The 57,671-nt window shown below is 55.0% G+C and carries 53 protein-coding genes (2 of these 53 cut by a window edge); 40 read left to right on the plus strand and 13 right to left on the minus strand.

All coding sequences use genetic code 11. The features are described from left to right. The 3 genes in view from arnT to arnF are tightly spaced (each overlapping or abutting the next) and all read left to right on the plus strand, a layout consistent with a single transcriptional unit that may run on beyond the window. Window positions 1–727: the end of a lipid IV(A) 4-amino-4-deoxy-L-arabinosyltransferase gene (arnT, locus tag AAEY27_RS01420; protein WP_342325429.1), read on the plus strand. Its footprint begins 920 nt before the window's first position; 727 of the gene's 1,647 nt are visible here — the last part of the coding sequence; its start codon lies off the left edge, out of view; the stop codon is at window positions 725–727. Then, window positions 724–1,062, plus strand: a complete 339-nt coding sequence (gene arnE / locus AAEY27_RS01425; RefSeq protein WP_342323188.1) for a 4-amino-4-deoxy-L-arabinose-phosphoundecaprenol flippase subunit ArnE — start codon at window positions 724–726, stop codon at window positions 1,060–1,062. Before arnT ends, arnE begins: the two co-directional genes overlap by 4 nt. Further along, on the plus strand, window positions 1,059–1,445 hold the full coding sequence (arnF, locus tag AAEY27_RS01430; protein ID WP_342323189.1) for a 4-amino-4-deoxy-L-arabinose-phosphoundecaprenol flippase subunit ArnF: 387 nt from the start codon (window positions 1,059–1,061) through the stop codon (window positions 1,443–1,445). Before arnE ends, arnF begins: the two co-directional genes overlap by 4 nt. Here the strand turns inward: arnF and AAEY27_RS01435 are convergent. Beyond that, window positions 1,442–2,491: an AI-2E family transporter gene (locus tag AAEY27_RS01435; protein WP_342323190.1), complete on the minus strand. Its 1,050-nt coding sequence runs from the start codon at window positions 2,489–2,491 to the stop codon at window positions 1,442–1,444. The genes arnF and AAEY27_RS01435 overlap by 4 nt on opposite strands. Before the next feature lie 146 nt (window positions 2,492–2,637). Between AAEY27_RS01435 and AAEY27_RS01440 the strand changes: the two genes are divergently transcribed. The 3 genes from AAEY27_RS01440 (at window position 2,638) to AAEY27_RS01450 (ending at window position 4,624) form a co-directional block, all read left to right on the plus strand. After that, a complete protein-coding gene (locus AAEY27_RS01440; RefSeq protein WP_342323191.1) occupies window positions 2,638–3,837 on the plus strand; it encodes an MFS transporter in 1,200 nt (399 codons plus the stop codon). 87 nt (window positions 3,838–3,924) lie between these two features. Continuing rightward, window positions 3,925–4,314, plus strand: coding sequence for a type II toxin-antitoxin system RelE/ParE family toxin (locus AAEY27_RS01445; protein ID WP_342323192.1), 390 nt, complete (start codon window positions 3,925–3,927; stop codon window positions 4,312–4,314). Beyond that, window positions 4,307–4,624: a helix-turn-helix domain-containing protein gene (locus tag AAEY27_RS01450; RefSeq protein ID WP_342323193.1), complete on the plus strand. Its 318-nt coding sequence runs from the start codon at window positions 4,307–4,309 to the stop codon at window positions 4,622–4,624. The genes AAEY27_RS01445 and AAEY27_RS01450 overlap by 8 nt, the downstream gene beginning before the upstream one ends. A 102-nt stretch (window positions 4,625–4,726) precedes the next feature. On the opposite strand, the gene AAEY27_RS01455 is transcribed toward AAEY27_RS01450, so the two are convergent. Continuing rightward, window positions 4,727–5,284, minus strand: a complete 558-nt coding sequence (locus AAEY27_RS01455; protein WP_342323194.1) for a DcrB family lipoprotein — start codon at window positions 5,282–5,284, stop codon at window positions 4,727–4,729. A gap of 72 nt (window positions 5,285–5,356) precedes the next feature. Next, on the minus strand, window positions 5,357–6,022 hold the full coding sequence (locus AAEY27_RS01460) for a 7-cyano-7-deazaguanine/7-aminomethyl-7-deazaguanine transporter (protein WP_342323195.1): 666 nt from the start codon (window positions 6,020–6,022) through the stop codon (window positions 5,357–5,359). A gap of 188 nt (window positions 6,023–6,210) precedes the next feature. Here AAEY27_RS01460 and tusA point away from each other — a divergent pair, with 188 nt between their 5' ends. Further along, entirely contained in the window at window positions 6,211–6,456 is a 246-nt protein-coding gene (gene tusA, locus AAEY27_RS01465) for a sulfurtransferase TusA (protein ID WP_342323196.1), read from the plus strand. Here the strand turns inward: tusA and zntA are convergent. From zntA to rsmD, 4 genes are all read right to left on the minus strand, one after another. After that, on the minus strand, window positions 6,453–8,672 hold the full coding sequence (gene zntA / locus AAEY27_RS01470; protein ID WP_342323197.1) for a Zn(II)/Cd(II)/Pb(II) translocating P-type ATPase ZntA: 2,220 nt from the start codon (window positions 8,670–8,672) through the stop codon (window positions 6,453–6,455). The two genes, tusA and zntA, sit on opposite strands and share 4 nt — an antisense overlap. Window positions 8,673–8,747: 75 nt before the next feature. Continuing rightward, complete coding sequence (locus AAEY27_RS01475) at window positions 8,748–9,374, minus strand: lysoplasmalogenase (protein ID WP_342323198.1); 627 nt, start codon at window positions 9,372–9,374, stop codon at window positions 8,748–8,750. 122 nt (window positions 9,375–9,496) lie between these two features. Next, entirely contained in the window at window positions 9,497–9,766 is a 270-nt protein-coding gene (locus tag AAEY27_RS01480) for a DUF1145 family protein (protein WP_342325431.1), read from the minus strand. Beyond that, window positions 9,756–10,358: a 16S rRNA (guanine(966)-N(2))-methyltransferase gene (rsmD, locus tag AAEY27_RS01485; RefSeq protein ID WP_342323199.1), complete on the minus strand. Its 603-nt coding sequence runs from the start codon at window positions 10,356–10,358 to the stop codon at window positions 9,756–9,758. The genes AAEY27_RS01480 and rsmD overlap by 11 nt, the downstream gene beginning before the upstream one ends. Window positions 10,359–10,548: 190 nt before the next feature. Here rsmD and ftsY point away from each other — a divergent pair, with 190 nt between their 5' ends. The 6 genes from ftsY to AAEY27_RS01515 all read left to right on the plus strand — a co-directional run bounded on the left by ftsY (window position 10,549) and on the right by AAEY27_RS01515 (window position 17,624). Next, on the plus strand, window positions 10,549–11,943 hold the full coding sequence (gene ftsY / locus AAEY27_RS01490) for a signal recognition particle-docking protein FtsY (protein WP_342323200.1): 1,395 nt from the start codon (window positions 10,549–10,551) through the stop codon (window positions 11,941–11,943). A gap of 2 nt (window positions 11,944–11,945) precedes the next feature. Then, the gene (gene ftsE, locus AAEY27_RS01495; RefSeq protein WP_342323201.1) at window positions 11,946–12,614 is read left to right on the plus strand and encodes a cell division ATP-binding protein FtsE; all 669 of its coding nucleotides are present in this window, start codon (window positions 11,946–11,948) and stop codon (window positions 12,612–12,614) included. Next, window positions 12,607–13,665 (plus strand): permease-like cell division protein FtsX, encoded by a 1,059-nt coding sequence (ftsX, locus tag AAEY27_RS01500; RefSeq protein WP_342323202.1) that lies wholly within the window; start codon window positions 12,607–12,609, stop codon window positions 13,663–13,665. The genes ftsE and ftsX overlap by 8 nt, the downstream gene beginning before the upstream one ends. Before the next feature lie 267 nt (window positions 13,666–13,932). Next, window positions 13,933–14,790 (plus strand): RNA polymerase sigma factor RpoH, encoded by an 858-nt coding sequence (gene rpoH, locus AAEY27_RS01505; protein ID WP_342323203.1) that lies wholly within the window; start codon window positions 13,933–13,935, stop codon window positions 14,788–14,790. A 223-nt stretch (window positions 14,791–15,013) separates the two neighbouring features. Further along, window positions 15,014–16,279 carry a 4-aminobutyrate--2-oxoglutarate transaminase gene (locus tag AAEY27_RS01510; RefSeq protein WP_342323204.1) on the plus strand — a complete coding sequence of 422 codons (1,266 nt, stop codon included), beginning with the start codon at window positions 15,014–15,016 and terminating at the stop codon, window positions 16,277–16,279. A 241-nt stretch (window positions 16,280–16,520) separates the two neighbouring features. Beyond that, window positions 16,521–17,624, plus strand: coding sequence for a branched-chain amino acid ABC transporter substrate-binding protein (locus AAEY27_RS01515; protein ID WP_342323205.1), 1,104 nt, complete (start codon window positions 16,521–16,523; stop codon window positions 17,622–17,624). Between the two features lie 122 nt (window positions 17,625–17,746). Here AAEY27_RS01515 and panM read toward each other — a convergent pair whose 3' ends face one another. After that, window positions 17,747–18,130: an aspartate 1-decarboxylase autocleavage activator PanM gene (gene panM / locus AAEY27_RS01520; RefSeq protein ID WP_342323206.1), complete on the minus strand. Its 384-nt coding sequence runs from the start codon at window positions 18,128–18,130 to the stop codon at window positions 17,747–17,749. Between the two features lie 427 nt (window positions 18,131–18,557). On the opposite strand from panM, the gene livK reads away from it, so the two are divergent. The 11 genes from livK (at window position 18,558) to ugpQ (ending at window position 29,105) form a co-directional block, all read left to right on the plus strand. Beyond that, window positions 18,558–19,667 (plus strand): high-affinity branched-chain amino acid ABC transporter substrate-binding protein LivK, encoded by a 1,110-nt coding sequence (gene livK, locus AAEY27_RS01525; protein ID WP_342323207.1) that lies wholly within the window; start codon window positions 18,558–18,560, stop codon window positions 19,665–19,667. Window positions 19,668–19,721: 54 nt separating this feature from the next. After that, complete coding sequence (gene livH, locus AAEY27_RS01530) at window positions 19,722–20,648, plus strand: high-affinity branched-chain amino acid ABC transporter permease LivH (protein WP_342323208.1); 927 nt, start codon at window positions 19,722–19,724, stop codon at window positions 20,646–20,648. After that, window positions 20,645–21,922 (plus strand): branched chain amino acid ABC transporter permease LivM, encoded by a 1,278-nt coding sequence (gene livM / locus AAEY27_RS01535; protein ID WP_342323209.1) that lies wholly within the window; start codon window positions 20,645–20,647, stop codon window positions 21,920–21,922. The genes livH and livM overlap by 4 nt, the downstream gene beginning before the upstream one ends. Next, complete coding sequence (livG, locus tag AAEY27_RS01540; protein ID WP_342323210.1) at window positions 21,919–22,686, plus strand: high-affinity branched-chain amino acid ABC transporter ATP-binding protein LivG; 768 nt, start codon at window positions 21,919–21,921, stop codon at window positions 22,684–22,686. Before livM ends, livG begins: the two co-directional genes overlap by 4 nt. A 1-nt stretch (window position 22,687) precedes the next feature. After that, entirely contained in the window at window positions 22,688–23,401 is a 714-nt protein-coding gene (gene livF, locus AAEY27_RS01545; RefSeq protein WP_342323211.1) for a high-affinity branched-chain amino acid ABC transporter ATP-binding protein LivF, read from the plus strand. A 302-nt stretch (window positions 23,402–23,703) separates the two neighbouring features. Next, on the plus strand, window positions 23,704–23,823 hold the full coding sequence (locus AAEY27_RS01550) for a type I toxin-antitoxin system Hok family toxin (protein WP_342325433.1): 120 nt from the start codon (window positions 23,704–23,706) through the stop codon (window positions 23,821–23,823). A gap of 310 nt (window positions 23,824–24,133) precedes the next feature. Next, window positions 24,134–25,450 (plus strand): sn-glycerol-3-phosphate ABC transporter substrate-binding protein UgpB, encoded by a 1,317-nt coding sequence (gene ugpB, locus AAEY27_RS01555; RefSeq protein WP_342323212.1) that lies wholly within the window; start codon window positions 24,134–24,136, stop codon window positions 25,448–25,450. A gap of 113 nt (window positions 25,451–25,563) precedes the next feature. Beyond that, complete coding sequence (gene ugpA, locus AAEY27_RS01560) at window positions 25,564–26,451, plus strand: sn-glycerol-3-phosphate ABC transporter permease UgpA (protein ID WP_342323213.1); 888 nt, start codon at window positions 25,564–25,566, stop codon at window positions 26,449–26,451. Continuing rightward, window positions 26,448–27,293, plus strand: coding sequence for a sn-glycerol-3-phosphate ABC transporter permease UgpE (gene ugpE, locus AAEY27_RS01565; RefSeq protein WP_342323214.1), 846 nt, complete (start codon window positions 26,448–26,450; stop codon window positions 27,291–27,293). Before ugpA ends, ugpE begins: the two co-directional genes overlap by 4 nt. A gap of 1 nt (window position 27,294) precedes the next feature. Then, window positions 27,295–28,368 (plus strand): sn-glycerol-3-phosphate import ATP-binding protein UgpC, encoded by a 1,074-nt coding sequence (locus tag AAEY27_RS01570; protein WP_342323215.1) that lies wholly within the window; start codon window positions 27,295–27,297, stop codon window positions 28,366–28,368. Next, window positions 28,365–29,105: a glycerophosphodiester phosphodiesterase gene (gene ugpQ / locus AAEY27_RS01575; protein ID WP_342323216.1), complete on the plus strand. Its 741-nt coding sequence runs from the start codon at window positions 28,365–28,367 to the stop codon at window positions 29,103–29,105. Before AAEY27_RS01570 ends, ugpQ begins: the two co-directional genes overlap by 4 nt. On the opposite strand, the gene AAEY27_RS01580 is transcribed toward ugpQ, so the two are convergent. Beyond that, entirely contained in the window at window positions 29,102–29,521 is a 420-nt protein-coding gene (locus AAEY27_RS01580; RefSeq protein WP_342323217.1) for a DUF2756 family protein, read from the minus strand. The genes ugpQ and AAEY27_RS01580 overlap by 4 nt on opposite strands. A 121-nt stretch (window positions 29,522–29,642) precedes the next feature. Between AAEY27_RS01580 and ggt the strand changes: the two genes are divergently transcribed. Next, window positions 29,643–31,397, plus strand: a complete 1,755-nt coding sequence (gene ggt, locus AAEY27_RS01585; protein ID WP_342323218.1) for a gamma-glutamyltransferase — start codon at window positions 29,643–29,645, stop codon at window positions 31,395–31,397. Window positions 31,398–31,728: 331 nt separating this feature from the next. On the opposite strand, the gene AAEY27_RS01590 is transcribed toward ggt, so the two are convergent. Further along, window positions 31,729–32,196, minus strand: coding sequence for a bactofilin family protein (locus AAEY27_RS01590; protein WP_342323219.1), 468 nt, complete (start codon window positions 32,194–32,196; stop codon window positions 31,729–31,731). A 395-nt stretch (window positions 32,197–32,591) separates the two neighbouring features. On the opposite strand from AAEY27_RS01590, the gene AAEY27_RS01595 reads away from it, so the two are divergent. From AAEY27_RS01595 to gntU, 5 genes are all read left to right on the plus strand, one after another. Then, complete coding sequence (locus AAEY27_RS01595; protein WP_342323220.1) at window positions 32,592–33,629, plus strand: oxidoreductase; 1,038 nt, start codon at window positions 32,592–32,594, stop codon at window positions 33,627–33,629. Window positions 33,630–33,751: 122 nt separating this feature from the next. Beyond that, window positions 33,752–34,447, plus strand: a complete 696-nt coding sequence (locus AAEY27_RS01600) for a pirin family protein (RefSeq protein WP_342323221.1) — start codon at window positions 33,752–33,754, stop codon at window positions 34,445–34,447. A gap of 102 nt (window positions 34,448–34,549) precedes the next feature. Then, window positions 34,550–35,545, plus strand: coding sequence for a gluconate operon transcriptional repressor GntR (gene gntR / locus AAEY27_RS01605; protein WP_342323222.1), 996 nt, complete (start codon window positions 34,550–34,552; stop codon window positions 35,543–35,545). A 137-nt stretch (window positions 35,546–35,682) separates the two neighbouring features. After that, on the plus strand, window positions 35,683–36,216 hold the full coding sequence (gntK, locus tag AAEY27_RS01610; RefSeq protein ID WP_342323223.1) for a gluconokinase: 534 nt from the start codon (window positions 35,683–35,685) through the stop codon (window positions 36,214–36,216). Next, on the plus strand, window positions 36,213–37,553 hold the full coding sequence (gntU, locus tag AAEY27_RS01615) for a gluconate transporter (RefSeq protein ID WP_342323224.1): 1,341 nt from the start codon (window positions 36,213–36,215) through the stop codon (window positions 37,551–37,553). The genes gntK and gntU overlap by 4 nt, the downstream gene beginning before the upstream one ends. A gap of 43 nt (window positions 37,554–37,596) precedes the next feature. On the opposite strand, the gene AAEY27_RS01620 is transcribed toward gntU, so the two are convergent. Beyond that, window positions 37,597–38,190 carry a YhgN family NAAT transporter gene (locus tag AAEY27_RS01620; protein ID WP_342323225.1) on the minus strand — a complete coding sequence of 198 codons (594 nt, stop codon included), beginning with the start codon at window positions 38,188–38,190 and terminating at the stop codon, window positions 37,597–37,599. 175 nt (window positions 38,191–38,365) lie between these two features. Between AAEY27_RS01620 and asd the strand changes: the two genes are divergently transcribed. From asd to glgP, 6 genes are all read left to right on the plus strand, one after another. Then, window positions 38,366–39,472, plus strand: a complete 1,107-nt coding sequence (asd, locus tag AAEY27_RS01625; protein WP_342323226.1) for an aspartate-semialdehyde dehydrogenase — start codon at window positions 38,366–38,368, stop codon at window positions 39,470–39,472. A gap of 262 nt (window positions 39,473–39,734) precedes the next feature. Then, window positions 39,735–41,921: a 1,4-alpha-glucan branching enzyme gene (glgB, locus tag AAEY27_RS01630; protein ID WP_342323227.1), complete on the plus strand. Its 2,187-nt coding sequence runs from the start codon at window positions 39,735–39,737 to the stop codon at window positions 41,919–41,921. Then, window positions 41,918–43,894, plus strand: coding sequence for a glycogen debranching protein GlgX (glgX, locus tag AAEY27_RS01635; protein ID WP_342323228.1), 1,977 nt, complete (start codon window positions 41,918–41,920; stop codon window positions 43,892–43,894). Before glgB ends, glgX begins: the two co-directional genes overlap by 4 nt. 14 nt (window positions 43,895–43,908) lie before the next feature. Beyond that, complete coding sequence (gene glgC / locus AAEY27_RS01640) at window positions 43,909–45,192, plus strand: glucose-1-phosphate adenylyltransferase (RefSeq protein ID WP_342323229.1); 1,284 nt, start codon at window positions 43,909–43,911, stop codon at window positions 45,190–45,192. Window positions 45,193–45,282: 90 nt separating this feature from the next. Continuing rightward, window positions 45,283–46,716 (plus strand): glycogen synthase GlgA, encoded by a 1,434-nt coding sequence (gene glgA / locus AAEY27_RS01645; protein WP_342323230.1) that lies wholly within the window; start codon window positions 45,283–45,285, stop codon window positions 46,714–46,716. 19 nt (window positions 46,717–46,735) lie between these two features. After that, window positions 46,736–49,183 carry a glycogen phosphorylase gene (glgP, locus tag AAEY27_RS01650; protein WP_342323231.1) on the plus strand — a complete coding sequence of 816 codons (2,448 nt, stop codon included), beginning with the start codon at window positions 46,736–46,738 and terminating at the stop codon, window positions 49,181–49,183. A gap of 164 nt (window positions 49,184–49,347) precedes the next feature. Here glgP and glpD read toward each other — a convergent pair whose 3' ends face one another. Beyond that, complete coding sequence (gene glpD / locus AAEY27_RS01655; RefSeq protein ID WP_342323232.1) at window positions 49,348–50,853, minus strand: glycerol-3-phosphate dehydrogenase; 1,506 nt, start codon at window positions 50,851–50,853, stop codon at window positions 49,348–49,350. Window positions 50,854–51,042: 189 nt separating this feature from the next. Here glpD and glpE point away from each other — a divergent pair, with 189 nt between their 5' ends. From glpE to AAEY27_RS01670, 3 genes are read left to right on the plus strand one after another with little or no spacing between them, the layout of a single operon-like run. Next, window positions 51,043–51,372, plus strand: a complete 330-nt coding sequence (gene glpE, locus AAEY27_RS01660; RefSeq protein WP_342323233.1) for a thiosulfate sulfurtransferase GlpE — start codon at window positions 51,043–51,045, stop codon at window positions 51,370–51,372. A gap of 58 nt (window positions 51,373–51,430) precedes the next feature. Further along, window positions 51,431–52,261, plus strand: a complete 831-nt coding sequence (gene glpG, locus AAEY27_RS01665; RefSeq protein ID WP_342323234.1) for a rhomboid family intramembrane serine protease GlpG — start codon at window positions 51,431–51,433, stop codon at window positions 52,259–52,261. A 17-nt stretch (window positions 52,262–52,278) separates the two neighbouring features. Further along, entirely contained in the window at window positions 52,279–53,037 is a 759-nt protein-coding gene (locus AAEY27_RS01670; protein ID WP_342323235.1) for a DeoR/GlpR family transcriptional regulator, read from the plus strand. Between the two features lie 7 nt (window positions 53,038–53,044). On the opposite strand, the gene malT is transcribed toward AAEY27_RS01670, so the two are convergent. Then, the gene (gene malT, locus AAEY27_RS01675) at window positions 53,045–55,750 is read right to left on the minus strand and encodes an HTH-type transcriptional regulator MalT (protein ID WP_342323236.1); all 2,706 of its coding nucleotides are present in this window, start codon (window positions 55,748–55,750) and stop codon (window positions 53,045–53,047) included. 548 nt (window positions 55,751–56,298) lie between these two features. Here malT and malP point away from each other — a divergent pair. Next, window positions 56,299–57,671, plus strand: the 5' portion of a protein-coding gene (malP, locus tag AAEY27_RS01680; protein ID WP_342323237.1) for a maltodextrin phosphorylase. Its footprint extends 1,021 nt past the window's final position; the window shows 1,373 of its 2,394 coding nt (coding positions 1–1,373); it begins with the start codon at window positions 56,299–56,301; the stop codon falls past the right edge of the window.

The following is a 57,671-nucleotide window of genomic DNA, read 5'->3' on the forward strand; positions in this document are numbered from 1 at the left end:
GGGAAAATTACCGACCTATATTTTGCCGTGCTTTGCGCCTCTGGCAATATTGATGGCGCGCTACGCGCTCTCGGTCGAGCCCACAAAGGGGTGGGCACTGCGCATCAATGCGGGTATCAATATTGCCGTTGGCGTGGCGGGGATGATTGCCGCGCTGCTGGTGTCGCCGTGGGGTGTGACGAAACACCCGGTGTGGCTGCCCATCGAAGAGTATAAAGCGGCATTGGCGGCTTTTGCTTTTCTGATGTGGGCGTTGGTGGGGCTGTATACCCTCAACGCGAGTGCGGAGCGTTGGTCGCTTGCCGCCTTATGCCCATTGGCACTCGCGCTGGTGGTGGGGGTTTCCATCCCGGATAAAGTGATGGATTCGAAACAGCCGCAGTTTTTGATCAACTTTGCCTGGGACTCGCTGGCACCCAGCCGTTATGTGTTGGCGGATAACCCCGGCGTCGCTTTCGGGCTCGCCTGGCAGCTAAAACGTGCGGATATCATGCTGTTCGGCTCGCGCGGCGAGCTTGCTTACGGGCTGGCTTATCCCGGCGGGCAAAACAGGTTTGTTACTAAAGGCGATTTTACCGACTGGCTGGCAGCGCATCGCCAGCAAGGCGTGGTTTCACTGGTGCTGCATCAGTCTAAACAGGATGACTTTATCCGCATGCCGATCCCGAAACCGGATAATGTCTATGTGCAGGGGCGTATGGTCTTAATTCAATATTATCCGCAATGACCAGCTGGAGCTGGTTAGTCCTGGCAAGCTTGCTGAGCTGTTTGGGGCAGTTGTGTCAGAAACAGGCGACGCACCCGGCGCAGGCCCGGCATCGCGGCAGGCACGTTGGTGTGTGGTTAACGCTGGCGCTGATGGCGCTCGGCGCGGGGATGGTGCTGTGGCTGCTGGTGTTACAGCGCATTCCCGTGGGCGTGGCGTACCCGATGCTGAGCCTGAATTTTGTTTGGGTGACGCTGGCGGCGCGCTTTATCTGGCATGAGCGCGTCACGGTTCGCCATGGGTTGGGCGTGGGGTTGATCATTTTCGGCATTATGCTGCTGGGGAGTTCGCTATGAAGGGGCTGCACTGGGCGTTACTCAGCGTTGTGCTGGTCAGCGCCGCGCAACTGCTTTTGCGTTACGCGATGGTGTCGCTGCCGCCCGTGACGCTCCCGCACGCTTTTTTTACTGCGCTGTTACAGCCGCAAAAAGGCACATTGGCGCTGCTGTTTGGTTTGGTGGGCTATCTCGCGTCGATGGGCTGTTGGTATGTGGCGTTGCACCGTTTGCCGCTCAGCAAAGCCTATGCGCTGCTCAGCCTCAGTTATATTGCAGTGTGGGCCGCCGCCATCTGGCTTCCCGGATGGCGCGAACCCTTCTCCCTGCGCGGCGGGCTTGGCGTGCTGATGATTGTGGCGGGCGTGCTGGTTATATTTCTGCCCGCCCGGTCAAAACCTTAGCCCGGCAGCCGTTTTTTCGGCCGGCCTGGTCCAAGCAGGATCGCCAGTTTGTTGCCGCCGACGGTGGTTTCCATCCAGATTTTACACACGCTGGTGAGCGGCACGGACAGCAGCATGCCTACCGGGCCGAGCAACCAGCCCCAAACCAACAAGGATAAAAACACCACCAGCGTCGACATGCCGAGGCGATGGCCCATCATGCGCGGTTCAAGAATGTTGCCGATAAGCATATGCACCACCAGGAACAGCGCGCCGACCAGCAAGCACTCATAAGTGCCGTTGAACAGCAGGGCCTGGATCATCGGCGGAATGGCGGAAATCACCGAACCAATGTTCGGCACATAGTTCAGCAGAAACGCCAGCACGCCCCACATCAGCGCGAACTGCACATCCAGCAATACCAGCCCCAGCCAGACAATCACCCCGGTCCATACGCTGAGCAATGTTTTGAGCGCCAGATAATGGGAAACGCCTTTTAACGCGCGGTGCAAACCGGCAATGTGAATTTGCGGGTTATTGAGGGCGAAACGCATTTTGTAAGGAACGTGGCGCACTTCAAACAGCATAAACACCACGGTCATCACCAGTAACACCACGCTGGCCATCGCGTTCGACAACTGCGTCGCCATGGTGGTGGCAAAGCTCATCATCCTTTCCGAATCCATGCGTTGCAGCATGCGCTCCGGCGACATATGCAGCTTGAGGAACGGCAATGCATCCTGGAACTGAATAAACTTGCGCGTAAATTCGCGGTTGTACTTCGGCAACAAGGTCATAAAGTCGTTGATCGAAGCAGCCAGCACCCCAAGCAAGGCGGTGAGAAATATCAGCATCACCAATACAACGATGGCAATGGCGACCGGGCGTTTGATGCCCCGGCGCAGAAACCACGTCACCAGTGGGTTAAGGATGATGGCGAAAAAGAGCGCCAGTAAAAGCTGCACAATGATGTCGGCCGCCGCGTGGATCCCGGCGAGAATAATCACTAACGCCGCTAATTTCAGAAGTATGTGTAAACCCGCCTGATCTGGCTGAGGGTGTGTCATGGTAAATTCCTTTTGTCATCTTGCCAGCTAAGTGTAGTGCCCCGCGGGGTCTTCGCCCGACAGAGATATTCTTAAAGTGAATGCTGATTTCTGCGCCATGACGTGGTAATAGTGAAACACTGTTGTGAAAATCTGAGTAAAACTTCATGCCTGAAAACGCCGCCGAACCGGCGCTTAGCGGATTGCGCCTCAATCTGCGGATTTTGTCCGTCGTCATTTTCAACTTCGCCAGTTACCTCACCATCGGCCTGCCGCTGGCGGTGCTCCCCGGCTATGTTCATGATGTCCTGGGTTATAGCGCGTTCTGGGCCGGGTTGGTTATCAGCCTGCAATATTTCGCCACGCTGCTCAGCCGACCGCATGCCGGGCGTTATGCCGATTTGCTGGGGCCGAAAAAAGTGGTGATCTTCGGCTTGTGCGGCGCGTTTCTCAGCGGGTTGTGTTATTTGCTGGCGGGCATCGGCGAAGGCTCCGGCCTGTTAAGCCTGGTGCTGTTGTGCCTCGGGCGGGTGATTTTAGGTATCGGGCAGAGTTTTGCCGGAACTGGCGCAACGCTCTGGGGCGTGGGCGTTGTCGGGTCGATTCATATTGGTCGCGTGATTTCGTGGAACGGGATTGCCACCTACGGCGCAATGGCGCTTGGCGCGCCGCTTGGCGTGCTCTGTTATCACTACGGCGGCTTGCACGGTTTGTCGCTGACGATCATGGTCGTTGCGCTGCTGGCGGTGTTACTCGCGCTGCCACGCGCGGCGGTGAAAGCCAGCAAAGGTAAACCGCTGCCGTTTCGCGCCGTGCTGGGGCGTGTCTGGCTGTACGGCATGGCGCTGGCGCTTGGCTCGGCGGGTTTTGGCGTGATCGCCACGTTTATTACGCTCTATTACGATGCCAAAGGTTGGGAAGGCGCGGCTTTTGCCCTGACGCTGTTTAGCGTCGCGTTTGTCGGCACGCGTTTACTGTTCCCCAATGGAATCAACCGCTTCGGCGGCCTGAATGTGGCGATGCTGTGCTTTGTGGTGGAAACGTTCGGTTTGGTGCTGGTGGGCCTGGCGGTTGATCCGTGGATGGCAAAACTGGGCGTGTTCTTGACTGGCGCCGGTTTCTCGCTGGTGTTCCCGGCATTAGGCGTGGTGGCGGTGAAAGCCGTGCCGCAACATAACCAGGGTTCTGCGCTGGCGACCTATACGGTGTTTATGGATTTGTCGCTGGGTGTGACCGGGCCGCTGGCAGGCTTGTTGATGGCGTGGGCCGGTGTGTCAATGATTTACCTCGCGGCGGCAGGCCTGGTGGCGATCGCACTGCTGCTGGCCTGGCGGTTAAAACAGAGGCCGGTGGTGGTGGGCGAATAATCTGCGAACGTGATGTACAATTCTTGTTCAAATCCGTAAGGAAGACTATAGTCGCCGTTACGGGTACAGGATGAGAGAAAGGAATCTATGGGCATCTACCTCACGGTGGAGTTTGACAAGGAACGCAGGCGAGTACGCATCAGTGATAAGACCTTATGCAAAGCAGCATCCGCGATTATCGCGGGTTTGCCTGGTGACAAGCTTGGAAAATATACCTACAAAAAACGTATCGCTTTACCTGCGGTGAGTTCTCGTGATGGCGCGCGGGCTATCGTTTTTTTTCATAAAGGCGAGAATCTTTTTTTCTTCGATATTTATGTAAAAAGTGAGCTTTCTAAAAAGAAAGGGAAAGAGCTTGAAGATGATGAAATCGACGCGTATTGCGCTATCGCAAAAGATTTTATCTCTATGTCAGCGGAGACGCTGGAACGGCTGTTAACCAGTAAGAATTTGATTGAGGTGAACTGTCATGAGTGACCATCTGAAACGCATTCAGAGTATGGCAAAACGCTATAACACGCTGGGGGTTGTGCAAGATGAAACCGTTGCGGCTATTGATGAAATGACAGATGCGCGGAATATCCCCCAGGTGCGCCCGATGACAGGAGTACAAATTAAGCAGGTTCGCGCCCGCTGGAAAATGTCACAAGCGGCGCTGGCGCGTACCGTTGGGATGTCGGTCGAAAGTGTCTCGAAGTGGGAACGTAATGAAAGCAAGCCTAACAATGCTGCGTTGCGCATCCTGAACACAATCGAGGCCAAAGGCCCGGCTATATTCCTTAGCTAATACACATTCTGCCTCCGGTGGCGCAGCATCTACTGGGCCCATGCCATCCTGCAATAAAAAGGGAACCCGAAGGTTCCCTTTTCTTTCATATACGGCGCGGTGTTATTTCACCACGATGGTGTTAATGATGTTTTCCGCGGCGGTCTGCGCTTGTTGCTGGTTATCAGCCGGCAGCGTTACCTGAATGGTCAGCAGCTTGTTATCGACTTTACCCAGCACCACGGAAGACCACGCGGTCTGACCTTTGGCGGAGATAATGCTGTCGAGCTGTTGCAGCGTTTGGCCTTTCAGTTCAATGGATTTGTTGGTCACCACCTGCAACTGCGGGTCGCGGCTGCGTTGCTGATCTTCCAGACGTTTTGCCAGCGCACTCAGATCTTCTTGCGTGTTGTCGCCGACAATCACAATCACCGCTTTCTGGCCGGTAGGATCGGAATAGACGTGCATATTGTTGGATTGCGTACCCAGTTTGCCGCTCTGATCGGTCATGTCCGCAGGCAGCGAGAAACTGAGTTTACCGTCGAGCAGAGTGACCGGCTGGCCGGTTGCGTTGCTTTCAGGCGCGGCAGCCTGAGCAGGCTTTTTGCTGTCGCTGTTATCACAGGCAGCCAGCCCCATTACCAGCAGGCCAATACCAACGTATTTCACCAGATTGCGCATTGACTTCTTCCTTTCAATAAACAGCCATAACGGCTAAGCGCTGCATCTTATCACATCTACCTGAGCGTACCTTTAACCGGCCTGCAATGCGGAGATTTCAGATTTGTCTGCCAGCCTTTTCAGCAGCATATTCAACAACACACCGTACATCGGCAGGAAGAACGCAATGCTGATAAGCACTTTGAAGCTGTAATCCACCAGCGCGATTTCCGTCCAGTGCTGCGCCATAAACGCATCCGGGCTGCGCCAGAAAGCAATGAAGAAGAACGCGGCGGTGTCGCTGGCATTACCAAAGACGGTGGAAGCGGCAGGCGCCAGCCACCAGCGGCGGTTCTGGCGCAGGCGGTTAAACACGTGCACATCGAGGATCTGCCCTAACGCATAGGCCATAAAGCTGGCGGTGGCGATACGCGCCACGAACAGGTTGAAATGCGCGAGCGCGCCAAAACCCTGCCAACTGCCCATGTAGAACAGCGATGAAATCACGTAGGACGCCAGCAAGGCAGGAACCATCACCGCGAAAATAATCCGTCGGGCCAGTGGTGCGCCGAAAATTCGCACGGTTAAATCCGTTGCCAGGAAGATAAACGGGAAACTGAATGCACCCCAGGTGGTGTGAAAACCAAAAATGGCGACCGGGAGCTGCACCAGATAGTTGCTGGAGATAATCACCAGCAGGTGGAAAAGCGAAAGCCAGAACAGCGCCTTTGTGCGCTGCGATTGCGAAAACTGCGTCATATTGTGGCCTTTTTGGTAAATGGGGTGAGGGAACCCAGTACTTTTCATGCTCTGCTGCGCAGAAGCCGCCGCATGATACTGCAATCCGAAAGGGATGCAATGGCTAATTTTAGCGCAATCGTTAACCTTGCTTGCGTCGCAAAACAGGCAGCGTAAACTAATGCGGTTTTTTCCCTTGCGAGATGAAGATGACCGATCCGTTTTCCACCGCCGACCACACGCTGGATGCCCAGGGTTTACGCTGCCCGGAGCCGGTGATGATGGTGCGCAAAACCGTGCGTAATATGCAAATTGGCGAAACTGTACTGATTATCGCCGACGATCCGGCAACCACCCGCGATATTCCCGGCTTTTGCCGTTTTATGGAACATGAGCTGGTCGCCGGACAAACCGAATCTCTGCCGTATCGTTATTTAGTGCGTAAAACGCACTAATCTTTGCTGCGTAACAGGCGCAGCGCGTTGGCTGTCACCAGCACCGTTGCGCCCGTATCCGCCAGCACCGCCAGCCACAGACCAGTCATTCCCAACAGCGTTGTCACCAAAAAGACCGCTTTCAACCCCAGCGCGAGAGTGATGTTCTGGCGAATGTTGCGGTGCGTGGCGCGCGCCAGGCGGATCATCTGCCCCAGACCGGTCAGCCGGTTATGGGTTAACGCCGCATCGGCGGTTTCCAGCGCGACATCCGTGCCACTGCCCATCGCAATCCCGATTGTCGACGCTTTCATCGCCGGGGCATCGTTGATGCCATCGCCGACCATCGCCAGCGGTGCCTGCTCATTAAGCGTGCGCACGGCCGCCACTTTATCTTCCGGCAGCAATCCGGCGCGAAAATCCAGCCCCAGTTCATGGGCAATCGCCGCCGCTGCCCGCGGGTTATCGCCCGTCAGGATCACACCCTGGACGCCGAGCGCATGCAGTTCAGCCACCGCCGCTTTGGCGTCATCACGCAAGGTGTCCTGCAACGCCAGCGTGCCGATGACCTCATTGTCTCGCTGAACCACCACTACCGTCTGACCGTGGTTTTCCTGCTGATTAATGTTCGCCAGCATGCTGCTATCCAGCACGCCTTCAGGCAGTTTTTCGGGCGCGCTAATGCGGATTTGGCGCCCGTCGATCTGTGCTTCAATGCCTTTTCCGGCCAGCGCGCGTTGATCCTCAGCGTGTGGAATAGTGAGCGCGCGGCGCTGGGCTTCCTGCACGATCGCCATCGCCAGCGGGTGTGTGGAACCTTGTTCAACCGCGGCACTCAGCGCCAGCAATTCTGCTTCTTCCATGCCTGCGAAGGGGGTGATAGCCGCCACTTGCGGCTTGCCAATTGTCAGCGTACCGGTTTTATCAAACGCTACCTGCTGGATGCTGCCGAGTTGCTCCAGCGCGGCACCGCCTTTGATCAGCGCTCCGCGCCGTGCCGCCGCAGCAAGCCCGGACGTGATGGCCGCCGGGGTGGAAATCACCAGTGCGCACGGGCAGCCAATCAACAGCAATGCCAGCCCTTTATAAATCCACTCAAGCCAGCTTGCGGAGAACAGCAACGGCGGAACCACCGCCACCAGCAGCGCCACGGCCATTATCGCCGGGGTGTAGATCCGGCTAAAGCGATCGATAAAACGCGCGATCGGTGCGCGGCGCTCTTCGGCTTCTTCAATCAATTTCAGGATGCGATCGATGGCGCTTTCGCCCGGTTTGGAAACCACTTCAAGCTGAACCAGCCGATCAACGCTGGTGGCTCCGGCCGGGACGTTCTCACCCGCGCTGCGATCGACCGGCACGGATTCTCCAGTCAACGCGCTTTCGTCAAAACTGGCAAAAGCCGACAGCAGGCGGCCATCCGCCGGTAAACGGCCACCGGCCGGCACTTCAATGGTGTCGCCTGGCTGCAATTGGCTTGCGGCAACCGTCTGGCGATCGCCGTTGCGCAGGCGCGTGGCGGTATCCGGTTTCAGCGCCATCAACGCGCTCACACCGCGACGTGCGCGGCTGGCCGCCCAGCCTTCAAGGCGCTCGCCAATCAAAAACAGCAGCAACACCATTGCGGCTTCGGCGGTGGCACCAATAAACAGCGCGCCGATGGCCGCCACGCTCATCAAGGTCTCAATGGCGAACCAACTGCCGCTTTTCATCAGCCGCAACGCCTGGCGGGCGATGGGCCACAAGCCGACCAGCGTGGTGGCGATAAATGCCGCCTGGCCGAAGGGATGGTTGAATTGCTCCAGTGCCCAGCTCAGCGCCATCATCACTATGAGCAAGATGATCGGCAGGTTTTCACGTAGGCGGGACGGGGCGGGAGCAGGCGTACTGTTTTCACTGCGCAACTGGTAACCCGCTTGCTGCACGGCGCGTTCCACGTGCTCACGTACATCGTTTTGCGCCACGACAATCAGCTTTTCGGTGGCGAAAGCGACCTGCACCTGCGCGACACCGTCCACCTGGCGCACTGCGTTTTCCACTTTGCGGGCGCAGGCAGCGCAATCCATACCGGAAACAAACCAGCTAAAGCGCTCGCCCGTGGTGGTGATTTCCGGCGTGACACGGGTTTCGCCGCAATCGTCGGCGCAGCACGGCGCTTTTTTTTCTTCGACGGGACGCAGTTTGACCGCCGCGAATTGCGGGGCTTTTTTATTATTGGGTGAGGGGGTGGGAGCGGTCATCGCATCCTCCGGTGAATGATAATTTTCTCATTAACCGGAGTATGCACTCTGGAGTCGACTCCAGAGTCAAGCCTTTTAAATATACAGCGAACGGACGATCAGAAAGTGCCCGGCAAAATAGCAGGCGGAGGAAATCGCGTTATCAGCGCTAAAGCGTTTACGGTAATGGCTGCCCAACCAAACAATGTTGCCGATAAGCAGCAGCGCGGTGCCAATAAATGCCGACAGCGCCTGGCCGGTGGGTCGGAAGAACCACAATTCCCCCGCCAGCCACACCATCACTAATGTCATGGCGACAAACGTGCAGACCGCCATGCGCAACTCTTCAAGTCGCGTCCAGATAACCCCCAGCAGCAGCGCACCGACAATCAGCAAGATAACTGGCAACGGCCAGAAGAAGGTGAGCGTCATTTGGCTGGCGAAATAGATGGTGTAGAGCAAGTGGGCGAGGAAAAAAGCCCCGATGGCGTACAGCAGTTTTTGCCGTGGCAGAAGGGTGAGCGCGTCGCCAACCAGTGAAGCGCACAGACCCGCTAACACCAGGTAGCTGATGGCGTCGAACATGGGTGCTTGCCAGGCCAGTAACAGCAGGAGCAAAAGGGTGACGGGTTTAAAAACCCAACGTTGCCAGACCGGGCCGCGGTACGAAGCGTCGACATATAACCAACCGGAAAAGCAGACAGCAATAAATGACCACAGCATAATTAAGTCCCTGTATCTGTTATTGTTGCGTAAATCTCACTTACTCAGTGTAGTGGCGAGAAAAGGGGGATGACAATGCAATCTCCCCCTTTAGTGGCGCAATTCCGCTTTTTCTGACTGGCTTACTTCTTCGCTTTCAGCTTTTTCTGCCAGATAAGCAGCTCAAAAACACCGAACAGGAAAACGCGAATCTGCTCGGCTTTGCTCATTTGCGGGCCGTCTTTCGGCAGCGCGGTTTTCAGCATGGTGGCCTGCAACGCGTGCATAAACACGGTAAAGACGAGGGCGACATTAACGAAAATATTCAACGGGCGTGGAAACGGTTTGATCAGATTTAAAATCAGAAAGGCCCAGATACAGAGCATCATCAGACGCCCCAAATTAATCAGCAGCGGCATGCTTCTCTCCTTGTGCTTCGCGGTGATACAAACGATACGCCACCTGGCCCGCGACTTTTTCCCGGTGTAATTGCCAGTGCGCAGGCACTGGCGGTAAGCCATTTTCAACTTCGCTTTCTATATAGACTAGCGCGTCATCCGCGAGCCAGCCGTTGTTTTCCAGCAAACGCACGGTCTCTTCCAGCATGCCTTTGCGAAACGGCGGATCGATAAACACAATGCTGTGCGGCGTGCCTGTTCCGGCTAAAAAGGTCAGCGTATTGGTGTTAACCACTTTTGCATTGCTGACTTTTAGCGTCGCCAGATTCTGCTGTAACTGTTGTGCGACGCTGCGTTCCATTTCTAACAAGGTCGCGCTGGCGGCGTAGCGGGAAAGCGCTTCCAGCCCTAATGCGCCGCTTCCGGCGAAGCAATCAAGGCAGTGGGCGTCGACCATTGACGGTGCCAGCCAGTTAAATAAGGTTTCACGCACACGATCGGTGGTCGGGCGCAGGCCAGGGCTGTCGGGAACCGGTAATTTTCGGCCCCGCCACTGCCCGCCAATAATACGTATTTGCCCGCTGGCTGCACGGTTGGGTTTCTTCATTGTCATCGCTTTGCTCATCATTTCGGCCTGCTATTCTAGCGGTCTGATGAGTGACGTTAAACCCTAATCCTCAGGCCGTGATGCGCGTTCAGGAAAGTGGTAGACTATCCGACTAATTCACAAATGATTTCAGTCCTGGTCGAGCGAACAGGCTGCGCCATAGAATCAACAGCGAGGAGTGTGGTCGCCAATGGCAAATGAAAAGAAACGTGGCTTTTTTTCCTGGCTGGGCTTTGGGCAGAAAGAGCAGGCCGATGAGGCGCAATCTGAACAGCAAAATGTGACAGAACAGCCGGTTGAAGAAACACCGGTTGTTGAACCTGTTGCCGACAGCGAAAAATTCGCCGAAGAGGTTGTTGAAGTCAGCGAACAACTGGCGCACGAAGAAGAGGTGCAGCCGGAACCGGAAGCGGTTGTTGTTGAAGAAACACCTGTTGCCATTGAGCATGAAGAGCTGCCGCTGCCGGAAGAGGTTATCGAGCAGGAACCTGGCGCGGAAGAGTGGTTGGCAGAAGCTGAACCGCTAGAAGAGCTGGTTTATGAAGAAGACGCGCCGCTGAGCGACGAAGAGCTGGACGCGCAGGCGTTGGCCGCTGAAGCCGCAGAAGAAGCGGTGATGGTTGTGCCGGAGGAAGAGACAGCACAAGAGCAAGAGAAACCGACTAAAGAGGGTTTCTTTGCGCGTTTAAAACGTAGTCTTCTGAAAACCAAAGAAAATCTCGGTTCCGGATTTATCAGTCTGTTCCGCGGCAAAAAGATCGACGATGATCTGTTTGAAGAGTTGGAAGAGCAACTGCTGATTGCCGATGTCGGCGTGGAAACCACGCGCAAAATCATCACCAATTTGACGGAAGGCGCGAGCCGCAAGCAACTGCGTGACGCCGAAGCGTTGTACGGTCTGCTAAAAGATGAGATGAGCGATATCCTCGCGAAAGTGGATGAGCCGCTGAATATTGAAGGCAAAACCCCGTTTGTTATTTTGATGGTCGGTGTTAATGGCGTGGGTAAAACCACTACCATTGGTAAGCTGGCGCGTCAATTTGAACAGCAGGGCAAATCGGTAATGTTGGCGGCGGGCGATACCTTTCGCGCGGCGGCGGTTGAGCAGCTTCAGGTTTGGGGCCAGCGCAACGACATTCCGGTGATTGCTCAGCATACCGGTGCGGATTCCGCCTCGGTCATTTTTGATGCTATCCAGGCGGCGAAAGCGCGCAATGTGGATGTGCTGATTGCAGATACCGCCGGTCGTCTGCAAAACAAAGCGCACCTGATGGAAGAGCTGAAAAAAATTGTGCGTGTGATGAAGAAGCTGGACGAAGACGCGCCGCATGAAGTGATGCTCACTATCGATGCCAGCACCGGGCAAAATGCGATAAGCCAGGCCAAACTGTTCCACGAAGCGGTAAGTTTGACCGGTATTACGCTGACCAAGCTTGACGGCACCGCGAAAGGCGGCGTTATTTTCTCAGTGGCGGATCAGTTTGGCATTCCTATCCGCTACATTGGTGTCGGCGAACGTATAGAGGATTTGCGTCCGTTTAACGCGGGCGATTTTATAGAGGCGCTTTTTGCCCGAGAGGATTAACAATGATTCGCTTTGAACATGTCAGCAAAGCCTATCTCGGTGGGAGACAAGCGTTGCAGGGGGTAACTTTCCACCTGCAACAGGGCGAGATGGCCTTTCTGACCGGGCATTCCGGCGCGGGGAAAAGTACCCTGCTGAAGCTTATCTGTGGGATTGAACGGCCAAGTGCCGGGAAAATCCTGTTCAGCGGCCATGATATTACCCGCCTGAAAAACCGGGAAGTGCCGTTTTTGCGCCGGCAAATTGGCATGATTTTCCAGGATCACCATCTGTTGATGGACAGGACGGTGTTCGATAACGTGGCGATCCCGCTGATCATCGCGGGCGCAAGCGGTGACGACATCCGCCGTCGCGTGTCGGCGGCGCTGGATAAAGTCGGGCTGCTCGACAAAGCGAAAAGCTTCCCGATCCAACTTTCCGGCGGTGAACAACAGCGCGTTGGCATTGCCCGCGCGGTCGTGAATAAGCCAGCGGTTTTGTTGGCGGATGAACCGACCGGTAACCTGGATGACGCATTGTCTGAAGGGATTTTACGTCTGTTTGAGGAGTTTAACCGCGTTGGGGTGACGGTGCTGATGGCGACGCACGATCTGGGGCTGATTTCCCGTCGTTCGTACCGCATGCTGAGCCTGAGCGACGGCCATTTGCATGGAGGCCTGGCGGGTGAATAAGCGCGACGCACTAAACCACATTCGGCAATTCGGCAATCGATTTGACCGTTTTCGTAAACCGTCATCGTCCTCGGGCGATGGCAATCGCAGCGCGCCTCGCCGTAGCAAAGCGGTGACTCGCGCGCCTTCGCGTAAAACCAATGTCTTTAACGAACAAGTGCGTTATGCCTGGCATGGCGCATTACAGGATCTGAAAAGCAAACCGCTGGCGACGTTCCTGACGGTGATGGTTATCGCCATTTCCCTGACGCTGCCAAGCGTTTGCTACATGGTTTACAAAAACGTTAATCAGGCGGCATCGCAGTATTATCCGTCGCCGCAAATCACCGTCTATTTCGACAAAGCGCTGGATGACAACGCCGCTCAGCAGGTTGTTGGGCAGCTTCAGTCCGAACAGGGCGTGGAAAAGGTCAATTATCTTTCCCGCGAAGATGCGCTCGGCGAGTTTCGCAACTGGTCTGGTTTTGGCGGCGCGTTAGATATGCTGGAGGAAAACCCGCTGCCTGCCGTGGCGGTTGTGGTGCCAAAACTCGATTTCCAGAGCACGGATTCATTGAATACGCTGCGCGATCGCATCACCCGAATTCAAGGTATTGATGAAGTGCGCATGGACGACAGCTGGTTTGCGCGTCTGGCATCGTTGACCGGGCTGGTGGGGCGCGTCTCCGCAATGATTGGCGTATTGATGGTTGCCGCCGTGTTCCTGGTGATCGGCAACAGCGTGCGGCTGAGTATTTTTGCGCGTCGCGACAGCATTAATGTGCAGAAACTGATTGGCGCCACGGATGGATTTATCCTGCGCCCCTTCCTGTATGGCGGTGCACTGCTGGGTTTCTCTGGCGCGTTCCTGTCGTTGATTTTGTCCGAGATTCTGGTAATGCGCTTGTCATCCGCGGTAACGGAAGTGGCTAAGGTGTTCGGTACGCAGTTTGAGCTAAGCGGGTTGTCGTTCGACGAATGTCTGCTGCTGCTATTAGTATGCTCAATGATTGGTTGGATCGCGGCCTGGCTGGCGACCGTTCAACATTTACGTCACTTTACTCCGGATTAAAAAATCTTTGGTATACTCTTTCTCTGCACGTGAAGTATTCCCGTTGCAGGGAAAGCGTACTACCACTTCTGACGTTCCTTGCTTCGGTTTATCATCCTTATGTCACAATTTGTGCGTAATTTATTCACAACCCGACAGGGAACTTGTGGATAAAATCACTGTCTGATAAAACTGTGAATGCTATTCTCGTTGCTCAAAAGCGCTGGCATGTTTGTTGCCTGATGGGGACAGACCGCCGCCAGTCGAAAGTGAATTGAGAGGATTTGAATGACCAAAGAAATGCAAACTTTAGCTTTAGCCCCTGTTGGCAACCTGGAATCTTACGTCCGGGCCGCTAACGCATGGCCGATGTTGACGGCTGATGAAGAGCGGGCACTGGCTGAAAAGCTGCATTACCAGGGCGATCTGGAAGCAGCGAAAAAGCTGATTCTGTCTCACCTGCGCTTTGTTGTTCATATTGCTCGTAACTACTCGGGCTATGGTCTGCCGCAGGCGGATCTCATCCAGGAAGGAAATATCGGCCTGATGAAAGCCGTACGTCGCTTCAACCCTGAAGTCGGTGTGCGTCTGGTTTCCTTCGCCGTGCACTGGATCAAGGCTGAGATCCACGAGTATGTGTTGCGCAACTGGCGTATCGTAAAAGTCGCGACCACCAAAGCACAGCGTAAGCTGTTCTTTAACCTGCGCAAAGCCAAGCAGCGTTTAGGCTGGTTTAACCAGGATGAAGTGGAAATGGTTGCTCGCGAACTGGGCGTAACCAGCAAAGATGTGCGTGAAATGGAATCGCGTATGGCGGCTCAGGACATGACTTTCGATATGTCTTCTGACGACGATGCGCAGGACAGCCAGCCGATGGCACCGGTGCTCTACTTACAGGATAAATCGTCTAACTTTGCCGATGGCATTGAAGATGATAACTGGGAAGAGCAGGCGGCCAATAAGCTGACTGATGCGATGAAAGGGCTCGATGAACGTAGCCAACAAATCATCCGCGCCCGTTGGCTGGACGAAGATAACAAGTCCACGCTACAAGAACTGGCCGACCGTTACGGCGTTTCTGCCGAACGTGTGCGACAGCTCGAAAAGAACGCGATGAAAAAACTGCGCGCCGCTATTGAAGCGTAAGCGTTTGCAGTAACTAAGCCGGGTCAGCGCAAGCTCACCCGGCTTTTTGTTGCCTGATTTATCCTGCCGAAAATAATCTTTTAGCCTTCTGGCTTCTGTCACATCGCGAGAGTAAAGCTGTCCTGTCGGAGAGCTTCCGCTTGCGCGAGACTGAGTGAAACAGCGCATTGCCAAAGGCGCTATATACTTGGTATGCGGGCACACACAGACAGGGGACAATAAGGTGAAAAATAACGAATTACATCAGCGCCGTTTACAGGCGACGCCGCGCGGGATTGGGGTGATGTGTGGTTTTTACGCTGAGAAAGCGGAAAACGCCACGCTATGGGATGTGGAAGGCAACGAGGTCATCGATTTCGCCGCCGGGATTGCGGTACTCAACACCGGGCATCGGCATCCGAAAGTGATGGCGGCGGTAGAAAAACAACTCCAGGCATTCACACATACCGCGTACCAAATTGTTCCTTACGAAAGCTATGTTTCACTGGCCGAGCGCATTAACGAACGCGTTCCGGTCGAAGGTCCGGCGAAAACCGCTTTCTTCTCAACGGGTGCGGAAGCGGTGGAAAATGCCGTCAAAATCGCCCGCGCCTACACCAAACGTCCCGGCATTATCACCTTCGGCGGCGGTTTCCACGGCCGTACATTTATGACCATGGCACTGACAGGCAAAGTTGCGCCATACAAAATCGGCTTCGGCCCGTTTCCCGGTTCGATTTACCACGCGCAATACCCGAATGCACTGCACGGTGTCAGCACTGACGACGCGATGAAAAGCCTGGAGCGGATCTTTAAAGCGGATATCGCGGTGGATCAAGTCGCGGCCATTTTGCTGGAGCCGGTACAGGGCGAAGGCGGTTTCAACGTGGCGCCGGCAGATTTTATGCAAGCGCTGCGTAAGCTGTGCGATGACCACGGCATTCTGTTGATCATTGATGAAGTGCAGAGCGGTTTTGCCCGTACCGGCAAACTGTTTGCCAGCGAGTATTACGATGTGAAGCCGGATCTGATCACCATGGCAAAAAGCCTTGCGGGTGGTTTGCCGCTGTCGGCTGTTGCCGGGCGTGCGGACGTGATGGATGCGCCTGCGCCGGGCGGGCTTGGCGGCACCTATGCGGGTAACCCGCTGGCGGTCGCGGCGGCGCATGCAGTGCTTGATGTTATCGAAGAAGAAAACCTGTGCGAACGCGCCAACCAATTGGGCAAACACTTGGTTGAGGTGTTGACCCATGCCAAAGCGCAATGTCCATATATCGCGGAAATCCGCGCGCAGGGTTCGATGGTGGCGGTGGAGTTTAACGATCCGCAAACTGGCGCGCCATCACCGGAATTTACCAGGCAAGTTCAGGACAAAGCGCTGGCAGCCGGGCTGTTGTTACTCAGTTGCGGCGTTTACGGCAACGTCATCCGTTTCCTCTATCCTTTGACCATTCCGGAAGTTCAATTCCGAAAAGCGCTGGATATTATCCACCAGTCGCTGACCCGCTAATTATTCAGCCGCCTTATGGGCGGCTTTCTGACTTTGTGTCATCTCTCTGTCGCACAACCTTCAAAATTGCTATTCCATATTCCAAAAAATGGGGTATGTTTTAGCAGACTATGCTGCTCAGGCACGGGCAATATGGCTAATAACGACTATCATATTCTTTGCTTATGATGATAAGCGAAACAATGTGCCACACAACAACATCACAACAAATGCAAAAACCATAACAATGGGGAATATCAGGATGAAAATGAAGGGCAAAGCGTTACTGGCAGGATGTATTGCGTTAGCAATGAGCAACGTGGCATTCGCCAAAGATATTAAAGTTGCCGTTGTTGGTGCTATGTCCGGTCCGGTTGCGCAGTATGGTGACCAGGAATTTACTGGTGCTGCGCAGGCTATCGCAGACATCAATGCGAAGGGCGGCATCAAAGGCGACAAACTGGTTGCGGTGAAATATGACGATGCCTGTGACCCGAAACAAGCGGTTGCAGTAGCAAACAAAGTGGTCAACGACGGCATCAAATATGTTATCGGTCACCTGTGCTCCTCTTCTACTCAGCCTGCGTCTGATATCTACGAAGACGAAGGTATTCTGATGATCACGCCTGCTGCGACAGCGCCTGAGCTGACCGCGCGTGGTTACAAACTGACGCTGCGCACGACCGGCCTGGATTCCGACCAGGGCCCGACCGCCGCGAAATACATTCTGGACAGCGTGAAACCGCAGCGCATCGCGGTTATTCACGACAAACAGCAGTATGGTGAAGGTCTGGCGCGTGCCGTGCAGGATGGCCTGAAAAAAGGCGGCGCGAATGTGGTGTTCTTTGACGGTATCACCGCAGGCGAGAAAGATTTCTCTACGCTGGTGGCGCGTCTGAAGAAAGAGAATATCGATTTTGTTTATTACGGTGGCTACCACCCGGAAATGGGCCAGATCCTGCGCCAGTCTCGCGCTGCGGGCCTGAAAACCAAATTCATGGGGCCAGAAGGTGTGGCGAACGTTTCGCTGTCCAACATCGCGGGTGAATCAGCGGAAGGCATGCTGGTCACCAAGCCGAAGAACTACGATCAGGTTCCGGCGAACAAACCGATTGTGGACGCGATCAAAGGCAAGAAACAGGATCCGAGCGGCGCATTCGTGTGGACCACCTACGCCGCGCTGCAATCGCTGGCCGCTGGTCTGAACCAGTCTGATGATCCGACAGAAATCGCGACTTACCTGAAAGGCCACACCGTGGATACCGTTATGGGGCCGTTGTCCTGGGATGAGAAGGGCGACCTGAAAGGGTTTGAGTTTGGTGTGTTTACGTGGCATGCGAACGGCACTGCAACTGATGCCAAGTAACTGATGTTATGCCGGATGGCGCTAACGCTTATCCGGCCTACATTCGTGGTTAGGGATTTGAATAACCGGCCTACGTTCAGCGTCGTAGGCCGGATAAGGCGAAGCCGTCACCCGGCATTTTTTTAGCGTTTTTCCCAGCCGTTTTTCTGCGCCGTAAAACCCAATACTTGAGTAAAAGCGGCCATCACACTTCTGTCTTCCACGCCGACATCGGTTATCCACCAACTGGTGATGGCCGGGTTATCACGCATTACTTCTTCCACTAAATATTTCCCCACACCGCGACGACGGGTGACATCGCGTACACGCAGTGAATCCAGCGCGCCTTCAGTGCCGCGTAACGTTACGCGAACGGCCGCCAGCAAGCGATCGTTAAAGCGTGCCGCGTAAATCCGGTGCGTGTCGTCTACCTCAAGAGACGCGGGGGAGTACTCCGGCCAGACTTTTGCCAAATCAATCTGATCCTGCTCGGTGAAGTTCACCAGTCGGATAATCGTCAATTTCATGTACAGCTTGTCCAAAACGCGAAACATAGTGTGAGTGTAATCAATTTCGCATAGCAGGGACGGAGAGATTTTTATTTTTGATTCAACAGGCGAATAGTTTTATCGCAGCCGCTCGGCTAGCGTGAAACGTTGGAGATCGAAAAACAGGCAGCATTTTAACCTAATTGGTAGCGTTTTATTCCGCTTTAAGTCCCGTTATTTTATGCTGATATCGGGACTTTTTTTGTTTATCTCGGATTAAATACAGAATATTATCTCTGCTTAATCGCCTGAAAAATAGAGGATTTAATGTGGTTTTTGCCAAAAGACTACGCTAAACCATTAAAGGCACAGGGAAAAACAGCGTTGTGCATTAAAAGTACAGAATGCTTTTTAACCATAAAAAAACAAAATATTCACACAACATCACGAATGGGGATCAAATCGAATGAAAAGGAACGCGAAGACATTTATCGCGGGAATGGTTGCACTTGCGATGTCTCACGCGGCCATGGCAAAGGATATTAAGGTTGCGGTTGTGGGTGCGATGTCCGGTCCGGTTGCTCAATGGGGCGATATGGAATTCAACGGTGCGCGCCAGGCTATCGCAGATATCAACGCCAAAGGCGGAGTCAAAGGCGACAAACTGGTCGCCGTAGAATATGACGACGCCTGTGACCCGAAACAAGCCGTTGCCGTCGCCAACAAAATCGTTAACGACGGCGTGCAATATGTCATTGGTCATCTCTGCTCATCATCCACACAGCCCGCTTCCGATATCTACGAAGACGAAGGCATTCTGATGATCACGCCCGGCGCGACCAACCCGGAACTGACCCAGCGCGGTTATCAACACATTATGCGCACCGCAGGGCTGGACTCCTCCCAAGGGCCGACCGCCGCGAAATACATTCTCAACACGGTGAAACCGCAGCGCATCGCGATCATTCATGATAAGCAGCAGTATGGCGAAGGCCTGGCGCGTTCCGTACAGGAAGGGCTGAAAGCTGGCAACGCGAATGTGGTGTTCTTCGACGGCATCACCGCGGGTGAGAAAGATTTTTCTGCACTCGTTGCGCGCTTGAAAAAAGAAAATATCGATTTTGTCTACTACGGTGGTTATTACCCGGAGATGGGACAAATGCTGCGCCAGGCGCGCGCCAGTGGTCTGAAAACCCAATTTATGGGGCCGGAAGGCGTCGGTAACGCTTCGCTGTCGAATATCGCGGGCGATGCCGCCGAAGGTATGCTGGTTACCATGCCGAAGCGCTATGACCAGGATCCGGCGAATCAGAGTATTGTTAATACGCTGAAAGCACAGAAGAAAGATCCGAGCGGCCCGTATGTGTGGATCACTTACGCCGCTGTGCAGTCGTTGGCGACCGCGCTGGAACGCACCGGCAGCAGTGAGCCGCTGGCGCTTATCAAAGATTTAAAAGCCAACGGGGCTAAAACCGTTATAGGGCCGCTGAACTGGGATGAAAAAGGCGATCTGAAGGGATTTGAATTTGGTGTCTTCCAATGGCACGCCGATGGTTCGTCTTCCGTGGCGAAATAACTGTCATCCCTCTCTCCGGGCGCAACGTTCGGAGAGATTCAAGAAGGTTATGTTATGTCCGAGCAGTTTCTCTATTTCTTGCAACAGATGTTTAACGGCGTAACGCTGGGAAGCACCTACGCATTGATCGCCATCGGTTACACCATGGTTTACGGCATTATCGGCATGATTAACTTCGCCCACGGCGAGGTCTACATGATCGGTAGTTATGTCTCCTTTATGATTATCGCCGCGCTCATGATGATGGGCATTGACACCAGTTGGCTGCTAGTGGCTGCGGGCTTCGTCGGCGCCATCGTCATTGCCAGCGCCTACGGTTGGAGCATTGAACGAGTGGCCTATCGCCCGGTGCGCAGCTCCAAGCGCCTGATTGCGCTGATCTCCGCCATCGGTATGTCCATCTTCTTGCAAAACTACGTCAGCCTGACCGAAGGTTCGCGCGATGTGGCGTTGCCGAGCCTGTTTAACGGCCAGTGGACGGTGGGCAGCAGCGAAAACTTCGCCGCCACAATCACTACCATGCAGTTGGTTATCTGGATCGTCACCTTTGTCGCCATGCTGGCGCTGACGGTGTTTATCCGTTATTCCCGCATGGGCCGCGCGTGCCGTGCGTGTGCGGAAGATTTGAAAATGGCCAGCCTGTTAGGCATCAACACTGACCGCGTTATTGCGTTGACCTTCGTGATCGGCGCGGCAATGGCGGCGGTTGCGGGCGTGCTGCTCGGCCAGTTCTACGGTGTTATCAACCCGTATATCGGTTTTATGGCGGGCATGAAGGCCTTCACCGCAGCCGTTCTAGGCGGGATCGGCAGCATTCCTGGCGCGATGATCGGCGGCCTGATTTTAGGCGTGGCGGAAGCCCTCTCTTCGGCGTACTTGAGCACCGAATATAAAGATGTGGTCTCGTTCGCGCTGTTGATCGTGGTGCTGCTGGTGATGCCGACCGGCATTCTGGGTCGCCCGGAGGTTGAAAAAGTATGAAACCGATGCATTTTGCGATGGCGCTGCTTTCCGCCGTCATGTTCTTCATCCTGGCGGGCGTTTTTATGGGCGTCCAACTGGAGCTGGATGGCACCAAACTGGTGGTTGATACTGCGGCGGATATCCGCTGGCAGTGGATCTTTATCGGCACCGCAGTGGTTTTCTTTTTCCAGTTACTGCGTCCCGTTTTCCAGAAAAGCCTCAAGGGTGTTTCCGGGCCGAAATTTGTCTTGCCTGCGATTGATGGCTCGACGGTAAAACAGAAACTGTTCCTGCTGGCGCTGTTGGTGATCGCCGTGGCGTGGCCGTTTATGGTGTCGCGCGGCACGGTGGATATCGCCACCATGACGATGATTTATATCATCCTCGGCCTGGGCCTGAACGTGGTTGTGGGTCTTTCTGGCCTGCTGGTGCTGGGTTACGGCGGTTTTTACGCTATCGGCGCGTACACCTTTGCGCTGCTGAACCACTATTACGGCCTCGGCTTCTGGACCTGCCTGCCGCTCGCCGGGCTGGTGTCTGCCGCCGCCGGTTTCCTGCTTGGCTTCCCGGTGCTGCGTTTGCGTGGCGACTATCTGGCGATTGTGACGCTGGGTTTCGGCGAAATCGTGCGTATTTTGCTGCTCAATAACACCGAAGTGACCGGTGGTCCGAACGGCATCAGTCAGATCCCTAAACCAACGCTGTTTGGCCTGGAGTTCAGCCGTTCCGCGCGTGAAGGCGGCTGGGATACGTTCAGTAACTTCTTTAACGTGAAATACGATCCGAGCGACCGCGTGGTGTTCCTTTACCTCGTGGCGCTGCTGTTGGTGGTGCTGACGCTGTTCGTGATTAACCGCCTGCTGCGTATGCCTTTGGGCCGCGCGTGGGAAGCGCTGCGCGAAGATGAAATCGCCTGCCGCTCGCTGGGCCTCAACCCGACGCGCATCAAGCTGACGGCATTTACCATCAGCGCCGCGTTCGCCGGTTTTGCCGGAACGCTGTTTGCCGCTCGCCAGGGCTTTGTCAGCCCGGAATCTTTCACCTTCGCCGAATCCGCGTTTGTTCTGGCGATTGTGGTGCTGGGCGGTATGGGCTCGCAGTTTGCGGTGATCCTCGCGGCGATTTTGCTGGTGGTTTCTCGTGAATTGATGCGTGACTTCAATGAATACAGCATGTTGATGCTGGGTGGTTTGATGGTACTGATGATGATCTGGCGTCCGCAAGGCTTGCTGCCGATGACCCGTCCGCAGTTGAAATTGAAAAACGGGCAAGCGAAAGGAGAGCAGGCATGAGTCAGCCATTGTTATCCGTAAACGGCCTGATGATGCGTTTTGGCGGCCTGCTGGCCGTGAACAACGTCGCGCTGGAACTGCGTTCGCAGGAGATTGTCTCGCTGATTGGCCCGAACGGCGCAGGTAAAACCACGGTGTTCAACTGTCTTACCGGTTTTTATAAACCGACCGGCGGCACCATTATGCTGCGCGACCAGCATCTCGCAGGGCTGCCTGGCCAGCAAATCGCGCGCATGGGCGTGGTGCGCACGTTCCAGCATGTTCGCCTGTTCCGTGAAATGACGGTGATTGAAAACCTGCTGGTGGCGCAACATCAGCAACTGAAAACCGGCGTTTTCTCCGGTCTGCTGAAAACCCCGGCCTTTCGTCGCGCGCAGAGTGAAGCGCTGGATCGCGCAGCCACCTGGCTCGACCGAATCGGTTTGCTAGCCCATGCAAACCGCCAGGCCAGCAACCTCGCTTACGGTGATCAGCGTCGTCTTGAAATTGTCCGCTGCATGGTGACACAGCCGGAAATCCTGATGCTGGATGAACCTGCGGCAGGGCTGAACCCGAAAGAGACGAAAGAACTGGACGAGTTGATTGTCGAGCTGCGTAACCATCACAACACCACGATTCTGCTAATTGAGCATGATATGAAACTGGTGATGGGTATTTCTGACAGGATTTATGTGGTGAACCAGGGAACGCCGTTGGCGAACGGGACGCCGGAAGAAATTCGTAACAATCCGGACGTGATCCGCGCATACCTGGGTGAGGCATAAGATGGAAAAAGTGATGTTATCTTTTGACAAAGTCAGTGCTCACTACGGCAAAATCCAGGCGCTGCATAATGTCAGTCTGCATATTAATCAGGGCGAAATCGTCACCCTGATTGGCGCGAACGGCGCGGGTAAAACCACGCTGCTCGGTACGCTCTGCGGCGATCCGCGGGCGAGCAGCGGACAAATTGTGTTTGATGGCAAAGAGATTACCGACTGGCAGACCGCAAAAATCATGCGCGAAGCGGTGGCGATTGTGCCGGAAGGACGCCGCGTTTTCTCACGTATGACCGTTGAAGAGAACCTGGCGATGGGTGGCTTTTTTGCCGACCGCGATCAGTATCAATCCCGTATCAAATGGGTTTATGAGCTGTTTCCACGCTTGCATGAACGCCGAATCCAGCGGGCGGGTACCATGTCCGGTGGTGAGCAACAGATGTTGGCGATTGGCCGTGCGTTGATGAGCCAGCCGCGTTTGTTGCTGCTGGATGAACCTTCGCTGGGGCTCGCGCCGATCATCATTCAGCAGATCTTCGACACCATCGAACAACTGCGTAAAGAAGGGATGACCATCTTCCTCGTCGAGCAGAACGCTAACCAGGCGCTGAAGCTCGCCGATCGCGGCTATGTGCTGGAAAACGGCCACGTGGTGCTGGAAGATACCGGCGAAGCGTTGCTGGCGAACGAAGCCGTGCGCAGTGCTTATCTGGGTGGGTAATTCGTTGTCGTAAAAACTTCAAAACCGGTCTCAAAAGGACCGGTTTTTTGTCTGAAAAACACCCGGCTGCGATGCTGCCAGATTGTTTGATGGGATATGATGCGCGCGGCGCTTGAGGCTTTTTGCCTCATGGCGGTTTGTAGAACGTTGTGCGGCAGAAAGAAGAAAGCCCCGAGTTATTTTTCAATTAACCCGAGGCTATCCGAATGCCTGAGAACATCAGACTAGCCTCTTACCCGCCGAAAGGCAAGGAGCCGAAGGCTATGAAGCAACCGCAAGAAACCCTGATCTGGTGCGTATTCATCCTGTGTTTCACACTGTTGATATTCACTTACCTGACGCGGAAATCGCTGTGTGAAATCCGCTATAAGGATACCGATCGGGAGGTGGCCGCTTTCATGGCTTACGAATCCGGTAAGTAGCAACCTGGGGCAGGGAGCAATCCCTGCCTTTCAGGTCGTGATGAAGTCAGGACATAGTGCCCGAGCGCCTTTATAAAGGGCTTCTCTGTTTGCAGGGAAGCCCTTTTGCTTTTTCGGTATAGCCGAAACGTATCCCTGATTTTCCGCCATTTTTCCTTCACCGTTTCATCATCCCAGCGACATTTTCCTGACGCCTGGTTGTCATCTATTTGTAATTAAATAGTTATTTTTCTGTCATTCGAGCGTGTCATGTTACCTCGCGAGCATAAAAGCGTGATATCGCGCATCCCGTATAACAAGAGAGAGCACAATGACAACGTTACGACATACAGCTTTGGGTCTGGCGATGGGATTAGTTTTTGCAGGCAACGCCATGGCCGCAACCACCATTCCGTTCTGGCATTCAATGGAAGGGGAGTTAGGTAAAGAAGTTGACTCCCTGGCGCAACGTTTCAATGAAACCCACCCGGATTACAAAATCGTGCCGGTGTACAAAGGCAACTACGAGCAGAGCCTGAGCGCCGGTATCGCCGCTTTCCGTACCGGCAACGCGCCGGCCATTTTGCAGGTTTATGAAGTGGGTACCGCCACCATGATGGCCTCGAAAGCCATCAAACCGGTGTATCAGGTATTTAAAGATGCGGGCATCAACTTTGACGAAAGCCAGTTTGTACCGACCGTTTCTGGCTATTACACCGATTCTAAAACCGGCCATTTGCTCTCTCAGCCGTTTAACAGCTCCACGCCGGTGCTTTATTACAACAAAGACGCCTTTAAAAAAGCGGGCCTGAACCCGGATCAGCCGCCGAAGACCTGGCAGGATCTGGCCGAGTACACCGCCAAACTGAAAGCCGCTGGGATGAAATGTGGTTACGCCAGTGGCTGGCAGGGCTGGATCCAGATTGAAAACTTCAGCGCCTGGCACGGCCTGCCGGTAGCGACCAAAAATAACGGTTTTGACGGTACTGACGCGGTGTTGGAATTCAATAAACCGGAACAGGTAAAACATATCGCCATGCTGGAAGAGCTGAACAAAAAAGGCGATTTCAGCTACTTCGGTCGTAAAGACGAATCCACCGAGAAGTTTTACAACGGCGATTGCGCCATCACCACCGCCTCTTCCGGTTCGCTGGCGGATATCCGCCACTACGCCAAATTTAACTACGGCGTTGGCATGATGCCCTACGATGCGAACGTAAAAGGCGCGCCGCAGAACGCCATTATCGGCGGAGCAAGTTTGTGGGTGATGCAGGGTAAAGACGATGCGACTTACAAAGGCGTGGCGCAGTTCCTCGACTTCCTGACGAAACCGGAAAATGCCGCCGAATGGCACCAGAAAACCGGTTACCTGCCAATCACCACTGCGGCCTATGATTTGACGCGTCAGCAGGGCTTTTATGACAAAAATCCAGGTGCCGATATCGCGACGCGCCAGATGCTGAACAAGCCGCCGTTGGCGTTCACCAAAGGTATGCGTCTGGGCAACATGCCGCAGATCCGCACCCTTGTTGATGAAGAACTGGAAAGCGTATGGACCGGCAAGAAAACCCCGCAGCAAGCACTGGATTCCGCAGTTGAACGCGGTAACCAACTGCTGCGTCGCTTCGAGCAGTCGACAAAGTCTTAATTAAAAAAAGCCGGGTAGCGCTTTGATTGCCGGATGGCGCGGGCGCTTATCCGGCCTACAAGCCCGGCAAATGCGATCCTGCTACTCGGCGTTTTCTTAAAAAGAGCCTGTTTATGTCCTCATCCCGTCCGGTGTTTCGTTCACGCTGGCTTCCCTACTTGCTGGTTGCGCCGCAACTGGCGATCACGATTATTTTCTTTATCTGGCCTGCGGGCGAGGCGCTGTGGTATTCGGTGCAAAGCGTCGATCCGTTCGGGCTATCCAGCCAGTTTGTCGGGCTGGATAACTTTGTGGCGCTGTTTCACGACAGCTACTACCTGGATTCTTTCTGGACGACAATCCGCTTTAGCGCGCTGGTGACATTCAGCGGCCTGCTGGTGTCGCTGTTTTTTGCCGCGCTGGTGGATAACGTGGTGCGCGGCAGCCGGATCTATCAAACGCTGATGCTGCTGCCATACGCCGTTGCGCCTGCCGTTGCCGCCGTGCTGTGGATTTTCCTTTTCAACCCAGGACGCGGGTTGATCACCCATGCGCTGGAGCAGTTTGGCTACAACTGGAACCACGCGCAAAACAGCAGCCAGGCGATGTTTTTAGTGGTGTTCGCTTCAGTCTGGAAGCAAATCAGCTACAACTTCCTGTTTTTCTTCGCTGCGTTGCAGTCGATTCCCCGTTCCCTGGTCGAAGCCGCCGCCATTGATGGTGCCGGGCCAATTCGCCGCTTCTTCAAGCTGTCGCTGCCGTTGATCGCGCCGGTCAGTTTCTTCCTGCTGGTGGTTAACCTGGTGTACGCCTTCTTTGACACGTTTCCGGTTATTGATGCCGCAACGGCGGGCGGGCCGGTGCAGGCGACCACCACGCTGATTTATAAAATCTATCGCGAAGGTTTTGCCGGGCTGGATCTCTCCGCTTCTGCGGCGCAGTCGGTAGTGCTGATGTTGCTGGTGATCGTGCTGACGGTAGTTCAGTTCCGCTATGTCGAAAGTAAGGTGCGTTACCAATGATTGAGAATCGCCCAGGGCTGACGCTGTTCAGCCATATCATGCTTATTCTCGGTATTGCAGTGGTGCTGTTTCCGCTGTATGTCGCGTTTGTTACCGCGACGCTCGATATCAACGCGGTGTATGACACGCCAATGACCTTAATTCCTGGCGGCCATCTGTGGGAAAACCTGCGCAACATTTGGGTGAACGGTATTGGCGTGAACAGCGCGCCATTCTGGTTGATGCTGACCAACAGTTTCGTGATGGCGTTTGTCATCACGGTGGGAAAAATCGCCGTCTCAATCTTGTCGGCCTTCGCCATTGTTTGGTTCCGCTTCCCGCTGCGTAACCTGTTCTTCTGGATGATTTTCAGCACGTTGATGCTGCCGGTTGAAGTTCGAATTTTCCCGACGGTGGAAGTGATCGCCAACTTGAAAATGCTCGACAGCTACACTGGCCTGACTTTACCGCTGATGGCTTCCGCCACCGCGACGTTTCTGTTCCGCCAGTTCTTTATGACGCTGCCGGACGAGTTATTGGAAGCGGCGCGCATTGACGGCGCCTCGCCGATGCGTTTTTTCCGCGACATCGTGCTGCCGCTCTCGAAAACCAATCTCGCGGCGCTATTCGTTATCACCTTTATCTACGGCTGGAACCAGTATCTGTGGCCGTTGCTGATCATCAGCGACGTCAACCTTGGCACTGCTGTGGCGGGCGTGAAGGGCATGATCGCCAGCGGCGAAGGCACCACGCAATGGAACCAGGTGATGGCAGCCATGTTGCTGACGCTGATCCCCCCAGTCGTTATCGTTTTAGCCATGCAGCGCGCGTTTGTGCGCGGCCTGGTCGACAGTGAGAAATAAGATGGCAGGATTAAAATTACAAGCGGTCACGAAAAGTTGGGACAGCGGCAAAACTCAGGTGATTCAACCGCTGACGCTGGACGTCGCCGACGGCGAATTTATTGTGATGGTGGGTCCGTCGGGCTGCGGCAAATCGACGCTATTACGCATGGTGGCCGGGCTGGAGCGCGTTTCCAGCGGTGATATCTGGATTGATCGCCAGCGCGTGACGGAAATGGAACCGAAAGATCGCGGTATCGCGATGGTGTTCCAGAATTATGCACTCTACCCGCATATGAGCGTCGAAGAGAACATGGCCTGGGGGTTGAAAATCCGCGGTATGGGCAAAACGCATATCGCCGGACGTGTTGCGGAAGCGGCGCGCATTCTTGAACTCGATGGGCTGTTAAAACGCCGTCCGCGCGAGCTTTCCGGCGGCCAGCGTCAGCGCGTCGCAATGGGCCGCGCCATTGTGCGCGATCCGGCGGTGTTTCTGTTCGATGAACCGCTCTCCAACCTGGATGCCAAACTGCGCGTGCAGATGCGCCTTGAGTTACAGCAACTGCATCGTCGGCTGAACACCACGTCACTGTATGTTACCCACGATCAGGTGGAAGCGATGACGCTGGCGCAGCGCGTGTTGGTGATGAACAAAGGTGTCGCCGAGCAAATCGGGACGCCGGTTGAAGTCTATGAAAAGCCCGCCAGCCGGTTTGTGGCGAGCTTTATCGGCAGCCCGGCGATGAATCTTTTGGAAGGTCGCATCAGCAGTGCCGGAACGCACTTTGAGCTGGATAGCGGCATGGCGCTGCCCATCAACTGGTATTATCGCGGCTATGCCGGGCGCAAAATGACCTTAGGTATCCGCCCGGAACATATTGCGCTAAGCTCACAGGCCGCAGGCGGCGTACCGCTGGTGATGGACACGCTGGAGATGCTCGGCGCAGATAACCTGGCGCACGGTCGCTGGGGCGAGCAAAAACTGGTGGCGCGTCTGGCGCATCATGAACGCCCAACGCCCGGCAGCACGTTGTGGCTGCATTTGGCGGAAAATCACCTGCACTTATTTGATGGTGAAACAGGACAACGCGTATGAATAACTGGCCCTATCCACATATCGTCGCCCATCGCGGCGGCGGCAAACTGGCACCGGAAAACACGCTGGCGGCAATTGATGTCGGCGCGCGGTACGGCCACACGATGATTGAGTTCGATGCCAAGCTGTCGAAAGACGGGCAGATCTTTTTGCTGCATGACGACAACCTTGAGCGCACCAGCAACGGTTGGGGTGTAGCGGGCGAACTGGCATGGAGCGATTTGCTAAAAGTGGATGCGGGAAGTTGGTTCGGCGGCGAATTCAAAGGCGAACCGCTGCCGTTGCTCTCGGAAGTGGCGAACCGCTGCCGTCAGTACGGCATGATGGCGAATATCGAAATCAAACCCAGCACGGGTACCGGAACCTTGACTGGCAAGGTGGTCGCGCTGGCTGCCCGCGAATTGTGGGCAGGCATGATCCCGCCGCTACTCTCTTCTTTTGACATCGACGCGCTGGAAGCAGCACAACAAGCCGCACCGGAACTGCCGCGCGGTCTGCTGCTTGATGTGTGGCGCGATGACTGGCAAGCGATCACCACCCGCTTAGCCTGCGTTTCCATCCATCTCAATCATAAGCTGTTGGATGAGGCGCGGGTACGCATGCTGCGCGACGCGGGGTTACACATTCTGGTGTACACCGTTAACCAACCCGCGCGGGCGGCAGAGCTGCTGCGCTGGGGTGTCGATGCTATCTGCACGGATAACATCGACACCATCGGGCCGCATTTTCAGCCTTAAGGCGTTGTCGACGGCGGTGCGCTTTGCAGCATGCCGCCGTTCTGACTCTGTGGCAGCATATGTTGCTGCTGCGTATTTACCCCACCGTTGCTAATTCCCTCGCTGAGCATCCCGCCGCTTGTGTTGGGGAGCACTTGCTGGCGGCTGGGATTGCGCTCCCCCGGCTGTGCCTGCCTTACGCGTTGCGAGTTGTTGTTAATCTGCGATTGCAATTGCTGCTGTTGCAGGCGGTTCTGCGACTCCCTCTGCTGTTTCAACATGCCTTGTTGTTGCTGTTGCTGGTTAAGCATTTGCGTCTGCATCCGCTGCTGGCTGGGGATCACATAGCCCGGCTGGTTAGGGTTATTGGTCGTGTTGACCGGCTGCGCGAAAGCGGTAAAAGGCAATAGCGCCGCCACAATAATCAAATGTTTCATGGTGATTTCCTCCTATTGAGGCTCTCTATAGTTTACTCGTTTTCATTCATGGCAATGATTTTTTAAGAGTTGTGAACCAGGATTAAGCGGGAACTGTAGCCCTTCTTTGTGGAGAACGACGATGATCAAACAGCAGTTTGCGCGTTGGGTGGCGATCGCCGCTCTGACGGCGGGAGGATGTTTTAGCGTAGGCGCCGCGCCGCCACCGGCACCTGCTTCCGCTCCCGTCTCATACGGTGTTGAGGCCGATGTTTTTCACCCGGTAGTCGCCAAACAGGGCATGGTGGCCTCTGTCGATGACACCGCCACCCGCGTCGGTGTGGAGATCCTCAAGCAGGGCGGTAATGCGGTGGATGCGGCAGTTGCGGTGGGTTATGCGCTGGCGGTAACGCATCCGCAGGCCGGTAATATTGGCGGCGGGGGCTTTATGATGATCCGCACCAAAGAGGGCAACGTGACCGCCATCGACTTCCGCGAAATGGCACCCGCCGCGGCAACGCGCGATATGTTTCTTGATGATCAGGGCAACCCGGATAGTAAAAAATCCCTCACTTCGCATCTGGCGTCCGGCACGCCCGGTACTGTCGCCGGTTTCTCAATGGCGCTGGAAAAATACGGCACGCTGCCATTGAACAAAGTGGTGCAACCGGCCATTAAACTGGCGAAACAGGGCATTGTGGTGAACGATGCGCTGGCTGAAGACCTGAAAACTTACGGCAGTGAAGTATTGCCGAACCATGAAAACAGCAAAGCCATTTTCTGGAAAGATGGCGAACCGCTGAAGAAGGGCGACAAACTGGTACAGAGCAATCTTGCTAAAAGCCTGGAATTGATTGCCGAAAAAGGTCCGGATGGCTTTTATAAAGGCACTGTTGCTGAACAAATCGCGCAGGAGATGAGCAAGAACGGCGGTCTGATGACCAAAGAAGATTTGGCGAATTACAAAGCCGTGGAGCGCACGCCGATAAGCGGCGACTACCGCGGTTACCAGGTTTACTCCATGCCGCCGCCATCATCTGGCGGGATCCACATCGTCGAAATCCTCAATATTCTGGAGAATTTCGATCTGGCGAAATATGGCTTTGGCAGCGCCGACGCCATGCAGGTGATTACCGAGGCGGAAAAATACGCCTATGCTGACCGTTCCGAATACCTTGGCGACCCGGACTTTGTGAAAGTGCCGTGGCAGGCGCTGACCAACAAAGCGTACGCCAAATCCATTGCGGCACAGATTGACGTCAACAAAGCGCGGCCTTCCAGCCAGATCCGCCCCGGCAAGCTGGAGCCGTACGAAAGTAACCAAACTACCCACTTTTCAGTGGTGGATAAAGACGGCACCGCCGTCGCGGTCACTTACACGCTGAATACCATTTTCGGCACCGGTATTGTCGCGGGTAACACCGGGATTCTGATGAATAACGAAATGGATGATTTCTCCGCCAAGCCGGGCGTGCCCAATGTTTACGGGCTGGTCGGTGGCGATGCGAACGCGATTGGGCCGGGCAAACGCCCGCTCTCTTCGATGTCGCCCACGATTGTGCTGAAAGAGGGTAAAACCTGGCTGGTCACCGGCAGCCCTGGCGGCAGCCGAATTATTACTACTGTGCTGCAAATGGTGCTGAACACTATCGATTTTGGTATGAACGTGGCAGAAGCGACCAACGCGCCGCGTTTCCATCATCAATGGTTGCCGGATGAGTTGCGCGTCGAGAAAGGCTTTAGCCCGGATACCTTGAAACTGCTGGAGCAGAAAGGGCAAAAAGTGGCTGTGAAAGCGTCGATGGGCAGCACGCAGAGCATTATGGTGGCACCGGATGGCACGCTGTATGGCGCATCTGATCCGCGCACGGTGGATGATTTAACCGCCGGATATTAATGCGTTTCCCTCTCCCGACCGGGAGAGGGCATTCACCTTTTTATTTCAACCGCGCCATAGGGTTCGGCATCGCGCATTTGAGCCTGGCGTATCACTATCTCGCTCATCCTGGTTCTTCTTTTTGGTGGGTTAATGCTTAACATTCCGACCTTTAGAACGAAGCGCCAACTGCCATTTTTTGCAAAAAGGGGTGGACAAGTGCGAATGATAATGATTATTATTGCCGTGCGTTCAGGTAACCCGTTGCGGTGAACCTGAAAGCACGACATTGCTCACATTGCTTCCAGTATTTCTTAGCCAGCCAGGTGCTGGCTTTTTTTTTGCCTGTTATTCAGCGCGCGTCTTTTTTATCGGACTTTTCGGTTTTCTCGTTCACCGCCGCGCTTTTCGTCGCCTGCGAGTTCAGCTTCGCCTGGCCCGAGAAAGTGCCGCCTTTCTTGATGGTTAATGCGCTGTAGGTCAGCACGCCGGTAATGGTGCCGTTTTCTTCGATATTGATCGTTTCGCTGCGACATTCACCGTTTACCGTACCGTCGATAAACAACTCGCGGCAGGAAATATTCCCTTCAACTACGCCGTTACGCATAATCCTGATGATGTTGTCTTTTGCGTCGATATTGCCAGTAATGGTGCCGAAAACCTGAACCTGGCCTGACGAGGTGACATTGCCGACAAAATGCGTACCGCTGGCAAACACCGTATTCTGTTTCTCTTCCCGCGGCGTCTCTTTCTCGGTATTCAGTGGCGAACTGACCGTCGGCGATGAGGGCTGTTTTGGATTTTTTTGTTTACCGAACATTGCATTAACCTGGTGTTGATTTGTGTGTAAGAAGAAGCCGAGAAGCGTTAGCGCTGCCGCAACCTGAGCCCATAGCTGTGCGTTCATGCACCAGCTCGCCAGTGCGAACACCCAAAAAGCGAGTGCGAGATTCAAATAACGATATTGCCTTTCCATGGTGTGTTGCGCGCAACTCCCTGCGTGGTGGGTGCTTCTGACCCGTGGAATGAACAAGAGCGATCTCCTGCCGGGAGTGTTATGCGGGAAGCTGTGCGGAGGGTCAAGGGGGCGGGGAGAAATTAGGATTCTGTAAATTACTAATATGCATAACATTAATCGATAACCGGATTGTTCAGGGTTCTGCTCCATCGGTCCTTGCGTTAAGGTAAGACTGATATTCAGCAAAGGACACGATCATGACCTTACATTGCGCATTTATTGGGTTTGGGAAAAGTACCACCCGCTATCACCTGCCGTATGTACTCAACCGTAAAGCCACCTGGAACGTGGCGCATATCTTCCGCCGCCACCCGAAGCCGGAAGAGCAGCACCCGCAATATCAACATATTCATTTCACCAGCGATCTTGATGATGTGCTGAACGACCCGAAGGTTAAGCTGGTGATCGTTTGCACCCACGCTGACAGCCATTTTGACTATGCGAAACGGGCGCTGGAGGCGGGTAAAAATGTGCTCGTGGAAAAGCCGTTTACCCCGACCATGGCGGAAGCTATCACCCTGTTTGAGCTGGCGAAAAGCAAAGGCCTGACGGTTTCGCCGTACCAGAATCGCCGCTTCGATTCCTGCTTTCTCACCACTAAAAAAGTGATTGAAAGCGGCAAATTGGGCGATCTCGTTGAAATCGAAAGCCATTTTGATTATTTCCGCCCGGTGGCGGAAACCAAGCCAGGCTTGCCGCAAGATGGCTCCTTTTATGGCCTTGGCGTGCATACCATGGATCAAATCATTTCGCTGTTTGGTCGCCCGGATCACGCCGCTTATGACATCCGCAGCTTGCGTAATAAAGCCAACCCTGACGATACGTTTGAAGCGCAACTGTTCTACGGCGATTTAAAAGCCATCGTCAAAACCAGCCATCTGGTGAAGATCGATTACCCGAAATTTATTGTCCACGGCATCAAAGGCTCGTTTATCAAATACGGTATCGACCAGCAGGAAACCAGCCTGAAGGCCAATATTATGCCGGGTGAACCAGGGTTTGCCGCTGATGACAGCCTCGGCATTCTTGAGTATGTGAATGCGGCGGGCGAAACAGTACGCGAAGAAATCACCCCTGAAACCGGCGACTATGGCCGCGTGTATGATGCGCTCTATGCCACGATCGCCAGCGGTGTGCCAAATTATGTCAAGGAATCTGAAGTTCTCACTAACCTTGAACTGTTAGAACGGGCCTTCGAACAGGCCTCACCGACCACGATAACCCTTGCGAAGTAAGGGGAAAAGACTCCTCTGTTGTTGTTCATTTTTTTTGAATAGAGGGGTCAATTTTCACCCTCTATGATTGCGCAACAATTGCGTCCACACTTACCCCATCGAAAACATACGGGGGTAAAAACATGATCTTCTTACGCAAAGCAAATGACCGTGGTCACGCAAATCATGGCTGGCTGGATTCCTGGCATACCTTCTCGTTTGCCAACTATTACGACCCGAATTTTATGGGATTCTCGGCACTGCGCGTGATTAACGACGACGTGATCGATCCGGGCCAGGGTTTTGGTACTCACCCGCATAAAGACATGGAAATCCTGACGTATGTGCTGGAAGGCACGGTTGAGCACCAGGACAGCATGGGCAACAAAGAGCAGGTTCCGGCGGGTGAATTCCAGATTATGAGCGCTGGTACCGGTGTGCGTCACTCTGAATACAACCCAAGCGAAACCGAGCGTTTGCACCTGTACCAAATCTGGATCATTCCAGAAACTAACGGCATTACGCCGCGCTACGAGCAGCGCCGTTTCGACGCCGCGCAGGGCAAACAACTGGTGCTGTCACCGGAAGCGCGCGACGGTTCGCTGAAAGTGCATCAGGATATGGAGCTTTACCGCTGGGCGCTGTTGAAAGATGAGCAGTCCATTCACCAGATCAGCGCTGACCGCCGCGTGTGGATCCAGGTGGTGAAAGGTAACGTTACTATTAACGGCACCAAAGCGACCACCAGCGATGGCCTGGCGATTTGGGACGAGCAGGCAATTTCGGTTCACGCCGATAGCGACAGCGAAATTCTGCTGTTCGATCTGCCAGCGGTTTGATGCAGCGTAAATAAATCACGCAACCTTCTGGTTTTGGCCGGAAGGTTGCGCGTTGTCCGTGATAGACTGAAAAAATCTCTCTCAGTCTAAAATGTCAGGACGATGAAAAAGAAAAGACCCGTACTTCAGGATGTGGCAGATCGTGTTGGCGTGACCAAAATGACGGTCAGCCGTTTTTTGCGTAACCCGGAACAGGTGTCCGTGGCGTTACGTGGCAAAATCGCCGCTGCGCTTGATGAACTGGGCTACATTCCCAATCGCGCTCCCGATATTCTCTCCAATGCCACCAGCCGGGCGGTTGGCGTGCTTCTCCCTTCTCTCACCAACCAGGTTTTCGCTGAAGTATTACGCGGTATTGAAAGTGTGACGGACGCGCACGGCTACCAAACGATGCTCGCGCACTACGGCTACAAAGCGGAAATGGAAGAGGAGCGTCTGGAATCGATGCTCTCCTGGAACATTGATGGCTTGATCCTCACCGAACGTACACATACACCTCGCACGCTGAAAATGATTGAAGTGGCAGGTATTCCGGTCGTGGAACTGATGGACAGCCGTTCGCCGTGCCTGGATATCGCTGTCGGGTTCGACAACTTCGAAGCCGCCCGGCAAATGACCGCCGCCATTCTCGCGCGCGGCCATCGTCGTGTGGCTTACCTCGGCGCACGTCTGGATGAACGTACTATCATCAAACAGCAGGGTTACGAGCAGGCGATGCTGGATGCCGGGCTTACGCCGTACAGCGTGATGGTGGAACAATCTTCCTCTTACACCGCCGGGATTGAGCTGATGCGCCAGGCGCGCCGCGAGTACCCGCAACTTGACGGGATTTTTTGCACGAACGATGACCTCGCCGTTGGCGCGGCGTTTGAGTGCCAGCGTCTCGGGCTAAAAATTCCACAAGATATGGCAATCGCCGGGTTCCACGGTCACGACATTGGCCAGGTGATGGAGCCGCGTCTGGCGAGCGTGCTGACGCCACGTGAACGCATGGGGCGTATCGGTGCTGAACGGTTGCTGGCGCGCATTCGTGGTGAAGCAGTTACGCCGAAAATGTTAGATTTAGGTTTCACTTTGTCACCAGGTGGATCTATTTAGTCTGACAAATTTGAAGTAGCTCACAGTTATTTATTTCTGGCACGAATGGATATTGCTTCTCCAGAACCCCGGCAGGACAATGTTACCGATAACAGTTACCCGTAACAATTCACTCTTGCACCCGTGGGGGCTACCCTTTGAGCACAACAAACCTTGATCATCATGTCTATGTTCTGATGGGCGTTTCCGGCAGTGGCAAATCTGCTGTTGCCAGCGAAGTAGCCTATCAGTTACATGCCGCATTTCTCGACGGCGATTTCCTCCATCCGCGCAGCAACATCACCAAAATGGCGTCTGGCGAACCGCTGAACGACGACGACCGTAAACCGTGGTTACAGGCGCTGAATGATGCTGCTTTCGCGATGCAGCGCACCAACAAAGTGTCGCTGATCGTTTGCTCCGCGCTGAAAAAACACTACCGCGACCTGCTGCGTGAAGGTAACCCGAACCTCTCCTTTATCTACCTGAAAGGCGAATTCGATGTCATCGAAAGCCGCCTGAAAGCGCGTAAAGGCCACTTCTTCAAAACGCAGATGTTGGTCACGCAGTTCGAAACGCTGCAAGAGCCGGGCGCAGACGAGCGCGATGTGCTGATTGTTGATATTGACCAGCCGCTGGATGGCGTTGTCGCCAGCACAATTGACGTAATTAAGAAAGGCAGTGCGCAGTGAGTACATTAACGCTTGTTTTAACAGCCGTAGGTTCAGTTTTACTGCTGCTGTTTTTAGTGATGAAAGCCCGTATGCACGCTTTCGTTGCCTTAATGGTGGTTTCTATTGGCGCAGGGCTTTTTTCCGGTATGCCGTTGATTAAAATCGCGCAAACCATGGAAAAAGGCATGGGCGGTACGCTGGGCTTTCTCGCCATTGTGGTGGCGCTCGGCGCGATGTTCGGCAAGATTCTGCATGAAACCGGCGCGGTGGACCAAATCGCCGTCAAGATGCTCAAATCTTTCGGCCACAGCCGCGCGCATTACGCGATTGGTCTGGCCGGGTTGATTTGCGCACTGCCGCTGTTTTTCGAAGTGGCGATCGTACTGCTGATTAGCGTTGCGTTTTCCATGGCGCGCCATACCGGTACCAACCTGGTGAAGCTGGTTATCCCGCTGTTCGCCGGCGTTGCGGCTGCGGCGGCATTCCTGCTGCCTGGACCAGCGCCGATGTTGCTGGCGTCGCAAATGCACGCTGATTTCGGTTGGATGATCCTGATTGGTCTGTGCGCGGCGATCCCGGGCATGCTGATTGCGGGTCCGCTGTGGGGCAACTTTATTAGCCGCCATGTACAGCTGCATATTCCGGACGATGTGAGCGAGCCGCATCTCGGCGAAGGCAAAATGCCATCGTTCGCGTTTAGCCTGTCGCTGATTCTGCTGCCGCTGGTGCTGGTGGGGATGAAAACCATCGCCGCACGCTTCGTGGCTGAAGGCAGCAATTTGTACGATTGGCTGGAGTTTATCGGCCATCCGTTTACCGCGATCCTCGTGGCGTGTCTGGTGGCGATTTATGGTCTGGCGATGCGCCAGGGCATGCCGAAAGACCGCGTAATGGAAATCTGCGGTCACGCGCTGCAACCCGCGGGCATTATTCTGCTGGTCATCGGTGCGGGCGGCGTGTTCAAACAGGTACTGGTGGATTCAGGTGTCGGCCCGGCATTGGGCGAAGCGCTGACCGGTATGGGCTTGCCGATCGCCATCACCTGCTTTGTGCTGGCCGCCGCGGTGCGCATTATTCAGGGTTCCGCAACGGTCGCTTGTCTGACTGCGGTCGGCCTGGTGATGCCGGTTATTGAACAGCTGCACTTCAACGGCGCGCAGATGGCGGCACTCTCCATCTGTATCGCGGGCGGGTCAATTGTCGTCAGCCACGTCAATGACGCCGGTTTCTGGCTGTATGGCCGTTTCACCGGCGCTACCGAAGCGCAAACGCTGAAAACCTGGACAATGATGGAAACCATCCTCGGCACCACCGGTGCGATTATCGGGATGATTGCGTTTTCGTTGTTGAGCTAAGTTGCCAGGCCCGGTAGCGTAATGCTTACCGGGCCTGATCGATTTAACCCTTCATCCACACCCTAATCCCATCCAGGAACATTTGGGTGGCGAGCATCACCAGAATCAAGCCCATCAACCGTTCCAGCGCGTTAACCCCTTTTTCACCCAGCAGGCGCAAAAACAACGTCGATTGCAGCAAAATGGCGACGGTGCCGCCCCAGGCGATGATGAGTGCAATTACCAGGTGCCCCATCTGGTTTGGATATTGGTGGGAAAGCAGCATCAGCGTGGCCAGCAGCGTTGGGCCGGCGACCAGCGGAATAGCCAGTGGGACGATAAACGGTTCCTCGCCAGCGGGCAGGCCGGAACTGCCGCCAGACTCGCTCGGGAAAATCATCTTAATGGCGATCAGGAACAGGATAATCCCGCCGGAAATCGACACCGTTTCCGCGCGCAGATTTAACACCGACAGGATTTTCTCGCCGGCGAACAGGAAGATAAACATCACCAGCAGCGCGATAAGCAGTTCGCGGATCATAATTGCCCGTCGGCGCTTGGGTTCGGTGTGCTTTAACACCGACATAAAAATAGGCAGGTTACCCAACGGATCCATTATCAGGATCAACAAGACGGCGGCGGAGATGATGTCATTCATTCATTCTTATCCCGAACATGTGCGGCAAAAAGAGAGAGATTAGCTGTGTTTCTGATGCGTTCGCTATCATTGATTAATTTCACTTGCGACTTTGGCTGCATTTTGTAATGTGGAGCATCGTCCAGTTGGAAACTGGCTCGCACGCACAACGCACACACCTTCGCAGGAATTCGCTATGAAAAATGTTGGTTTTATCGGCTGGCGCGGGATGGTCGGCTCTGTACTCATGCAACGCATGGTAGAAGAGCGCGACTTTGACGCCATTCGCCCTGTCTTCTTTTCCACGTCCCAATTTGGACAAGCTGCTCCCGCATTTGGCGGCCAGGCAGCAGGTACGCTTCAGGATGCATTCAACCTGGACGCGCTGAAGGCACTCGACATCATTGTCACCTGCCAGGGCGGCGATTATACCAACGAAATCTATCCAAAGCTTCGTGAAAGCGGCTGGCAGGGTTACTGGATTGACGCAGCCTCTTCTTTACGCATGAAAGATGACGCCATTATTATCCTCGACCCGGTAAACCAGGCCGTTATCAACGATGGGCTGAACAACGGCGTGAAAACTTTTGTCGGCGGCAACTGTACCGTCAGCCTGATGCTGATGTCCCTCGGCGGCCTGTTCGCGAATGATCTTGTGGAGTGGGTGTCCGTCGCCACTTACCAGGCGGCGTCCGGCGGCGGTGCGCGCCACATGCGCGAACTGCTCACACAAATGGGCCAACTGCACAGCCATGTTGCGGCTGAACTGGCGGATCCGGCCTCTGCCATTCTTGATATCGAACGCAAAGTCACCGCGTTGACCCGCAGTGGCGATCTGGCGGTCGATAACTTTGGCGTTCCGCTGGCGGGCAGCCTGATCCCGTGGATCGACAAACAGCTTGATAACGGCCAGAGCCGCGAAGAGTGGAAAGGCCAGGCTGAAACCAACAAAATCCTCAACACGTCTAACACCATTCCGGTCGATGGCCTTTGCGTGCGCGTCGGCGCGCTGCGCTGCCACAGCCAGGCGTTCACCATCAAACTGAAAAAAGACGTGTCGATTCCGACCGTGGAAGAGCTGCTGGCGGCACACAACCCGTGGGCGAAAGTGGTGCCGAACGATCGCGAAATCAGCATGCGTGAACTGACCCCTGCCGCTGTAACCGGCACGTTGACCACGCCGGTAGGCCGTCTGCGTAAATTAAATATGGGGCCAGAATACCTTTCTGCCTTTACCGTCGGCGACCAGCTTTTATGGGGCGCAGCCGAGCCGCTGCGCCGCATGTTGCGCCAACTGGCGTAACAGTATTCACATTATCAAGGGGTGCTTCGGCACCCCTTTTTTTATGCTTTTTTTGCAGAAAGAAAACATGAGGGTTTTATTTTCTTAGCACTCTGAAAGCGTTGGCTATGCTTTAAGTTGGGTGTCTTAACATTTTGCCTGAAAGTGGAACGGAGCAATGAGAATGCACACGAAGTGCGGCACCGTTCAGGTTAAAAAAAGTATCGCAACCGCGCGTATCTACGGTGGAAGGTGCGATACCACAACAAACAGGATGAGAACCATGTCCATTCATGTTGATAGAGACGTGATTAACGCGCTAATTGCCGGTCATTTTGCCGATCCTTTTTCTGTTCTGGGAATGCACAGTACCGATGCGGGGCTGGAAGTTCGCGCGCTATTGCCCGACGCCACCGAAGTCTGGGTTATCGAACCGAAAACCGGGCGCAAAGTGGCAAAACTGGAGTGTATGGACTCCCGTGGTTTTTTCAGCGGCGTCATTGAGCGTCGCAAAAATCCGTTCAATTATCAGTTCGCCGTGGTCTGGCACGGCCAACAAAACCTGATTGACGATCCCTATCGCTTCGGCCCGTTATTGCAAGATATGGACGCCTGGCTGCTCAGCGAAGGCACCCATATGCGGCCTTACGAAACCCTCGGCGCACATGCCGACACCATGGATGGCGTCGTCGGAACCCGTTTCTCCGTCTGGGCGCCCAATGCGCAGCGCGTCTCGGTTGTCGGGCAGTTTAACTACTGGGACGGACGCCGCCACCCGATGCGTCTGCGCCGTGAAAGTGGCATCTGGGAACTGTTTATCCCCGGCGCGCTGAATGGGCAGTTGTACAAATTCGAGATGATCGACGCGCACGGTAAGCTGCGTATCAAAGCCGATCCTTACGCGTTTGAAGCACAGATGCGCCCCGATACCGCGTCGCTTATCTGCGGTTTACCAGGCAAGAAAACGCAAAGTGAGGAGCGCAAACAGGCGAACCAGTTCGACGCGCCGATCAGCATCTATGAAGTGCATCTCGGTTCCTGGCGTCGCCACACCGATAACAATTACTGGCTCAGCTACCGCGAACTGGCGGACCAACTGGTGCCCTACGCCAAATGGATGGGGTTTACCCACCTGGAACTGCTGCCGGTCAATGAGCATCCGTTCGACGGCAGTTGGGGGTATCAACCGACCGGGTTGTACGCGCCGACGCGCCGCTTCGGTACACGCGATGATTTCCTGCACTTTATCCATACCGCGCATGCCGCGGGTCTTGGCGTGATCCTCGATTGGGTGCCGGGGCATTTCCCGTCGGATGATTTTGGTCTTGCCGAATTCGATGGCACCAAGCTCTACGAGCACAGCGACCCGCGTGAAGGTTTTCACCAGGACTGGAACACGCTGATTTACAACTATGGCCGCCGCGAAGTCAGCAACTATCTGGTCGGTAACGCGCTGTACTGGATTGAGCGCTTCGGCATTGACGCGCTGCGTGTTGATGCGGTGGCGTCGATGATTTACCGCGATTACAGCCGCAAAGAAGGCGAGTGGATCCCCAACGAATTCGGCGGTCGCGAAAACCTCGAAGCCATCGAATTTCTGCGCAATACCAACCGCATCCTCGGTGAGCAGGCACCTGGTACCGTCAGCATGGCGGAGGAATCGACCGACTTCCCCGGCGTGTCTCGCCCGCCATCATTGGGCGGTCTGGGCTTCTGGTACAAATGGAACCTCGGCTGGATGCACGACACGCTGGACTATATGAAGCTCGATCCGGTGTACCGCAAGTACCATCACGACAAGCTCACGTTCGGCATGCTCTACAACTACACCGAAAACTTTATCCTGCCGCTTTCTCATGACGAAGTGGTCCACGGCAAGAAGTCGATTCTCGATCGCATGCCCGGCGACGCCTGGCAGAAGTTCGCTAATCTGCGCGCCTATTACGCGTGGATGTGGGCGTTCCCCGGCAAGAAACTGATGTTTATGGGCAACGAATTCGCCCAGGGCCGCGAGTGGAACCACGACGGCAGCCTCGACTGGCATCTGCTTGAGGGCGGCGACAACTGGCATCACGGCGTTCAGCGCTTAGTGCGCGATATGAACCACACCTACCGCCACCATAAAGCGCTGCACGAACTCGATTTTGATCCCTACGGTTTTGAATGGCTGGTGGTCGACGATCACGAAGCCTCGGTGTTTGTCTTCGCGCGTCGCGACAAACAGGGTAACGAAATCATTGTCGCCAGCAACTTTACGCCCGTGCCGCGCCACGGCTACCGCTTCGGCATTAACCAACCGGGGCGCTGGCGCGAGGAGCTGAACAGCGACTCGATGCATTATCACGGCAGTAACACAGGTAACGGCGGCGTGGTGCACAGCGATGAGATTGAAAATCGTGGGCATGCGCACTCGCTGTTAGTGACGCTGCCGCCGCTGGCAACCATCTGGCTGGTGCGGGAGGGGGAATGACGAAACTGGCGGCAGGTTCGGCGACGCCGCCCGGCGCGCAAGTGCAGGGCAATGGCGTCAATTTTACGCTTTTCTCTGCCCACGCCGAGCGCGTGGAGCTTTGCCTGTTTGATGATGAAGGCAATGAACAGCGCGTCGACCTGCCTGCCCGCACGGGCGACATTTGGCACGGCTTTCTGGCGGGCGCCAAAGCGGGCCAGCATTACGGTTACCGCGTGCATGGCCCGTGGGAACCCGCACAAGGTCACCGTTTTAACCCGGCCAAATTGTTGCTCGATCCCTGTGCCCATCGCGTTGAAGGTGAAGCCGTCGATAACCCGCTGTTTCATGGCGGTTACGATTATCCGGATCCGCATGACAGCGCCGTACTCGGTTTGCGAAGCGTGGTGGTTAATGACGTATTCGACTGGCAAGACGATGCGCCGCCGCGCACGCCGTGGGGCAACACGGTTATCTATGAAGCGCATGTGAAAGGGCTGACCTGGTTGCACCCGGACATTCCCGAAGCGATTCGCGGTACCTACAAAGCGCTTGGTCACCCGGTGATGATCGACTGGTTTACGCAGCTTGGCATTACCGCGCTCGAACTGTTACCGGTGGCCCATTTTGCCAGCGAGCCGCGTTTGCAACGGCTGGGGCTAAGCAACTATTGGGGTTACAACCCGCTGGCGTTGTTTGCGCTGCATCCGGCGTATGCCAGCGACCCGCAACAGGCGATCAACGAATTTCGCGACGCGGTGAAAGCGCTGCATCAGGCGGGGATCGAGGTGATCCTCGATATTGTGCTCAATCACAGCGCGGAAACCGATCTCGACGGGCCGACCTTCTCCCTGCGCGGAATCGATAACCGTAGCTATTATTGGGTAAGAGAAGACGGTGATTACCATAACTGGACGGGCTGCGGTAACACGCTGAATTTGAGCCAGCCAGGTGTGGTGGAATACGCGCACGCTTGCCTGCGTTACTGGGTTGAGACGTTCCATATTGACGGTTTTCGGTTTGACCTGGCGTCGATTCTTGGGCGCACGCCGGCATTCAGCCAGCAGGCGGCGTTATTTACGGTGATGCAAAACGATCCGCTGCTGCGCGATGTGAAACTGATCGCCGAGCCGTGGGATATCGGGCCTGGCGGTTACCAGGTGGGCAATTTCCCCGCGCCGTTTGCCGAGTGGAACGATCATTTCCGCGACGCCACGCGGCGCTTCTGGCTTGAACAGTCGCTGCCGCTTGGGGAATTCGCCGGGCGTTTTGCCGCCTCCAGCGATGTGTTTAAACGCGAAGGCCGTTTACCGTCGGCATCGATCAACCTGATCACCGCCCACGACGGCTTTACGTTGCGGGATTGCGTGTGCTTCAACCACAAACATAACCAGGCGAACGGCGAAGATAACCGCGACGGCACCGACAACAACCACAGTTTTAATCACGGGTTCGAAGGGTTGGGCGGCAGCCTTGATGTCTCTGAGCGGCGACGGGTAAGCCAGCACGCTCTGTTGACCACGCTGCTGCTGTCGCAAGGTACGCCAATGTTGCTGGCGGGCGATGAACATGGCCATAGCCAGCACGGCAACAACAACGCCTACTGTCAGGATAACGCCCTGACCTGGCTGGACTGGACGCAGGCGGACCGGGGACTGATGGCCTTTACCGCCGCGCTGATCCATCTGCGCAAGCGCATTCCCGCGCTCACGCGTGATGCGTGGTGGGAAGAGGGCGACGGCAACGTTGCCTGGCTCAATAAAGAAGGGCGGTTGTTAACGCCGTACGAGTGGCAAAACGGGGTTCATCGCTTGCAAATCCTGTTATCGGATAGCGTGTTAATAACGCTGAATGCCACGGCTGAAGTTGCAGAAATTGTATTACCCGCAGGAGAGTGGTGCGCCATTGCGCCCTTTGCCGGAGAAGACAATCCGGTCGTGATAACTGTCTGGCATGGGCCTGCGCATGGTGTGTGCGTATTTCAGCGGTTATAAAAACGGAGTCTGTCATGGTGAGATTAGATAAGAACGACCCTACAATGTTAGCGCGCCAGCTGCCGTTAAAATCCGTCGCCCTGATCCTGGCGGGCGGTCGTGGAACGCGTCTCAAAGATTTAACCAAAAAACGCGCGAAACCCGCGGTGCACTTCGGCGGCAAATTCCGCATCATCGACTTTGCCCTGTCCAACTGCATCAATTCCGGTATTCGCCGTATCGGCGTTATCACGCAATACCAATCACACACGCTGATACAGCATATTCAACGCGGCTGGTCCTTTTTCAATAATGAGATGAACGAGTTCGTTGATTTATTGCCTGCCCAGCAGCGCGTACATGGTGAGAATTGGTATCGCGGCACCGCCGATGCGGTGACCCAGAACCTGGATATTATTCGCCGCTATCGCGCTGAATACATCGTGATTCTGGCGGGCGACCACATCTACAAACAGGATTACTCGCGCATGCTGCTCGACCACGTCGAGAAAGGCGCGCAATGCACGGTGGCCTGTTTACCAGTGCCGGTACACGAAGCCACGGCCTTTGGCGTGATGGCCGTTGACGAGCATGACAAAGTGATCGACTTCGTGGAGAAACCCGCCAATCCCCCTTGTATGCCGAACGACGACACGAAAGCGCTCGCCAGTATGGGGATCTATATTTTCGATGCGCAATACCTGTACGACTTGCTGGAGGAGGACGATAAAAACGAAAACTCCAGCCACGATTTCGGCAAAGACATTCTGCCGAAAATCGTCAAAGCAGGGATGGCTTATGCCCACCCTTTCCCGTTGTCCTGCGTGCAATCCGACCCGAATTCCGAGCCGTACTGGCGCGATGTCGGCACGCTGGAAGCCTACTGGAAAACCAACCTTGATTTAGCCTCCGTGATGCCAGAACTGGACATGTATGATCAAAACTGGCCTATCCGTACCTATAATCAATCTCTGCCACCGGCGAAATTCGTTCAGGACCGATCGGGTAGCCATGGCATGACGTTGAACTCGCTGGTTTCCGGCGGCTGCGTTATTTCAGGATCGGTTGTCGTGCAGTCGGTGCTGTTCTCCCGCGTACGCGTCAACTCGTTTTGCAATATCGACTCGGCAGTGCTGCTACCCGATGTGTGGGTCGGCCGCTCTTGTCGCTTGCGCCGCTGCATTATCGACAGAGCCTGCGAGATACCGGAAGGCACGGTCATTGGCGAAAACGCAGAAGAAGACGCGCGGCGCTTCTACCGATCGGAAGAAGGCATTGTGCTGGTGACGCGTGAAATGTTGCGCAAATTACAAGGCTGAAAGCATCACTTACAACCTTGCGCGGAAGGGGTCCGCGTGCTGTTTTTCCGCTCATGGCGCGTAGCCCGGCGGCTTTGAACAGGAGCGACAATGCAGGTTTTACATGTATGTTCTGAGATGTTTCCGTTGCTGAAGACCGGTGGTCTGGCGGATGTCATTGGCGCGTTGCCTGCGGCACAAATTGCCGGTGGAGTTGATACGCGCGTTTTGCTGCCTGCGTTTCCGGACATTCGTCGTGGTGTCACCGACGCACAGGTTGTCACCCGGCGCGAGACGTTTGCCGGGCGGATTTCGCTGCTGTTCGGGCATTTCAACGGGGTGGGGATTTACATGATCGATGCGCCGCATTTGTACGAGCGCCCCGGTAGCCCTTACCACGATACGAACCAGTTTGCGTATGTCGACAACGTGCTGCGTTTTGCACTGCTCGGCTGGGTCGGCAGCGAGATGGCGAGCGGTCTGGATCCGTTCTGGCACCCGGATATCGTCCATGCGCACGACTGGCATGCCGGTCTGGTGCCGGCGTATCTCGCCGCAAAAGGACGCCCGGCGAAATCGGTGTTCACGGTGCATAACCTGGCGTATCAGGGCATGTTTTATGCGCATCATATGAATGACATCGCGCTGCCATGGTCGTTCTTTAACATGCACGGGCTGGAGTTCAACGGACAGATTTCGTTTCTCAAAGCCGGGCTGTATTACGCGGACCATATCACCGCTGTCAGCCCGACTTACGCGCGGGAAATCACCGAGCCGCAGTTCGCCTACGGTATGGAAGGCCTGCTGCGCCAGCGCCAACAGGAAGGCCGTTTGAGCGGCATTCTGAACGGCGTGGACGAGAAGATTTGGGATCCGGCGACGGACTTGCTCTTAGGCGCGCGCTACACCCGCGACACGCTGGAAGAGAAGGCGGAAAACAAACGCCAATTGCAAATCGCCATGGGGCTGAAGGTTAACGATAAAGTGCCGGTGTTTGCGGTGGTTAGCCGACTGACCAGCCAGAAAGGGCTGGATCTGGTATTGGAAGCGTTGCCCGGTTTGCTGGAACAGGGCGGGCAACTGGCGCTGCTTGGCGCGGGCGATCCGGTATTGCAGGAAGGTTTTCTCGCCGCCGCCGCCGAACACCCAGGCCAGGTTGGCGTGCAGATTGGGTATCACGAGGCGTTCTCCCACCGCATTATGGGCGGTGCGGATGTGATTCTGGTGCCGAGCCGTTTTGAGCCATGCGGGTTAACGCAGCTTTACGGTTTGAAGTACGGCACTTTGCCGTTGGTGCGTCGAACCGGCGGGTTAGCCGATACGGTTGCCGACAGTTCGCTGGAGAATCTGGCAGACGGTGTCGCCAGCGGTTTTGTCTTTGAAGACAGTAATGCCTGGTCACTGCTTCGCGCGATCCGGCGTGCTTTCGTATTGTGGTCTCGTCCTTCGCTGTGGCGTTTTGTGCAACGCCAGGCGATGGCAATGGATTTTAGCTGGCAGGTCGCAGCGCAGTCTTACCGCGATCTTTACTTTCGGTTGAAATAGTTTTCCAGGAATCACGCATATGAATGCTCCGTTTACTTATGCTTCACCCACGTTAAGTGTTGAGGCATTAAAACATTCGATTGCCTACAAACTGATGTTCACAATCGGTAAAGATCCGGCTATCGCCAATAAGCATGAATGGTTGAACGCCACGTTGTTCGCCGTTCGCGATCGTCTGGTGGAGCGCTGGCTGCGTTCTACTCGCGCGCAACTCTCCCAGGAAGTACGCCAGGTTTACTACCTGTCGATGGAGTTTTTGATTGGCCGTACCCTCTCAAACGCATTGTTGTCGCTCGGTATTTATGACGATGTGAAAAATGCGCTGGATGAGATGGGGCTGGATCTTGAAGAGCTGATTGATGAGGAAAACGACCCAGGGCTGGGTAACGGCGGGCTTGGGCGACTGGCGGCTTGTTTTCTTGATTCGCTGGCGACGCTCGGGCTACCGGGCCGTGGCTACGGGATTCGTTACGACTACGGTATGTTTAAACAGAACATTGTCGACGGTCGGCAGAAAGAGTCCCCGGATTACTGGCTGGAGTACGGCAACCCGTGGGAATTCAAACGCCACAACACGCGTTACAAAGTGCGCTTCGGCGGGCGAATTCAGCAAGAGGGCAGAAAGAGCCGCTGGATCGAAACCGAAGAGATCCTCGCGGTGGCTTACGATCAGATTATCCCCGGTTATGACACCAACGCGACCAATACGCTGCGCTTGTGGAATGCGCAGGCCAGTAGCGAAATCAATCTCGGTAAATTTAACCAGGGCGATTACTTCGCGGCGGTGGAAGACAAAAATCATTCAGAGAACGTTTCGCGCGTGCTCTACCCGGATGATTCCACCTATTCCGGGCGCGAATTACGCCTGCGTCAGGAGTACTTCCTTGTCTCGGCAACGGTGCAGGATATCCTGAGCCGCCATTTCCAATTGCACCAGACTTACAGCAACCTGGCGGACAAAATCGCCATTCACCTCAACGACACCCACCCGGTGTTATCGATCCCGGAACTGATGCGCTTGCTGATTGATGAGCATAAGTTTTCGTGGGATGAGGCGTTTGAAGTGACCTGCCAGGTGTTCTCGTACACCAACCATACGTTGATGAGCGAAGCGCTGGAGACCTGGCCGGTTGAGATGCTGGGTAAAATTTTGCCACGCCATCTGCAAATCATCTTTGAGATTAATGATTACTTCCTGAAAACCTTGCAGGAGCAGAACCCTAACGATATCGATCTGCTTAGCCGCGCGTCGATTATTGATGAGTCCAGCGGTCGCCGCGTGCGCATGGCGTGGCTGGCGGTGGTGGTCAGCCACAAAGTGAATGGCGTGTCGGAGTTGCACTCCAACTTGATGGTGCAGTCGCTGTTCGCGGACTTCGCGGCCATCTTCCCGATGCGTTTTCTCAATGTCACCAACGGCGTGACGCCGCGACGCTGGCTGGCGCTGGCGAACCCGTCGCTTTCGGATGTGCTGGATGAAAATATTGGTCGCACCTGGCGCACCGATCTCAGCCAGCTAAGCGAGCTGGAGCAGCATCTCGATTTCCCGACGGTGAACCAGGCGGTGCGTCATGCCAAGCTGGAGAACAAAAAACGGCTGGCGATTGTGATTGCCCAACAGCTCGGCGTGGTGGTGAACCCGAAAGCGCTGTTCGATGTGCAGATCAAACGCATTCACGAATATAAACGCCAGTTGATGAACGTGTTGCACGTCATCACGCGGTATAACCGCATTAAAGCCGACCCGACAGCGGAGTGGGTGCCGCGCGTCAATATTTTCGCCGGAAAAGCCGCCTCGGCCTATTACATGGCGAAGCACATTATTCACCTGATCAACGACGTTGCCCATGTGATCAATAACGATCCGCAGATTGGCGACAAGCTGAAAGTGGTGTTTATCCCGAACTACAGTGTTAGCCTGGCGCAGATAATTATCCCGGCGGCGGATCTCTCTGAGCAGATTTCGCTGGCGGGTACTGAGGCGTCTGGCACCAGTAATATGAAATTCGCGCTTAACGGTGCGTTGACCATCGGCACGCTGGATGGCGCAAACGTCGAGATGCTGGAGCATGTGGGGGAAGAGAATATCTTTATCTTTGGTAATACGGCGGATGAGGTGGAGGCGTTGCGTCGTCAGGGCTATAAACCGCGCGAGTATTATGAAAAAGATGAGGAGTTGCACCAGGTGTTAACGCAAATCGCCACCGGGTTGTTCAGCCCGCAGGAGCCCGGACGTTACCGCGATTTGGTGGATTCGTTGATTAACTTTGGTGACCACTATCAGGTGCTGGCGGATTTCCGCAGCTATGTTGACTGCCAGGACAAAGTGGACGCGCTTTATCGCCACCCGGAAGAGTGGACGACCAAAGCGATGCGCAATATCGCCAATATGGGGTATTTCTCATCCGACCGAACGATTCAGGAGTACGCCGAACATATCTGGAATATCAACCCAGTTCGGCTGTAGCGGTATTCGCCGGATGGCGCTAAGCGCTTATCCGGCCTACAAGCCGTTCATATATTTGTAGGTTGTAGGCCGGATAAGGCGGAAGCCGCCATCCGGCAAAACGCCCGGTGGCGCTGCGCTTACCGGGCCTACAAAATCCTTCGGCCGATAATGCGAAACAACTATTACGATGCCAGCGACAATTCCGCTTTGCTGTGGCGCGTCAACCACTGCGCCACGCGCGATTGCTCTTCGGCGTTCAGCCACATCCCGAGTTTGGTACGGCGCCAAATCGCGTCATCCAGGCGACGCACCCATTCGTGCTCAACCAGGTAACGCAGCTCGGCTTCGTACAACTCATGACCAAAATGCTCGCCCAAATCCTCAAGGCTGCTGGCATTCGCCAGAATCAACTCGCTGTTGCTGCCATAAGTGCGGGTGTAATGGCGCGCCATTGATTCGCTGATAAACGGATAGGTACGACGCAGCTTCGCGGCGTAATCATCGCGATCGCCTGTGATATCGCCACCCGGCAACACACACTCTTTCGTCCACGCCGCACCGATGCCTTTGTAATACGGCGTCAGTTTTTCCAGCGCGTGCTCAGCCAGTTTACGGTAAGTGGTTAATTTCCCGCCGAACACCGACAACAGCGGCGCTTTGCCGTTTTCATCGTGAATATCCAGCGTGTAATCACGGGTGATCGCCTGCGGAGAATCGGATTCGTCATCGCACAGCGGGCGCACACCGGAGTAAGTCCAGGCGATATCATCGCGGGTCAGCTGTTTCTTGAAGTGCCCGTTGTAGACTTTCAGCAGGTAGTTAATCTCGTTTTCGTCAATCTCGACATGCTTCGGATCGCCGTGATACTCCACATCAGTGGTACCAATAATGGAAAACTCATCCATCCACGGAATCACGAACACGATACGCTTATCTTCGTTTTGCAGAATATAAGCCTGCTTTTGCGCATGCGCGCGCGGCACCACAATATGGCTGCCTTTGATCAGGCGAATGCCGTACGGCGACGGCAAATGCATGCCGTCATCGAAGAACTCTTTCACCCACGGGCCGGTGGCGTTCACCAGACCGCGCGCCTGCCAGCTAAATTTTTCGCCGGTGTCGATATCTTCCGCTTCAACAATCCACAAGCCATTTTCACGGCGGGCGCTGGTGGCGCGCGTGCGGGTTAACACTTTCCCGCCTTTACGCTCAACCATTTGCGCATTCGCCAGCACCAGACGCGCATCGTCGACCCAGCAGTCGGAATATTCGAAACCGCGCACGATTTCCGGTTTCAACACCGACTCTGAGCCAAAACGCAAACTTTTAGAGGCCGGTAAACTGGTGCGTTTACCCAAGTGATCGTACATAAACAGACCAATGCGGATCATCCATGCCGGGCGCAAATGCGGGCGATGCGGCAGGCGAAAACGCATCGGGAAGGCAATGTGCGGCGCCATTTTCAGCAGCACTTCACGCTCGGCGAGCGCTTCGCTAACCAGGCGAAATTCATAGTGTTCCAGGTAGCGCAGGCCACCGTGAATCAATTTGGAGCTATTACTGGATGTCGCGCACGCGAGGTCCTGTGCTTCCAGCATCAGCACAGATAAACCACGCCCTGCGGCGTCAACCGCGATACCGGCACCATTAATGCCCCCGCCTATCACAATCAGATCTTTGGTTTCCATGCTTTCCTCACGCACTTTCGTAAAAGCTCAAAAATGTTCGATATCGCTCATAATAGCAAAGGAACGCGCTTTTGGTAACATCAAAAAAACAATTTAGAGTGATATGCATAACATAATGGCGTTTCACTGCCGTCACGACGTACACTTGTCGGCAGAATTGCCCTTACCCGTATTAATAAAGAGAACGCCATGGATCACTTTGAGTGCATTAACGTAGAAGAAACCCATCAGAAATTGCATCAGCAGCAGGCCGTGCTGGTGGATATTCGCGATCCGCAAAGCTTCGCGATGGGCCATACGCCGGGCGCGTTTCATTTAACCAACGACACGCTGGGCGCGTTTATGCGCGATAACGATTTCGACAAACCGGTGATGGTGATGTGCTATCACGGCAACAGCAGTAAAGGTGCCGCGCAATATCTGCTGCAACAGGGTTACGACCAGGTTTACAGCGTCGATGGCGGCTTCGATGCGTGGCATCGCCATTTCCCGGCGGAAGTGGCGCACGGCACACTTTAGGCAGAGCGCCTGTCTCCGTTATACTGTCCCTCTTTGTATGGATTAAGCGACGCCTGTCATGATGATGATTACCTCTTTTGCTAACCCCCGCGTCGCCCAGGCGTTTGTCGATTATATGCAAACTCAGGGCGTTATCCTGACCATTCAACATCATGAACAAAGCGACATCTGGCTGGCAGATGACAGCCAGATCGACCGCGTGCGCAGCGAATTAGCGCGCTTTATGGAAAACCCTGCTGACCCGCGTTACTTCGCGGCAAGCTGGCAATCCGGGCAAACCGACAGCGGCCTGCAATATCGCCGTTTTCCGTTAATGGCGGCCGTGCGCGAACGCGGTGGGCCGTTAACGTTGTTGATGGCCGCGCTGTGCATCTTTGTGTTTGTGGTGATGAGCGTTATCGGCGATCAAACCGTGATGGCCTGGCTTGCCTGGCCGTGGGACGCCAGTGTGCAGTTCGAAGTCTGGCGTTACTTCACACATGCGGTAATGCATTTTTCGCTGGTGCATATTATCTTCAACCTTTTCTGGTGGTGGTATCTTGGCGGCGCGGTTGAAAAGCGGCTCGGCACCGGCAAACTGGTGGTGATTACGCTTATCAGCGCGTTGTTAAGTGGTTTTGTGCAGCACAAACTTACCGGCCCCTGGTTCGGCGGCTTATCCGGCGTGGTTTACGCGCTGATTGGTTATGTCTGGTTGCGCGGTGTGCGCGATCCTGAGCCGCAAGTCGCGTTACCGAATGGGCTGTTTATCTTTACGGTGTTGTTGATGGTGGCGGAATGGTTCGGCTTGACCGGCTTCGCCATTGCCAACGGCGCGCATACGGCAGGGCTGGTGATTGGCCTGGCGATGGCGCTGGTGGATACGCAGAATGTGCGAAAACGAACATAATTTTCCAGGGATAATTCATGAAACAAACACAGCGTCATGACGCGATTATTGAACTGGTTAAACAACAGGGATATGTCAGTACCGAAGAGCTGGTCGAACAATTTTCCGTTAGCCCGCAGACTATTCGTCGCGATCTGAATGATCTGGCGGATCAGAACAAAATTTTACGTCACCACGGCGGCGCAGCGTTGCCGTCCAGCTCGGAGAACACCTCCTGGCACGATCGTAAATCGACACTGACGGTGGAAAAAGAGCGCATTGCCCGCAAAGTCGCGGAGCAAATCCCCAATGGCGCTACGCTGTTTATTGATATCGGCACCACGCCGGAAGCGGTCGCCCACGCGCTGCTCAACCACAGCGATTTGCGCATCGTCACCAACAACCTGAACGTCGCGAACACCTTAATGAAGAAAGTGGATTTTCGCGTCATTCTGGCGGGCGGCGAATTACGCAGTCGCGACGGCGGAATTGTCGGCGAAGCGACCCTCGATTTTATCTCTCAGTTCCGCCTTGATTTTGGCATTCTCGGCATCAGCGGCATCGACGCCGATGGTTCGCTGCTGGAGTTTGACTACCACGAAGTGCGCACCAAGCGCGCGATCATTGAAAACTCGCGTCACGTGATGCTGGTGGTGGATCACTCGAAGTTTGGCCGTAACGCGATGGTGAACATGGGCAGCATTGGCCTGGTTGACGCGGTGTATACCGACATCATGCCGCCCGTCGGGGTGATGCAGGTGATCACCAGTAACAATGTGCACCTGGAGCTGTGTTAAGCGGCAATCACACGCCGTAGCCCATGATTTTCAACAACTGCTGCGCATGCTGTACCGCATCCTGGCGATGGGCAACGCCGAGTTTCTGATACAGGTTGCGGATATGCGTTTTGATGGTCGTCGCCGCGACGGCCAGCTCCCCGGCGATCTGTTCATTGCTGTAGCCGGAATAGATAAGCCCCAACACCTGCCACTCGCGCTGCGTCAGCGGGCTGGTGCGAATCAGTTCCGGTACTTCAGGGTTCGCCAGCAGCCGTTCGACAAAGTTCTCATCAAAATGGGCAAACTTGTGGCGATGATGCTGGTTAATGTCGCGCAGAATGCGCTGCGCGCGGTGCTGATCCAGTTCTGGCAGCGTGTTGAGCTGAATAAGCTGGCGCAACTGTTGCGCCATCGGTTCGCCTTCAATCACAAAATGGCTGATAAACCCGGTGCGGTTGGCAAGCTGTAACGCTTCGAGCAGCACGCGCTGAGCGTCGTTCTTGCGCCCGGCGTGCCAGTAAAGTTGGTTCAACAGCAACAGGTTGCGGTTAATATCGCTCATTAAACGCAGGCCGCGCGCATTCTCATTTAACTCTTCCAGCACCATTTCCGCCGGGTCGAACTCGCCCAGCAGGATTTGCGCGCGGGCAATATTCCGCCACTGGCTTTGCAGGAAGTGGTTGTTCGCGAACTCCGGTTTCGGCGTCTGGCGCAGCCATTGCGCGGCGGCGGTTTTATCACCGGTCATTTGCCAGTAGATCACCCGCACTTTATCGGCATTCGACACCCAATCGCTGTGATATTGGCCATTACCCAGCAGGTTTTCCAGGCGATGCAGATGGCTACGGGCGTTATCCAAATCCCCACGCGCCAGCGAAACTTGCACCACCAACGCCAGGCATTGCAACTGCTGTTGCGGCTGAAGGGCGGCTAACACATCCATACCCTGGCGTGCCGCCGCTTCGGACTCGTCCAGCCGCGCCCACGCCCACAGTAACTGCGCACGGATACGCAATAAAAATTCATGCATCGGCAACTGCTCAAGATGCTGCTCACGGATAAGCACAAACGCTTTTTCCTGCATCTCCCACGCCGCTTGTAAAAAGCCTTGAGCAAACAGAATTTCGCTCTGCTGGATCAGGCTCCACAGCGCGTAATGCCAGACATCATGGCGACGCGCCATCTGTTCGGTTTGTTGCATGACCGCCAGCGAATTCGCCAGCTCACCTTTGCAGTGCAGCACTTCGCCATGCACCGAGGTGGCGACAATGCGGCTGTAATAATTCGCCAGCGGCAACTCGTCCAGCGCCACCATCGCCAGCCGCTCGGCTTCCGCCGGATCGCCATCGTTAATCGCCACCTGGGCGCGCAGGGCATTAAAATCGCCGTGCAAAGAGGCGTCCATTTGCGTGGTCATCTCCTGCTCAGCGCGCGCCAGCAGCGTGTTCACCTCGCTGTAGCGATGCTGGCTTTGCATCAGCCAGGCTTGCAACAGCACCAGACGCGGGTTTTCCAGCAGGCTTTCCCACGGCAGCGCTTTGAGGGACTCTTCCAGCACGCTCAGTTCGCTGTGGTTAAACAGCCCCCAGGCATGATGCAGTAAAATATCGCGCAGCATATTGCCGTCGCCCGCCGCCAAAGCGTGATGAATCGCTTCGCTCGGGAAACCTTGCGCCATCCAGCTTTCCGCCGCCGCGCGGTGAATATCTGGAAGTTCAGTAGCCAGTTCCCACTGGCAGCGCTGGCGCAGAAAGTTGCCGAACAGCGGGTGGTAGCTAAACCATTCGCCGGAGTCGTCCATCCGTTGCAGGAACAGACCCTGGCGTTCAATCTCTTCGAGGCGCATTTGCCCGTTCTCTTCGCCGGTCACGCGGACAATCAGTGCGTCATTCATCGAACGCAACAGCGCGCTTTTCAGCAAGAACTGACGAGTGTTGATATCGATATTATCCAGCACTTCATCGACCAGATAATCCGAGAGATGGCTGGCGTTAATCCCCGCCAGGCGACGTGCGGACTGATGCGGCGCGCTGTGGTTTTGCCGGGCGGAAAGGGCGATAAGTTGCAACGCCGTCGCCCAGCCGGCGACATCGTCGCACAGGCGGCTGCTCTCCGCCGCTTCGATGGGCGAGTTAAGGCGGCAATCGAAAAACTGTTTGGCTTCCTGGTGGGTAAAGGCCAATTGATGGCTGCCCACTTCCAGCAACTGCTCGCGCACGCGCAAATTGGCGATGCCTAATTGCGGCAAGTTGCGGGAAAGCACAATCAGGGTGAGGTTTTCTGGCTGATGGCGCAGAAAAAAGCGCATCGCGTCGTGAATAACGGGGTTAGTGACCAGGTGGTAATCATCAATCACCAGGTACAGAGGGCGCTGCCATTCGGTCAGTTCGACAAAGAGCTGTGAAAAGAGCGAAGCCAGGCTGGCGTACTGGCGTTTTTGCGCCATCACCTCACTGCTCACGCAATGGCTGCCCGTCGCTTGCTGAACCGCAGCGATAAAGTAACTGGCAAAGCGTTCCGGCTGGTTATCGCCTTCATCAAGGGAGAACCAACCCACGTCATTTTTACCGGCTGCCCATTGCGAGATAAGCGTCGTTTTGCCATAGCCCGCAGGGCTGGTTACCAGTGCAAGCCGATAATTGTTGGCACCGGAAAGTTTAGCCAGTAGACGTTCACGCACCACCGTATGGTCGAGACGAACCGGACGACTTAATTTAGACGGAATCAACATGGTTATCACTTCACTGTGAGAAAAACTGAGATGCGATTTTTTTTGCGCTTCGTAATTAATACTAATAAAGTCGGTCAGATGAAGAAATATTGCAAGTTATGTCCGAATCTGACGATTGTGAATTTGCACTATGTCACATTTCTCATTTCACGAATAAATAAAGACCACAAATGGCAAAGGCAGGGATGGCGGGCTACGCGGCGCAGGCGTGATAATAACTCATGCAACAGTAAGGGTATTTAACAGTTATTAATTAATTACGCTTGTTAAATCGCACAAATAGTGAAAGGCGATTTATCTTAAGCACACAAATATTATTTCTCCCCTATTCTTCGCATTACGAAAAAGAATTTTCTGTGGAACGTCATTTCATTTCTCTCTCGTGATATCGGAAAAAAACGCTACCTTTAAGTGGCAGCGATCACACTTTTTCGCTCATCCCCGCTGCTCCTCCCCGGCTAATCCCCGGCAGGATGAGGAAGTCATACACTGAGCCAGGCACACTAGCGCAAACGTCGATTTACTTCATTACAGGACCCGGATTCTTTATGTCAAAGCCCACGTTTGATAAAGCGCAATTTGAAGCGGCCCTCACGCGCCAGTGGCAGCGTTTGGGGGTTCAGGCTGCAACGGAAATGACAACTCGCCAAAGGTGGCAGGCAGTAAGCGGCGCACTGGCGGAACTGCTGGTTGCGCAGCCCGCGCCGAAAGCGGCCAAAAAACAGCGTCATGTTAACTACATTTCGATGGAATTTTTGATTGGCCGTTTAACCGGCAACAACCTGTTGAACCTTGGCTGGTATCAGGACGTGGGCGATGTGCTGAAAGCGCACGACATCAATTTGACCGACCTGCTGGAAGAGGAGATCGATCCGGCGCTCGGCAACGGCGGTCTGGGTCGCCTGGCGGCCTGTTTCCTTGATTCGATGGCGACCGTTGGACAGCCCGCCACCGGTTACGGTCTGAACTACCAATACGGTTTATTCCGCCAGTCCTTTGTCGACGGGCATCAGCATGAAGCGCCGGATGACTGGCATCGTCGCAGCTACCCGTGGTTTCGCCACAACGAACAGTTAGATGTGCAGGTCGGCATTGGCGGCAAAGTGAGTAAAGAGGGACACTGGCAACCGGCATTTACGCTGGTTGGCGAGGCCTGGGATTTGCCGGTCATTGGCTACCGTAACGGTGTGACGCAGCCGCTGCGTTTATGGCAGGCGACCCATGCGCATCCTTTCAACCTGACCAAGTTCAACGACGGGGATTTCCTGCGCGCCGAGCAAACCGGCATTGATGCGGAAAAACTCACCAAAGTGCTCTATCCGAACGACAACCATCAGGCCGGGAAAAAGCTGCGTCTGATGCAGCAATATTTCCAGTGCGCCTGTTCGGTGGCCGATATTCTGCGTCGCCATCACCTGGCGGGGCGCAAACTGGCGGAGTTGCCGGATTACGAAGTGATCCAGCTTAACGACACGCACCCAACCATCGCCATTCCTGAACTGCTGCGCGTGCTGCTCGATGAACATCAAATGCGTTGGGATGACGCCTGGGCGATTACCAGCCGTACGTTTGCGTACACCAACCATACGCTGATGCCGGAAGCGCTGGAGCGTTGGGACGAATCGCTGGTCAAAGCGCTGTTGCCGCGCCATTTGCAAATCATCAAGCGCATTAACGACATCTTTAAAGTGCAAGTGGAGCAAACCTGGCCGGGCGATAAAGAGGTGTGGGCGAAACTGGCAGTGGTGCATCACAAACAGGTGCGCATGGCGAACCTGTGCGTGGTCGGCGGTTTTGCGGTCAACGGCGTTGCCGCCCTGCACTCAGATCTGGTGGTAAAAGATCTGTTCCCGGAATATCACCAACTGTGGCCGGGCAAATTCCATAACGTCACCAACGGCATTACGCCGCGCCGCTGGAT

It is taken from the genome of Kosakonia sp. BYX6, from assembly GCF_038449125.1.
In the GTDB taxonomy this organism is placed as follows: Bacteria; Pseudomonadota; Gammaproteobacteria; order Enterobacterales; family Enterobacteriaceae; genus Kosakonia; species Kosakonia calanthes.

Coding starts and splice junctions, on each gene's coding strand:
- arnE (WP_342323188.1), top strand. CDS start 724: ATGACCAGCTGGAGCTGGTTAGTCCTGGCAAGCTTGCTGAGCTGTTTG.
- arnF (WP_342323189.1), top strand. CDS start 1,059: ATGAAGGGGCTGCACTGGGCGTTACTCAGCGTTGTGCTGGTCAGCGCC.
- AAEY27_RS01435 (WP_342323190.1), bottom strand. CDS start 2,491: ATGACACACCCTCAGCCAGATCAGGCGGGTTTACACATACTTCTGAAA.
- AAEY27_RS01440 (WP_342323191.1), top strand. CDS start 2,638: ATGCCTGAAAACGCCGCCGAACCGGCGCTTAGCGGATTGCGCCTCAAT.
- AAEY27_RS01445 (WP_342323192.1), top strand. CDS start 3,925: ATGGGCATCTACCTCACGGTGGAGTTTGACAAGGAACGCAGGCGAGTA.
- AAEY27_RS01450 (WP_342323193.1), top strand. CDS start 4,307: ATGAGTGACCATCTGAAACGCATTCAGAGTATGGCAAAACGCTATAAC.
- AAEY27_RS01455 (WP_342323194.1), bottom strand. CDS start 5,284: ATGCGCAATCTGGTGAAATACGTTGGTATTGGCCTGCTGGTAATGGGG.
- AAEY27_RS01460 (WP_342323195.1), bottom strand. CDS start 6,022: ATGACGCAGTTTTCGCAATCGCAGCGCACAAAGGCGCTGTTCTGGCTT.
- tusA (WP_342323196.1), top strand. CDS start 6,211: ATGACCGATCCGTTTTCCACCGCCGACCACACGCTGGATGCCCAGGGT.
- zntA (WP_342323197.1), bottom strand. CDS start 8,672: ATGACCGCTCCCACCCCCTCACCCAATAATAAAAAAGCCCCGCAATTC.
- AAEY27_RS01475 (WP_342323198.1), bottom strand. CDS start 9,374: ATGCTGTGGTCATTTATTGCTGTCTGCTTTTCCGGTTGGTTATATGTC.
- rsmD (WP_342323199.1), bottom strand. CDS start 10,358: ATGAAGAAACCCAACCGTGCAGCCAGCGGGCAAATACGTATTATTGGC.
- ftsY (WP_342323200.1), top strand. CDS start 10,549: ATGGCAAATGAAAAGAAACGTGGCTTTTTTTCCTGGCTGGGCTTTGGG.
- ftsE (WP_342323201.1), top strand. CDS start 11,946: ATGATTCGCTTTGAACATGTCAGCAAAGCCTATCTCGGTGGGAGACAA.
- rpoH (WP_342323203.1), top strand. CDS start 13,933: ATGACCAAAGAAATGCAAACTTTAGCTTTAGCCCCTGTTGGCAACCTG.
- AAEY27_RS01515 (WP_342323205.1), top strand. CDS start 16,521: ATGAAAATGAAGGGCAAAGCGTTACTGGCAGGATGTATTGCGTTAGCA.
- panM (WP_342323206.1), bottom strand. CDS start 18,130: ATGAAATTGACGATTATCCGACTGGTGAACTTCACCGAGCAGGATCAG.
- livK (WP_342323207.1), top strand. CDS start 18,558: ATGAAAAGGAACGCGAAGACATTTATCGCGGGAATGGTTGCACTTGCG.
- livH (WP_342323208.1), top strand. CDS start 19,722: ATGTCCGAGCAGTTTCTCTATTTCTTGCAACAGATGTTTAACGGCGTA.
- livM (WP_342323209.1), top strand. CDS start 20,645: ATGAAACCGATGCATTTTGCGATGGCGCTGCTTTCCGCCGTCATGTTC.
- livG (WP_342323210.1), top strand. CDS start 21,919: ATGAGTCAGCCATTGTTATCCGTAAACGGCCTGATGATGCGTTTTGGC.
- livF (WP_342323211.1), top strand. CDS start 22,688: ATGGAAAAAGTGATGTTATCTTTTGACAAAGTCAGTGCTCACTACGGC.
- ugpB (WP_342323212.1), top strand. CDS start 24,134: ATGACAACGTTACGACATACAGCTTTGGGTCTGGCGATGGGATTAGTT.
- ugpA (WP_342323213.1), top strand. CDS start 25,564: ATGTCCTCATCCCGTCCGGTGTTTCGTTCACGCTGGCTTCCCTACTTG.
- ugpE (WP_342323214.1), top strand. CDS start 26,448: ATGATTGAGAATCGCCCAGGGCTGACGCTGTTCAGCCATATCATGCTT.
- AAEY27_RS01570 (WP_342323215.1), top strand. CDS start 27,295: ATGGCAGGATTAAAATTACAAGCGGTCACGAAAAGTTGGGACAGCGGC.
- ugpQ (WP_342323216.1), top strand. CDS start 28,365: ATGAATAACTGGCCCTATCCACATATCGTCGCCCATCGCGGCGGCGGC.
- AAEY27_RS01580 (WP_342323217.1), bottom strand. CDS start 29,521: ATGAAACATTTGATTATTGTGGCGGCGCTATTGCCTTTTACCGCTTTC.
- ggt (WP_342323218.1), top strand. CDS start 29,643: ATGATCAAACAGCAGTTTGCGCGTTGGGTGGCGATCGCCGCTCTGACG.
- AAEY27_RS01590 (WP_342323219.1), bottom strand. CDS start 32,196: ATGTTCGGTAAACAAAAAAATCCAAAACAGCCCTCATCGCCGACGGTC.
- AAEY27_RS01595 (WP_342323220.1), top strand. CDS start 32,592: ATGACCTTACATTGCGCATTTATTGGGTTTGGGAAAAGTACCACCCGC.
- AAEY27_RS01600 (WP_342323221.1), top strand. CDS start 33,752: ATGATCTTCTTACGCAAAGCAAATGACCGTGGTCACGCAAATCATGGC.
- gntR (WP_342323222.1), top strand. CDS start 34,550: ATGAAAAAGAAAAGACCCGTACTTCAGGATGTGGCAGATCGTGTTGGC.
- AAEY27_RS01620 (WP_342323225.1), bottom strand. CDS start 38,190: ATGAATGACATCATCTCCGCCGCCGTCTTGTTGATCCTGATAATGGAT.
- asd (WP_342323226.1), top strand. CDS start 38,366: ATGAAAAATGTTGGTTTTATCGGCTGGCGCGGGATGGTCGGCTCTGTA.
- glgB (WP_342323227.1), top strand. CDS start 39,735: ATGTCCATTCATGTTGATAGAGACGTGATTAACGCGCTAATTGCCGGT.
- glgX (WP_342323228.1), top strand. CDS start 41,918: ATGACGAAACTGGCGGCAGGTTCGGCGACGCCGCCCGGCGCGCAAGTG.
- glgC (WP_342323229.1), top strand. CDS start 43,909: ATGGTGAGATTAGATAAGAACGACCCTACAATGTTAGCGCGCCAGCTG.
- glgA (WP_342323230.1), top strand. CDS start 45,283: ATGCAGGTTTTACATGTATGTTCTGAGATGTTTCCGTTGCTGAAGACC.
- glgP (WP_342323231.1), top strand. CDS start 46,736: ATGAATGCTCCGTTTACTTATGCTTCACCCACGTTAAGTGTTGAGGCA.
- glpD (WP_342323232.1), bottom strand. CDS start 50,853: ATGGAAACCAAAGATCTGATTGTGATAGGCGGGGGCATTAATGGTGCC.
- glpE (WP_342323233.1), top strand. CDS start 51,043: ATGGATCACTTTGAGTGCATTAACGTAGAAGAAACCCATCAGAAATTG.
- glpG (WP_342323234.1), top strand. CDS start 51,431: ATGATGATGATTACCTCTTTTGCTAACCCCCGCGTCGCCCAGGCGTTT.
- AAEY27_RS01670 (WP_342323235.1), top strand. CDS start 52,279: ATGAAACAAACACAGCGTCATGACGCGATTATTGAACTGGTTAAACAA.
- malT (WP_342323236.1), bottom strand. CDS start 55,750: ATGTTGATTCCGTCTAAATTAAGTCGTCCGGTTCGTCTCGACCATACG.